The organism is Streptomyces sp. NPDC087440 (assembly GCF_044744005.1).
Classification (GTDB): Bacteria; Actinomycetota; Actinomycetes; order Streptomycetales; family Streptomycetaceae; genus Streptomyces.
The window spans coordinates 55,221-111,935 of sequence record NZ_JBIUXN010000025.1; the positions used below are offsets into that span (position 1 = coordinate 55,221).

Genomic DNA, 56,715 nt, shown 5'->3' on the forward strand with positions numbered 1-56,715 from the left:
TGGGACGCGTCGTACGACGGCGACCTGAACATCGTCGAGGTGTACGTGAGCGCGCTCCGGAAGAAGATCGACGTGCCCTTCGGACGGACGGCGATCGGGACGGTGCGGGGCGGGGGCTACCGGGTGGCGGCCGACGGTGGCTGAGGTCCGGTGCCCGGGCGAGGGCGGCTCCGCGCAGGGGGGCGGTGCGGGGCGGGGCGGTGCGCCCCGGGACGGCGGCGGCGAGGGCGCGTGGGGGGCGGGCCGGGGCGGCGGTGACCGTGGCCGTGGCGTGAGTCCGGGCGGCGGTGGCCGTGGCGTGGGCCCGGACGGCGGTGACCGTGACGGTGGATCGGGCCCGGACGGCGGTGGCCGTGACGGTGGATCGGGCCCGGACGGCGGTGACCGTGACGGTGGATCGGGTCCGGGCGGCGGTGGCCGTGACGGTGGATCGGGCCCGGACGGCGGTGACCGTGACGGTGGATCGGGTCCGGGCGGCGGTGGCCGTGACGCGGGTCCGGAGGACCGGCGCGGGTTCGAGGGCCGCGCGGCGCTTCCGGCAGACAGTCCCAGGGACCACGCGCGGGCCGAGGGCCGCGTTGGATCAGTCCGACGTACGTCCGGAACGCGGGCCGACTCATCCCGCGCCCCGCGCGACCGCTCGGAGGGGGCGCCGGAGAGCACTCCTGCCCTCCGGCTCCGGCTGCGGACCAGCATTGTTGCCGGGCTGGCCGCCGCGTTGGCGACCGCGCTCGTGGCCGCCGCCTGGCTGATCGGCGACCGGGTCACGGGGTGGGACGGCATTGCCCCGCAGGACCGGCTCTGGCCCGTCGTCCAGGGCATGACCTGGTTCGGCGTACCGGCAGGGTTGCTGATCGTCGCGGGTGCCGTGTGGGCCGTCGCGCGGCGGTGGCGGGTGGCGCTCGTGGCGGGCGGGGTGACCGCCGCCCTGCTGCGGGCACACGCCGTCTGGGCCGAGCACCTGAACAAGCACGAGCCCTGGGAGACCGCCAGCGCCGCCCTGCGCGCCGGGTTCGGGTTCGCCGTGCCCGTGACCGCGCTGGTCGTCGCCTTCGCCGCCTGGGTGGCGGCCGAGCCGCTGGGGCGGCTCGCGCCCTGGCGCAGGGGCACCTGGCAGACACCCGTCGCGCTCGGCGCGGTGGTCGTCGCGGCGGGGGTCGTATGGGGCGCCGTACAGCCGTGGGACCACTTCGCCAAGCACTACGACGACAACGGCCACACCTTGTGGCTCCTCCTCACCGGCGGCACCCTCGTCCTCGTGCTCACCGGCTGGGTCGCCGCCCGCCTCACCCTGCGCCCCGTCGAGGCCATGCGTGCCGAGCTCGCCGACATCACCGCCCGCTCCCTGGACCGCCGGGTCCCGGTGCCCGCCATCGGCGGCGTGCTCCAGAAGCTCGCCCGTACCCTCAACGCCACCCTCGACCGGCTCCAGGCCGCCGCCGACCGGCAGGCCCGCTTCGTCGCCGACGCCTCGCACGAGCTGCGCAGCCCCATCGCCAGCCTCCGCGCCTCCCTGGAGTCCTCGCTCACCCACTCCGAGGGCGTCGACTGGCCGCAGACTGCACGCGGCACCCTCGCCGACATCGAGCGCATCCAGCACCTCACCGACGACCTCCTCCTGCTCACCCGTATCGACGGACCCGCCCCGCGCGCCGACGAGAGCGTCCAACTCGCCGACCTGGCAAGCGACGTGGTCGAAGAGCTGCGCCACCTCCACCGCAACCGCTCCCTCCACGTCACCTGCACCGCCCCCGCCGAACTGCCGCCCCTCACCGGCAGCCCGGTCCGCCTGGAGCGGCTGCTGCGCAACCTCCTCGACAACGCCTGCCGCCACGCCCGCAGCGAGGTCGCGGCCGTACTGAGCACGGACGCCGAGCGCCGGACCGTACGCGTGGAGGTACGGGACGACGGGCCCGGCATCCCGCCCGCCGACCGCGAGCGCGTCTTCGAACGCTTCACCCGCCTCGACGACTCCCGCACCCGCGCCGACGGCGGCGGCGCGGGCCTCGGCCTCGCCATCGCCCGCGAGATCGCGGTGCGGCAGGGCGGCACGCTCGTGGTGGGCGAGCGGGGCGGCGGGCCCGGTGCGGTGCTGGTCGCGGAGTTCCCCGTCGATCCGGTACGGGAGGACAGCGCGTCCGGCGCGGAGGAGGTCCCGGACCCACCCCGGCGGCGTATCGCGGGCTGGGTCGTGGCCGCAGCGGTCGCGGTGACCGTTCCGCTGCTGGTGGTGGGCTTCGCGGTGACGGTGCGCGGGGACCGGACGCCGGAGGGGATCGGGTCGACGGCGCTGCCGACGCCGGAGCCCTCGCCGTCCGTGCAGAAGGACGGGGGCGGCTCGCAGACCGTGGGCGTCCTCACGCCCGGCACCTTCACCCTGGAAGAGGGTGAAGCACACGTCGTCCTCGCCCTCTACGCCCCGGCCCGGACCGAGGCAGAGGCATGGAAGCAGCTCGCGGCGATCGGCCGGGCCTGGCCGCTGACGGTCCCCGGCGGCACCGTCCCGGTTCCGGGGGCGAGACTTCCGTACCCCCTCGGCCGTACCGTCTACACGGCTTCCGTCACCAGCGACGTCGCGCTCCTCGGCTTCGGAGCCCTGCCCGCCACCGGCACGGGCGACACGGAAACCGTCGCGACCGAGTTGCCGGCCGGATCCGCCCCCGACGGTTCCGAGCAGACCGCCCAACTCGTCCTCGGCTGGGCCCCGCCCACCGTCGGCGCGATCACCTACCGGTGGTCCGACGGCACCGAGGTCCGCCCCCGGCTGCGCAGGCTGCTCGGCTCGGACCGGCTGTGGTTCGTGACCCAGGGCCCGCCGAACGCGCAGTCCAAGGGCTACGACGTGTACGACCTCGCCGACCGCCGCACCGTGGGACAGCGGTAAGGGGCCAACCCGCCCAGGACTAGTGACAGGCGGGCATTCAAAACGTAGGGTCCTGAATATGGATATGCACACCGTCGCACCGGCCGCCTCCCCGGCTGCCACCACCGTCCTCCTGAGCACCTCCGGCACCACCGTCGACGACGTCATCGCCGTCGCCCGCGGCAACGCCCGCATCGAGCTGACCGCCGATGCCGTGACCGCGCTCGCCGCCTCGCGCGAGATCGTGGACGCGCTGGCCGCCAAGCCGGAGCCGGTGTACGGGGTGTCCACCGGGTTCGGCGCGCTCGCCTCCCGGCACATCAGCCACGAGCTGCGCGCCCAGCTCCAGCGCAACATCGTGCGCTCGCACGCGGCCGGAATGGGCCCGCGCGTGGAGCGCGAGGTGGTGCGCGCGCTGATGTTCCTGCGGCTGAAGACGGTCGCGTCGGGGCACACGGGCGTGCGCCCCTCGGTCGCGCAGACCATGGCCGACGTGCTGAACGCGGGCATCACCCCGGTCGTGCACGAGTACGGGTCGCTGGGCTGTTCCGGCGACCTGGCCCCGCTCTCGCACTGCGCGCTGACGCTGATGGGCGAGGGCGACGCGGAGGGTCCGGACGGGGTCGTGCGCCCGGCGGGCGAGCTGCTGGCCGAGGCCGGGATCGTACCCGTGGAACTGAAGGAGAAGGAGGGCCTGGCCCTCCTCAACGGCACCGACGGCATGCTCGGCATGCTGATCATGGCGATTGCTGATCTGAAGCGGCTGTATACGTCGGCCGACATCACGGCGGCGCTCAGCCTGGAGGCGCTGCTGGGCACCGAGAAGGTGCTCGCGCCCGAGCTGCATGTGATCCGCCCGCACCCCGGGCAGGGTGCGTCCGCCGACAACATGCTGCGGGTGCTGGAGGGTTCGGGGTTGACCGGGCACCACCAGGACGACGCGCCGCGCGTGCAGGACGCGTACTCGGTGCGGTGTGCGCCGCAGGTGGCGGGGGCGGGGCGCGACACCATCGCGTACGCGCAGACGGTCGCCGAGCGGGAGCTCGCGGCGGCCGTCGACAACCCGGTCGTCCTGCCCGACGGACGGGTGGAGTCGAACGGCAACTTCCACGGTGCGCCCGTTGCGTATGTGTTGGACTTCCTCGCCATCGCCGCTGCCGACCTCGGGTCGATCGCGGAGCGGCGTACGGACCGGCTGCTGGACAAGAACCGTTCGCACGGGCTGCCCGCGTTCCTCGCGGACGACGCGGGGGTGGACTCGGGCCTGATGATCGCCCAGTACACGCAGGCGGCGCTGGTGAGTGAGATGAAGCGGCTCGCGAACCCGGCCTCGGTGGACTCGATCCCGTCCTCGGCGATGCAGGAGGACCACGTGTCGATGGGGTGGTCGGCGGCGCGCAAGCTGCGCACGACGATCGACAACCTGGCGCGGATCGTGGCGGTGGAGATGTACGCGGCGACGCGGGGCATCGAGCTGCGTGAGGGCCTGACGGCGGCACCTGCCTCGCAGGCGGTCATCAAGGCGGTACGGGCGGCGGGCGTGCAGGGCCCGGGCCCGGACCGCTTCCTCGCCCCGGACCTCGCGGCGGCGGATGCTTTTGTGCGGAGTGGGGGGCTGGTCGCGGCCGTTGAGCCGGTGACGGGGGCGCTGGCGTAGTCGCGCGGCGGTACGAGGAAGGGGGCGCCCGGCAGCTGCTGCCGGGCGCCCCTTCGGCGTGTCCGGGGGCGGGCCGGGCCGGTGCATGGGGGTGCGGGCGGCGGCCGGTGCCGGGGCGGGCCCGGATCGGGCGGGCCGCCCCCTTGCCCGCCCGTTCCGCCCCCGGGGGGCGGCCCCGCCGCCCAAGGGGGCTGGGGGATGGCTGCCCGGAGGGCATGCCATCAGGGGCGCGGGGAACTGCGCGACCAGCCACGACGCACCCGCACGTACAACGCCCCCGCCACCGCACCCCGCACCCCCCGCCCCCATCGGATTGCACCCCCGCACACCCTCCTGTTACCTTCACCGTGGAAATACTTCACCATGGAGGAATCGTGAGCCAAGACCCCCCACCCCCCAGCGGAGCACACCGCTGGCTGGGCCTCATCGCCATCGCCCTCGGCGTCGCCCTGATCGTCGTCGACACCACGATCGTCAACGTGATCGTCCCCTCCGTCATCGAGGACCTCGACGTCAACTCCGGCCAGGCGCAGTGGATCCAGGAGTCCTACGCGATCGTCTTCGCCGCACTCCTCCTCCTCGTCGGCCGCTTCGCCGACCTCGTCGGGGCCCGCCGCATCTTCATCGCCGGCGTCGTGATCTTCGGCGCGACCAGCGTCCTCGCCGGGCTCGCCCCCAACGGGGAGCTGCTCGTCGTCGCCCGCTTCCTCCAGGGCGCCGGGGCGGCGATGATCCTCCCCACCTCCCTCTCCCTCCTCAACGCCACCTTCACCGGCAAGGCCCGCGGCCAGGCCTTCGCCGTCTGGGGCTCCACCATCGGCGCGGCCTCCGCGCTCGGCCCCCTGCTCGGCGGCTGGCTCGCCGAACACGCCACCTGGCGCTGGGCGTTCGGCATCAACGTCCCGCTCTCGATCCTCATCGCGGTCGGCGCGCTGACGTACCTCGCCCCGTCCCCGAAGACCAAGGGCCGGATCGACGTCGTCGGCGCGGTCCTGTCCGTACTCGGCCTCGGCCTGCTCGCCTTCGGCCTGGTCGAGGGACGGACGTACGGCTGGTTCGCCACGACCCGCCCGCTCGACCTGCTCGGCTTCCACTGGGACGGCGGCCCCTCGCCCGTCCTGGTCGCGCTGGTCCTGTCCGTCCTCGCGCTGCTGGCCTTCGTCACCCGCCAGTCCGCGATCACCCGCAGCGGCGACCCGTCCCAGGCGCTCATGGACGTACGCCTCTTCTCGATCTCGTCCTTCCGCAACGGCAACGTCGCGACGCTGATCATCGGCCTCGGTGAGTTCGGGATCGTGGCGGTGCTGCCGCTGTGGTTGCAGTTCACGCTCGACTACAGCGCCGTGCAGGCGGGGCTGGCGCTCGTCCCCGTAGCCATCGGCAGCTTCGTCGCGAGCGGCGCCAGCTTCGGGCTCGCCGCCAAGGTGCACGCCCTCAACCAGCTGCGCATCGGCCTCGCGCTGGAGGTCGTGGGACTTGCCGGGCTCGGGCTCATCGCCGCCACCGACAGCCCCTGGTGGACGGTCGCCCTCGTGCTCTTCCTGTACGGAATCGGCGTCGGTTTCGCCACCGCCCAGGTCACCAACGTCGTCCTCGCCGAGATCCCCGAGAACAGCGCGGGCCAGGGCTCCGGCATCCAGAGCGCCTTCCGCCAGCTCGGCTCGGCGCTCGGCATCGCGGTCCTGACGACCCTCTTCTTCACCACCCTCAGCGGCAAGCTCGGCGACCGCCTCGACGGCCTCGGCCTGCCCGCCGGACAGGCCGACCAGCTCACCCGGGCCGTCACCGACAGCGCGGGCGCCGCCATCGGCCCGCTCTCCGGCAACCCGGCCACCGCACCGGTCGCCGACGCCGCACGCTGGGCCATGACCGAGGGCATCACACTGGGCGGCTACGTCGCGGCGGGCTTCGTCGTCCTCGGCCTGATCGCCACCGCGCTGATCCCCTCGGCGGGGGTCCGGGCGGCGACCTCGGCGGAGGAGGAGGGAAAGCGGGCTCCTGTCGCCGGTTAGGTTGGGCCGTACGCAATGGCCTCAAGAGAGAAGCGGACTGCCTCGATGGACGCGACGGAGCACGAGCGGACGGATGCTGCGGAGCACGAGCAGACGGACGCGGCGGAGCAGGTGCGGCGCGCGAAGCTCCAGCAGCGCGGGCCCACCGCCCCCGACGGCATCCAGGGTCAGCAGGACCGCCTCACCGAGGGGCTGCGGCTGTACGGGGCCGACTACCAGGAGGTGGGCCGGCGGTTCGCGGACTGGCTCGGCCTGCACACCACCGACGCCCACGCCCTGGTGCAGATCCTGTACGGCGAGGAGAGGGGGGCGCCCCTCTCCCCGGCCCGCCTCAGTGAGCGCATCCAGCTCTCCTCCGGCGCCACCACTGCCCTGCTCAACCGGCTGGAGAAGGCGGGCCACGTCGTACGCACCCGGGAGAGCACCACCGACCGGCGGATCGTCACCCTGCGCGGCAGCGACCGCGTCCAGGAGCTGACGGACGACTTCTTCCGGCCGCTGGGGGAGCGCATCGGCGCGATGCTGGCCCGCTACCCGGCCGAGCAGCTCCAGCAGTTCGAGGCCTTCCTGAACGACCTGCACGTCACCATGAACGAGCACCTGGCCGCACTGGACCAGGGGGAGACCCCCGAGAGCCCCAGGTCCTAGGGCCCCGGGTCCCAGGACTTATGCGGGCAGCGCGCCCCGACGACGTACCGAGTACGTGACGAAGCCCGCGCCGATGCCGAGGAAGGCCGTCCCGCCGATGAGGTACGGGGTGGTGTCGACGCTGCCGGTGTCGGCGAGCGCGAGAGCGGTGTCGGCGTTCTTGGCCGGTTTGTCGGGCGTGGCGGCGTTCGGCCCGTGCGCGGCCTGCTGGGCCTGCGTGGGCTGCCCCTCGGCGGCCCGAGCGCCCTGCGCCTGTGCGCCCTGCGCCTGCGGGGTTTCCACCGTCGCGTTCGCCGACGGTACGAACCACAGCGCGGCCAGCAGCCCGCCTGCGGCGGTGGCGGTGAGCAGCGGTCGGAGTGCGGTCACGGTATCGATCCCCCTTGAGGCACCCGCGAATTGGTCGTGCTCGCCGATGCTAATGAAAACAGCGGGTCGGAGGAAAGGCGTGTGAGGGCGGAATTCTTGATTCCGACCCCGGGAAACCGGCCCTAAACCACCCCCGCCCCGCGCATGACCCCGCCCGAGCAGGGGCAAAAGGGGCGGCGTAGCGTCGGAAGTGCACGGGTCTCGGCCCGTGGCCCCGGCGAGTGGCGTTGCCCACACTTTGCTCAAAAGTGGAACGGCGGCGTCGGGTCTGGGGTTGTAACAGCATTGGCAGGGGAAGTGCTGCCCGGCGGGACCCGGGTTTTCGGCCAGGTCCGCGCCCCGGCGGCTGCGGGGAAATCGGCAACGATGGAGAAGCGTGTGATCACGAACAGCAAGCGGCGCAGGGGCCTGGCGTACGCGTCCGCGCTGCTCGGCGGCGTTCTGGTGCTTTCGGGCTGTAGCGACGACGGCAAGGGCGACGGCGGCGGCAGTGACGCCGACGGGTCGAAGAAGTCGCAGGAGCAGTCCGACGCGGCAGCCGCCAAGGACACCTCCAAGGCCCGAATAGAGATCTCCCCCAAGGCCGGTGCCACCAACGTCGGCATCAACAACGACGCCAAGGTCACCGTCGCCGACGGCAAGCTGACCGAGGTCAAGCTGGCCGACGCCGCGGGCAAGGAGGTCAAGGGCACCATCGCCGCCGACGGCGCGAGCTGGAAGCCCGACACCCGCCTGCAGCGCGCCACGGTCTACAAGCTGACCGCCACCGCCGTCGACGGCGACAACCGCAAGGCGCACGAGAACCGCTCCTTCACCACGGTCTCCCCGAAGAACAGCTTCATCGGCAACTTCACCCCCGAGGACGGCTCCAAGGTCGGCGTGGGCATGCCGGTCTCGATCCGCTTCGACAAGGCGATCACGAACAAGAAGGCCGTGCAGGAGGGCATCAAGATCACCTCCAGCAGCGGCCAGGAGGTCGTCGGCCACTGGTTCGACGCCCAGCGCCTCGACTTCCGCCCCCAGGACTACTGGAAGGGCGGCTCCGAGGTCACCATGAAGCTCAAGCTGGACGGCGTCGAGGGCGCCGACGGCGTCATGGGCGTGCAGGACAAGACGGTGAAGTTCACCGTGGGCCGCAACCAGGTCTCCACGGTCGACGCCAAGACCAAGCAGATGACCGTCACGCAGGACGGCAAGGTCGTCAAGACCATCCCGATCTCCGCCGGTTCCCCCGCCAACCCCACGTACAACGGCAAGATGGTGATCTCCGAGAAGTTCAAGGAGACCCGCATGGACGGCTCGACGGTCGGCTTCACGGACGACGACGGCAAGGGCGAGTACGACATCAAGGACGTCCCGCACGCCATGCGGCTGTCCACGTCGGGCACCTTCATCCACGGCAACTACTGGGGCAAGGGCATCTTCGGCAGCGCCAACACCAGCCACGGCTGCGTCGGCCTCTCCGACGCCCAGGGCGCGGACGACCCCAACACCCCGGGCGCGTGGTTCTTCAACCACTCGATCGTCGGCGACGTCGTCATCGTGAAGAACTCCCCGGACAAGACCATCAAGCCGGACAACGGCCTCAACGGCTGGAACCTGGACTGGGCGGCCTGGAAGGCGGGCTCGGAGGTCTGATCCTCCGCGCCGCCTCTGTTTGGCCCGTACGAAGGCGGGCGCACCCCTCTCGGGGGTGCGCCCGCCTTTTTGTGCCCAGAGGTCAGAGGTCCTTGCGGCGTACGTACCGCAGGCCCGCCATGTCGTCGTAGAGGTCGCCCTCGACGTTGTCGCCGAGCGTGCCGCGCGGGGTGCGGCGGGAGCCGGAGGCCATCCGGAAGAAGTCCCGCAGCCAGTACCAGGGTTGCAGCGGAATCCAGCACAGCCCGCCCAGCCAGCGCACCAGGGTCCTGACCGGCCCGGGGCGGCCCCCGTCGGCCGCCCGCACCACGCGGACGCCGGTGATCAGCTTCCCCACGCTGCCGCGAAAGAGCAGCGTCAGCACGTACTGGTTCACGAGCGACGTGCCGACCACGGCCACCACGAGCACCCCGAACATCTGGGGTCCGCTCATCGTCGCCGCGTCCGGCGGGAAGATACGCGGCCCGCCGAACAGGGCGATCATCCCGTCGATCGTGACGGCCAGATAGCGCCGCCCCTCCCCGGCACGCTCGGGAACGGCGGGGCGGGGGGCGGGAGTCGGTCCGTAGGGGTGGGGGTGGTGCGGGGCGGGCGGGTACGGCTGCTGCTGTGGCGGGTACTGCTGCCCGTACGGTTGCTGCGGCGGCTGCCCGTACTGCTGCTGCGGTGGATGCTGCTGCCCGTACGGCTGGGCGTACTGCCCCTGGCCGTAGGGCTGCTGAGGGTGTGGCTGTGGCTGTGGATGCGGCTGCGGCTGCTGGTGGTGCTGCCCCCGTGGATGGCTCATGGACACATCATGACCCGGCCCGCCCCGGGAGCCCGCGCCCGCCCGGCGGCCGCCGCACCCCTCCGCCTACGGCGTCCAGACGAAGCGGACGTCCGGCTCCCGCTCCTCGTTGCGGGAGCCGTCGGTGCGCTCGGCCTCCGTGAACCCGTGGCGCACGTAGAAGCGGTGGGCCGGGGTGTTGACCTGGAAGGTCCACAACTCCAGCCCGGTGGGCCGCAGTTCCTTGGCCTTGCTGACGAGGAGGTCGCCGAGGCCGCGGCCGCGCTGCTCCGGCGCGAGGTGCAGCTGGTCGATGCCGGTCCCGTCGAGCACGAGCACGCCGGCGACCGCGCCGTCCGCCGTCTCCTGTGCCACCCACATGTCGCCGCCCGGCACCAGCACGTACCGGAACCAGTCCCGCACCTCGTCGTCCGTGTGCGCCCGCCGCACCTGCGGGAGCGCCGCGTCGTAGGAGCGCAGCCACACCTCGGCCGCCTTCGCGGCATCGCCCTCCACGGCCGGACGGAGGGTGAACGGGGTGGCCGGAGCGGTCCGGTCGTCAAGATCCATCCGGGCAACCTACCTCCGGGGTAATCGACGCGGCCCCTCCTTTTCGGAAGGATTCAACTCACCGGAACGCACGCGCCACCACCCCGGAACGCACGCGCCACCACCCCGGAACGCACGCGCCGCCACCTCCCGAAGGAGCCCGCCATGACCGCGTACGCCATAGCCCACATCGGCCCCGGCCCGATCAACGACGAGGTGCTCACCTACGTGGAGCGCATCCAGGGCACCCTGGATCCCTTCGGCGGCCGCTTCCTCGTCCACTTCAAGGAGCACGAGGTGCTGGAGGGCTCCTGGCACGGGGCGCCCGTCGTGGTCGCCTTCCCGGACCTGGCCTCGGCCCGTGAGTGGTACGCCTCGCCCGCCTACCAGGAGATCATTCCGCTCCGTACGAAGTACCTGCCCGGTGACATCATCCTGGTCGACGGCGTGCCCGAGGACTACGACCCGGCGCAGACGGCGGCCCGCATCCGCGAAAGCCAGAGTTGATTCCCCCTCACCCACCCTGCTCGGTAAGGGAGTTGCGGGCGATCAGTACCGCGACCCCGTCGAGGATTCGCTCCACCCCGAAGGTGAACAGGCTGTCCAGGTCCAGATCGAAACCGTCCTCCTGGAAGTACGACCCCAGGGTCGGGTAGCTGCCCGCCGCCTGCACCTCCTCCGCGCGCGGCTCCTGCGCGGCCATCCACTCCTCGGGGGTCATCCCGGTGTCCTGCCGGGCCCGGTTCTCCAGCTCCAGGGTCCCGGCCAGGCCCTGGACGTGCCCGAACAGGGTGAGGTGGATGTGCATCATCTCGGTCGGCGTGAGCCCCTGGCCGGTCAGCGCGTGCAGCACCCACTCCGTGTACCGCATCGCGTGCGGGGCGGCCTGCGGGCGGGTGAGCGCCGCCATGGCCTGCGCCATCCAGGGGTGACGGACGTACATCCGCCACAACCACCGTGCCGCGTACGTGAGTCGGGGCCGCCACCCGTTCAACGCGGGCGATCCGATGGGCCGTTCGGCGAACGCCGCCTCCGACATGAGGTGGACGAGGTCCGCCTTGCCGGGGACGTGCCGGTACAGGGCCATCGTCGAGGTGCCCAGCTCGGTGGCGACGCGGCGCATGGTGAGGGTGGCCAGCCCCTCCGCGTCGGCGAGGGCGACGGCCGTGCGCACGATCCGCTCCCGGGTGAGCGCCCCCGGACCGGGAGCGGGCGCGGGCCGCCCGGCGGACACCGGCGGCGCCACGACCGTACCCACCCCCGGCACCGCCCGGACCAGTCCCTCCTGCGCGAGGACGGCGAGCGCCCGGCTCGCGGTGGCCATGGCGACGCCCCACTCCCGGGTGATCTCCCGGGTGGAGGGCACCCGGTCGCCGGGGGAGAGCTCGCCGCAGGAGATCCGGCGGCGGATCGCGTCGGCGATGCGGGAGGAGGGGGTCTCACGGGTCATGGGCGGCAGTGTACTAGTACACCTGGGTAGTGCACCTGTGCTCCGAGCCCCTTCTGCTGCCGGTGCACTAGGTCACCGATTGCCCGTCCCGCGACGGGGTGTTTACGTCGTACGCAGCGCACAGCAGTGCACCGCGTACGACGTACGGACACCACCTTCCCGGAGGCTCACCATGACCACGCCCACACCCCCGGCCGCCCCCCTCGCGGGCCGCCGCGAATGGACCGCCCTCGGCGTCCTGATGCTGCCGCTGTTCCTCGTCTCCATGGACGTCTCCGTCCTCTACTTCGCGATCCCCTTCATCGGCCGCGACCTCGCCCCCACCGCCACCGAGCAACTGTGGATCCTGGACGTGTACGGCTTCGTGCTCGCCGGGCTCCTCATCACCATGGGCGCGCTCGGCGACCGCATCGGCCGCCGGAAACTGCTGCTCCTCGGGGCCGGGGCGTTCGGTGCGGCGTCGGTGGCCGCCGCGTACGCCACGAGCCCCGAAATGCTCATCGCCGTAAGGGCGTTGCTCGGCATCGGCGGGGCGACCCTGATGCCGTCCACGCTCGCCCTCATCCGCAACCTCTTCCGCGACGCGGGCCAGCGCGCCAAGGCCGTCACCGCGTGGACGGCGGTCATGACGGCGGGCATCTCCCTCGGCCCGGTCCTCAGCGGGCTGCTGCTGGAGCACTTCTGGTGGGGCTCGGTCTTCCTGATCAACCTCCCCGCGATGCTGCTCCTCCTCGCCCTCGCCCCCTTCCTCCTCCCGGAGTTCAGGTCCCCGGCGGCCGGCCGCTTCGACGTGCTGAGCGCGGTGCTCTCCCTCGGCACGGTCCTGCCGGTTATCCACGGCATCAAGCAACTCGCCAAGAACGGACCGGAGTTGCTGTCCTTCCTCGCCATCGCTGCGGGCCTGCTCCTGGGCTGGCTCTTCGTCCGCCGCCAGCGCGTCCTGGCCTCGCCGATGGTCGACCTCCCCCTCCTGCGCGAGCGGATGTTCGGCGGCGCGCTGCTCGCCAATGTCATCGCGATGTTCGGCACGGTCGGCTTCGCGGTCTTCTTCACGCAGTACCTCCAGTCCGTACGCGGCATGAGCCCGCTGGAATCCGCCCTCTGGAGCCTGGTCCCGTCGGTGGCCGTCGCGGTCCTCGCCCCGCTGGGTGCGACGCTCGCCGCCCGGATGGACCGGGCGTACGTCATGGCGGGCGGCTTCCTGCTGGCCTGCGCGGGCTTCCTGTGGCTGACGCAGGTCGCGGCGGACTCCGCCCTGTGGTTCGTGCTGACCGGGTGCGCGCTGTACGCCGGCGGCATCGTCGTCGCCATGACGCTGGCCAACGAGATGGCGCTGGGCGCGGCCCCGCCGGAGCGGGCGGGCTCGGCGGCGGCGGTCGTCGAGTCGGGCACGGAGCTGGGCGGGGCGCTGGGGATGGCGATCCTGGGCAGCGTCGGGGCGGCGGTCTACACGCGAGGCATGGAAGGGGCCGCGTCCGCTTCGGCTTCGGCTTCGGTACGGGAGACGTTGGGCGGTGCGCTGGCGGAGGCGGCCCGGCTGCCGCGCGAGCAGGGGGACGCGCTGCTGGCGGCGGCCCGCAAGGCCTTCACGGAGGGGCTGGACTGGGCGGCGTTCGGTGCGGCGGCGGTGATGCTGGGTGCGGCGGTGTTCGCGTGCACGGTGCTGCGGGGGCGTGGGCGGGCTTCGGCCGGGGCGGAGGGGGAGCGGGTGCCGGTCGGGGCCGGGGCCTGAAGCGATGGGGGCGGGCGGCCCCCACCAGGCCCCAAGCCACCCGAATCAACCCTCCGGCCCGTCAGCGTGTCCCTCCTCCCATGAACCGAGCCAAGCCCAAAGGGCTTCATTCGAACGGAAGTTGGAAGTCCGGGGCAGTCGCCGCGACCACGGTGACCGCCCTGGCAGCCCTCACGGCGGCCCCGGCCCTCGCGGCCGCCCCGCCCCGCACCGCACAGGAACCCGCACCCATGACCTCGGCAGCCCCGCCCGCACCCCCGGCAGCCCTCGTGGGCCCGTACGCCCCACCCCGCAGGACCGCGCCCCTCTCCGTCACCCCGCTCGGCACCCGCACCCGCGCGCAGATCATCGCGTCCGCCATCGGGCACAACTTCACGGGCACGAACGCCGAATTCGCCAAGGCGGTCCGCCACGACGTCGCCGCCTACCGCGTCCGCTACCGCACCACCACCCCGCAGGGCGCCCCGACCACGGCCTCCGGCCTGCTGGCGGTCCCCGTCCTCCCCCAGAGCACTCAGAGCACCCGGGGCACCCGCCCCCTCCCCACCGTCCTGCACACCCACGGCTCGATGACCTTCAAGGGCCGCGCCCCCTCGGTGGCCCCCCAGGGCCCGGACGGCACCGCCGCCCAGGTGTACGCGGCCGGGGGCCGGGCCGTCCTCGTACCCGACTACCTGGGCCTCGGCGAGAGCCCCGACCGGCACCCCTTCATGCACAACGCGTCCGCCGTCTCCGTCACCCTGGACCTCCTCGCCTCGGTCCGCACGCTCCGCCAACTCCGCCTCTCCGACGACGTGTACGTCACCGGCTTCTCGCAGGGCGGCCAGGCAGGCATGGCGGTGGCCCGCGAGATCGCCTCGGGTGCGGTCCGGCACGTACGCCTGCGGGGACTGCGTACGGGCTCGGGCCCCTACGACCTCGAACACGCCGAACTCCCCGCGATGGCGAACGGCTCGGTGCCCGGCCCGGCGGCGGTCATCCTCATCGCCTACGTCCTCACCGCCCAGAAGAACCTCACCACCCCACCCCTCTACCGGGACCCGGCAGAAGTCTTCCGCGCGCCCTACGCGTCCCGCGTCGAGTCCCTCTTCGACGGCACCCACAAGGAGGAGGAGATCATCCCCCAACTCCCGCCCACCCTCCAGGAACTCCTGACCCCCGCCTGGTACGCCCAGCTGACGCACCCCACCGGCACCTTCCTCCGCACGGTCCGCACGGTCGACACGACCTGCGCCTGGCGCCCGGAGGTCCCCGTCACCCTCTACAGCGCGACCGGCGACCACGAGTCGGTCATCGCCAACACCCGTAGCTGCGCGCGTCAGTTGACGTCCCACGGCACCCGCAGCGTGACCGTCATCGACCACGGCCCGACCGTCGACCACTTCGGCGTCTTCCAGCACTCGATGCTGAACGTGGCGACATCCTTCCCCCACCTCTGACGCGACCGACCGCCTGACGCCAGGCATCCTCCGCCCCCGGCCCGGGCAAGGACCTCTTGCCCCCACCCCCACCGGGAGCGGCCGATGCCCCCGCGGTCACCGCCTCACAGCAGATGCCCCCCGCCGTCCACCAGCAGCACCTCGCCCGTGATGTACGCGGCGTTCGTCAGGTCGAAGACGGCGGCAGCGATGTCCTCGGCGCGGCCGACGCGGCGCAGCGGCAGTACGGAAGCGACCTGCTCCATCGCGGCCTCCACCCCTTCCACCCCGTCGAACCACGGGGTGTCGATCATGCCGGGGGCCACCGCGTTGACCCGGATGTCCGGGCCGAGTTCCTTGGCCAGCAGGCGGGTCATGTGGTTCACGGCCGCCTTGCTGACGGCGTACGGAATCGAGCTCCCGCCGGGGCGGACGCCCGCCTGGGAGGACACGTTCACGATCACTCCCGCGCCGTTCTTCCGCAGGTGGGGGACGGCGGCGGTGATCGCCTGCCACGTCCCCACCACGTTCACGTCGTGGATCTCCCGCCACACCGCGGGACTCGCCGCCTCCAGGTCGCCGTGGTCGATGAACCGGGTGACCCCCGCGCAGTTCACCAGCACGTCCAGTCGCCCGTACGCCCCGACCGCGGCCTCCACGAGCGACGCGGCCCCGCCGTCGCGGGCCACGTCCCCCTGCACGTACACGGCGTCCGGCAGCTCGGCCGCCAACTCCCGCCCCTTGTCGACGGAGTTGACGGAATTCACCACCACCCGCAGCCCGGCCGCGGCCATCCGCCGGGCGACCGCCGCCCCGATTCCGCTCGCCGAACCGGTCACCAGGGCAACTCGCTGCTCTGCACTCATCCTGCGTCCCCTCACACTGCATGTCATGCCTGTCGCCCGGCAGTGATCATGCCTCATCGGTACGAGGGGACGGAGGGCTCAGTGCTCCCCGGCCGGAGCCACCCCGATCGGGCACGAGACGCCTGTGCCGCCGATGCCGCAGTAGCCCGCCGGGTTCTTGTCCAGGTACTGCTGGTGGTACGGCTCGGCCGGCCAGAAGGGGTTGTCGGCGGCGGGGAGGATTTCCGTGGTGATCGTGCCGTAGCCGTTGCCCGTCAGGACCTGCTGGTAGGCGGTGCGGGAGGCCTCCGCCTCGGCGGACTGGGCGGGGGAGTGGGGGTAGATCGCCGAGCGGTACTGGGTGCCCACGTCGTTGCCCTGGCGGAAGCCCTGGGTGGGGTTGTGGGACTCCCAGAAGAGCTTGAGGAGGGTGGCGTAGGAGACGACGGCCGGGTCGAAGACGACGCGCACGACCTCGGTGTGGCCGGTCAGGCCGGAGCAGACCTCCTCGTACGCGGGGTTCGGGGTGGAGCCGCCCTGGTAGCCCGCGAGGGTCGTCCACACGCCCGGTGTCTGCCAGAACTTCCGCTCCGCACCCCAGAAGCAGCCCAGCCCGAAGTCGGCGATCTGGAAGCCGTCCGGGTACGGGCCGAGGAGGGGGTTGCCGAGCACCGTGTGGCGGGAGGGGACCTCGAATTCGGGGGTCGCGCGACCCTTCAGGGCCTGCTCGGGGGTCGGGAGCTGCGGCGTACGGCCGAAGAGCATGGGGTTCTCCTAGGGCAGGGGGCGATGGTCTCTACAACAGGAAGGGGGCGGCGGGGATTCCCCGCCGCCCCCGCCCCACCCGCGTGCGCGGCTACGGCCGCAGTGTCGCCGGGCTGCCGCCGTTGGACTCGTAGCCCGCGACCGCCAGATTGCGGTGGAGGGTGTAGTCGGCGGCCGGGTCCGGGTTCTGGGTCCAGGGGAGCGCGCCCACGTACCCGTCGACCGCGGCGATCTGCTGGACGGCCTCCGCCCAGCGCTCCGAACGGACCAGGAAGAGGATCAGGAGATGCCGGACGTGCGCCAGCATCGGGTCGTCGGGGCGGGCCGCGTGGACCGCGTACATCGCTCCCTCCACCGCCCGGGTCACCACCGCGCTCCGGTAGAAGCTGTTGACCACGATCACCTCGGGGAGATGGTCGTAGACCGAGAAGAGGGGGAGGGCCGCGAGGAGCGAGCCCTGGGGGGCGCGGGAGGCGGCCATGGTGGCGAAGGAGTCGGACTCGGCGCGCGAACCGTGCCACTTCTCCGAGAGGTAGTGCAGGGCGACCAGATGCGCCCCCATGTGCGTCGGTGCGCGGTCGATCACTTTCGCCCAGAGGCGGTCGAATTCCGGCCGGGGATAGGCGAGCCCGCGCGCGATCGAGAGTTCGATGATGTACGGGACCGGGTCGCCCGGGGAGAGGAGCGCCGCCTGCGCGCACAGGTCGCGGGACTCCTCCAGGATGATCCGCCAGTCGTCCTTGTCCGCGGAGGACGACCGCCAGGCCTGCTGGACCAAGAATTCTGCGTGAACTTGTGCGCCGCCCGCGTCCTTCGGCGACTCCGAGCGCCAGTCCCGCAGCCAGCGGCCGCCCTCGCCCGGTCGCTGCGCCAGTTCCAGGGACGCCGCGCCCGCGAAGGCCTGCACCCGCTGCCAGCGCACCTCGCCCTCCTTGGGCGTCCCCGCCAGGAGCTGCTGCGCCGCCCGCCAGTCCTGGGTGCGCTGCACCACGTCCAGGACGTCCAGGAGGTCCTGGTCGGGGCCCGGAAGCCGGACGTCCAGGGCTTCCTGCCGTACGAAGCCGTAGTTCTCCGGATCGGCGGCGTCGGGCGATCCGGGCGCGGCCAGCCGGATGCCGCCGCTCCTCCTGCGCAGCAGGAAGGGGCCGAGGGCGGCGAAGAGCACGACCACCGCGATCAGGAACCAGAGAATGTCCATACGGACATTGTCCCGGACCACGGTGACCGGCGGCGATCGGTCCGTACGGCCGCCCGGCCGGGCACCTCCGGGCCGTACTCGGGCCCGCCCCGGGTGACGGATTCGCGACAGTCGCCCCGCAGAGCGGACGTGGGCGACCGGTGGGAGAACTACCCTCGGCCCCATGACTGATGAGCAGAGCCGCTCCGCGCGCGCCTTCGAGACCCTCGCCATCCACGCGGGCAACACCGCCGACCCCCTGACCGGCGCCGTCGTCCCGCCGATCTACCAGGTGTCGACGTACAAGCAGGACGGCGTCGGCGGGCTGCGCGGCGGTTACGAGTACAGCCGCAGCGCCAACCCGACCCGCACCGCACTGGAGGAGAACCTCGCCGCCCTGGAGGGCGGCCGGCGCGGGCTCGCGTTCGCGTCGGGACTGGCCGCCGAGGACTGCCTGCTGCGCACGCTCCTGTCGCCCGGCGACCACGTCGTCATCCCGAACGACGCGTACGGCGGCACCTTCCGCCTCTTCGCCAAGGTCGTCTCCCGGTGGGGCGTCGAGTGGTCGGTCGCCGACACCTCCGACCCGGCGGCGGTCCGGGCCGCGCTCACGCCCCGTACGAAGGTGATCTGGGTCGAGACGCCGTCCAACCCGCTGCTCGGCATCACCGACATCGCCGCCGTCGCGGAGATCGCGCACACGGCGGGCGCCCGGCTCGTCGTCGACAACACCTTCGCCAGCCCCTACCTCCAGCAGCCGATCGCGCTCGGCGCGGACGTCGTCGTGCACTCGACCACCAAGTACATGGGCGGGCACTCCGACGTCGTCGGCGGTGCGCTGATCACCAACGACGCGGGAATCGCCGAGGAGCTGGTGTTCCACCAGAACGCCATGGGCGCCGTCGCCGGGCCCTTCGACGCCTGGCTGGTGCTGCGCGGCATCAAGACCCTCGCCGTCCGCATGGACCGGCACAGCGAGAACGCCACCCGCATCGCCGACATGCTCACCGCGCACCCCTCCGTCACCCAGGTCCTCTACCCGGGCCTGCCCGAGCACGCCGGGCACGAGACCGCCGCCAAGCAGATGAAGGCCTTCGGCGGCATGGTGTCCTTCCGGGTCAAGGGCGGCGAGGAGGCCGCGGTCGAGGTCTGCAACCGGGCGCAGCTCTTCACCCTCGGCGAGTCCCTCGGCGGCGTCGAGTCGCTGATCGAGCACCCCGGGCGGATGACGCACGCCTCGGCGGCCGGTTCCGCACTGGAGGTGCCCGCCGACCTCGTGCGGCTCTCCGTCGGCATCGAGTCCGGCGACGACCTGCTCGCTGACCTGAAGCAGGCCCTGGGCTAGGCCGGGGCCGGACCTCGGCTAGAACCCCTCCACCGGCGGCGTGAAGTCCGCCGGTGGAGCCTGCCAGGGGTGCACGATCGACGCCCACACCAGGAACGCGACCACCGCGATCGTCGCGATCACCAGCCACACCCGCCGCAGCGCCCGGCGCCGCCGCAGATGACGTGCACCCCGCTCGGTGGCCCGTACCAGCAGGTCCGGCGGTACGACGGGACGCGCCGCCTGCTCCATGACGAGGCGGATCTCGTCGTCCTTGTGCCGCTGCAGGCTCATGGCGCGGCCACCGCCTCGCGCGACGGTGCGGGCGGGGCGTGCCGCAGCTTGTGGACGTGCGAGACCGCGCGGGCGCAGATCGCCCGCACCCGCTGCACCGGCAGCCCCAGCAGCGCCGCCGTCTGCTCCTCCGGCACCCCCTCGTACAACCGCAGTACGAGGACGAGCCGCTCCTGCGGCGTCAGCGACCCCAGCGGGCCGCCCCGGTGCCTGCGGTGGTGCCAGGAGGTGCGGGCGAAGCGCCCCGCCAGCTCCTGGCGGGTGCGGTCGTACGGGTCTTCGCCGCGCAGGAACCCCCAGCGGGCGTACGCGCTGGCCAGCGCGGCGACGAGGAGGCTCTGGGCGCGCGGATTGGCCTCGGCGGGCTCGGCCGTCAGCAGCGTCGAGACATGCAGCAGCCGGCCTGCGGCACCCGCGACGAAGGCCTCGAACTCCCTTGCGCGGCGCCGCTGTTGGACCGCCTCGCGCTCTCGCACCGTTCCTCCCCGTCCGGCTTCTTCTGCTCATATGAAGCCAGGCGGGGGTGCAGGTCAAGAGGCGGGCGCGGCGAGTGCGTGACGGTCCGTCAGAGGCACTGTCCCCGTGCTGTCAGGAGGTGGCGGGCGGCTCGACCGGGGCCGCCGACTGACGGGCCGAGAGCGCCGAGTTGAAACGGGTCAGCAGCGTGGTGAACGCCTCCCGCTCGTCCTCGCTCCAGCCGTCCGTGACCTGCGCCATCAGCTCGCGCCGCGAGGAGCGCACCTCGTCCAGCCGGGACTGCCCGCGCGGCGACAGCTGGAGCACGACCGCACGCCCGTCCTCGGGGTGCGAGGTGCGCTTGACCAGGCCGGTGTCCACGAGCGGGGCGACCTGGCGGGTCACCGTCGAGGAGTCGATGCCCATGCCCGCGGCGAGCGCCTTGACGCCCATCGGGCCCTCCTGGTCGAGGCGGTTGAGCAGCAGGTAGGCCGCACGGTCCATCGAGTTGCGGACCTGGCCGACGCCGCCGAGGCGGGTCTGTTCCGCGCGCCGGGCGAAGACGGCCACCTGGTGCTGAAGGGCATCGAGGAGACCGGCGGCGGGGTCGGTCGTCATGTCCTGGGTAGGGGGCATGGCTCGGGCTCTCTTCGTGCGGTGGTCGGGTTGGTGGGGCAAGGGTACGCGGGTGCGGGCACACACGTACCGGCGCTGCGCAAACCTGTGGACAACGGACCGGTGACGACGGCTTCGCCGCAGGTCATCAAGGCTGCCCGAGTGGCGGGCGGACCTGCGTGTGAGACCGGGCGGACCTGCCTGTGGGACCGGGCGGACCTGCTTGTGAGACGGGGCGACGCCCGCCCCCGCCGGGCTGCCAGACTGGCCGCCATGAGCTTCCGCACGCCCGAACACGCCCGCAGCCTGATCCTCGACGACGTGCGCGGTGCGCAGAAGATGCTCTCCGGAGTGGCCCGCTGCACACCCCTGGAGGGCAGCAGGCACCTCACGCACCTGGTGGGCTCCCCCGTCCACCTCAAGTGCGAGAACCTTCAGCGCACCGGCTCCTTCAAGCTGCGCGGCGCCTACATCCGCATCGCGGGCCTGCGCCCCGAGGAGCGTGCGGCCGGAGTGGTGGCCGCCAGCGCGGGCAACCACGCGCAGGGCGTGGCGCTGGCCTCCTCCCTCCTGGGCGTGCGCTCCACCGTCTTCATGCCGGTCGGCGCCCCGCTGCCGAAGGTGGCGGCCACCCGGGAGTACGGCGCGGAGGTGCGGCTGCACGGGCAGGTGGTGGACGAGACGCTCGCCGCCGCCCAGGAGTACGCCCGTGACACGGGTGCGGTCTTCATCCACCCCTTCGACCACCCGGACGTCATCGCGGGCCAGGGCACGGTCGGGCTGGAGATCCTGGAGCAGTGCCCCGAGGTGCGCACGATCGTGGTCGGGGTCGGCGGCGGCGGTCTCGCGGCGGGCGTCGCGATCGCGGTGAAGGCGCTGCGGCCCGACGTCAGGATCGTCGGCGTGCAGGCGGCGGGCGCGGCCTGCTACCCGCCGTCGCTGGCCGCCGGGCGCCCCACCTCGCTGGACTCGCTCCAGACGATGGCCGACGGGATCAAGGTCGGCAGGCCCGGCGACGTACCGTTCGCGATCGTCGAGGAGCTGGTGGACGAGGTGCGGACGGTCTCCGAGGACGAGCTGTCGAGCGCGCTGCTGCTGTGCCTGGAGCGGGCCAAGCTGGTCGTGGAACCGGCCGGGGCGAGCCCGGTGGCGGCACTGCTGAGCCGCCCCGAGTCCTTCGAGGGGCCGGTGGTGGCGGTGCTGTCGGGCGGCAATGTGGACCCGCTCCTGATGCAGCGCACATTGCGGCACGGAATGGCCGCGGCCGGTCGGTATCTGTCACTGAGGTTGCGTCTGACGGACCGTCCGGGGGCGCTCGCGCAGCTTCTCGGGGCGTTGTCAGTGCTGGACGCTAACGTCGTGGACGTGGGGCACACCCGGGCCGACCCGAGGCTCGGACTCACGGAGGTGGAGGTGGAGTTGCAGCTGGAGACGAAGGGCCCGAAGCACTGCACCGAGGTGCGGGAGGCGCTCAGGGACGCGGGGTACGTGGTCGTGTCGTAGGGCGGGGGCGGGTCCCCCGCGCAGTGGGGGCGGTTCCCCGGAAAACCTTCCCCAGACGCGATGTATCGCGTTATGGTGTGTCTCGCGCTGCTGCCTCGCCGGGCGGCCCCGTCGGCTCTCGACGGATGCCCGGACGGCTCTCGCCGGGCGGTTCGAACCCGGCAAACCTAAAATTTCGCGTAGGAACCACCCACACACATGGGGGACCCCTTATGCCAGGCGCCATCTATGCCGAGGGGCTGGTCAAGACCTTCGGCGACGTGAAGGCTCTGGGAGGCGTCGATCTCGACGTCCCGGAGGGCACCGTCCTCGGCCTGCTCGGGCCCAACGGTGCAGGCAAGACCACGGCCGTCCGCGTCCTGACCACACTGCTCCAGCCCGACAGTGGCAAGGCCGTCGTCGCCGGGATCGACGTCCTCAAACACCCCAACGAAGTACGGCGCTCGATCGGCCTCTCCGGCCAGTTCGCCGCCGTCGACGAATACCTCACCGGCCGCGAGAACCTCCAGATGGTCGGCCGCCTCTACCAGATGTCCAAGAAGGCCTCCAAGGCCCGCGCGGACGAACTCCTGGAGCGCTTCAACCTCGCCGAGGCCGCCGACCGCACGGCCAAGACGTACTCCGGCGGAATGCGCCGCCGCCTCGACCTCGCGGCCGCCCTCGTGGTCTCCCCGCCCGTGATGTTCATGGACGAGCCCACCACCGGCCTCGACCCGCGCAACCGCCAGCAACTCTGGGAAGTCATCCAGGAGTTGGTGGCGGGCGGCACCACCCTCCTGCTCACCACCCAGTACCTGGAGGAGGCCGACCACCTCGCCCACGACATCTGCGTCATCGACCACGGCAAGGTCATCGAACGCGGTACGTCGGACCAGCTCAAGGCCCGCACGGGCGGCGAGCGCATCGAGGTCGTCGTCCACGAGCGCGAGCACATCACCGTCGCCGACGAGGTCCTGCGCGGCTTCGGCAAGGGCGACACCAAGGTCGAGCACCACACCCGCAAGCTGACCGTCCCGGTCACCGGCGGCGCGAAGCTCCTCGCGGAGGTCATCCGCGAACTCGACGCGCGCGGCGTGGAGATCGACGACATCGGCCTGCGCCGCCCGACGCTGGACGACGTGTTCATCTCGCTGACCGGGCACGCGGCGGAGGAGTCCGTCGAGGACGAGGAGGAGGTGGGGAGGAAGTGAGCACCGACACCGTGACGACAGTGAAGTCACTCGCGCCCGTGGCCAAGGGAGGCCCCCTCCAGTCGATCACCGACTCGCTGACGATCGCCAAGCGCAATCTGATCCGGATGACCCGAATCCCCGAGATGATCCTCTTCGGGATCATCCAGCCGGTGATGTTCGTCATCCTGTTCACCTACGTGTTCGGCGGCTCGATCCAGGTCGGCGGCTCGACCTCGCCCCAGGCCTACAAAGAGTTCCTGATGGCGGGCATCTTCGCCCAGACCGTCACCTTCGCCACCGCCGGCGCGGGAGCGGGCATCGCCGACGACATGCACAAGGGGCTCATCGACCGCTTCCGGTCGCTGCCCATGGCGCGCGGCGCCGTCCTCACCGGCCGCACCCTGGCCGACCTCGTCCAGACCGCGCTCACCCTGGTCGTGCTGGCAGGCGTTGCCCTGCTGATCGGCTGGCGCACGCACGAGAACCTGCTGAAGGTGCTGGCGGGCTTCGCCCTCCTCCTGCTCCTCGGCTACGCCTTCTCCTGGATCGGCGCACTGATCGGCCTCTCGGTCCGCACTCCCGAGGCGGCCACCTCGGGCGGCCTGATCTGGCTCTTCCCGCTGACCTTCATCTCGAACGCGTTCGTGCCGGTCACCGGAATGCCGACCTTCCTCCAGCACGTCGCCGAATGGAACCCGTTCAGCGCCACCGTGCAGGCAGCCCGGCAGCTCTTCGGCAACACCATGCCCGAGATGCCGACCTCGATCACCGGGGCCTGGCCCATGGAACACCCCGTCTGGGCCTCGCTGATCTGGTCCGTCCTGATCATCGTGGTCTTCCGGACCCTCGCTGTCCGCAAGTACCGCTCGGCGACCGCCTGACCGTACGAACGAGGTCGACGGACACGCGGAAGGGCCCCCGGCGCGCAGTGGCTGCCGGGGGCCCTTCCGTGGACGTACGCCCGTGACTCAGCCCTGGTAGGGCGTCGCCTCCAGGATCTTGACCTTGGCCTTCTTGCCGTTCGGCAGCTCGTACTCGGCGTCCTCGCCGACCTTCTTGCCGATCACGCCCGAGCCCAGCGGGGACTGCGGCGAGAACGTCTCGATGTCCGAGGACGGGTACTCGCGGGAGGCGAGCAGGAAGGTCATCGTGTCGTCCTCGTCGCCGTCGAAGGCGATCTTCACGACCATGCCGGGACCGGCCTCACCGCTGGACGCGGTGGCCTCGCCGACCTGCGCGCGCTCCAGGAGCTGCTTGAGCTGGCGGATGCGGAGCTCCTGCTTGCCCTGCTCCTCCTTGGCCGCGTGGTATCCGCCGTTCTCCCGGAGGTCGCCCTCCTCGCGGGCAGCCGCGATCTTCTGGGTGACCTCGGCGCGCGCGGGACCCGACAGGTACTCCAGCTCTTCCACGAGCTTGTTGTACGACTCCTGGGTCAGCCAGGTGACTTCGTCGCTGGTCTGGGTCACAGGTGCTCCTCGACGTTACGGATAACAAAGCATCGCCCTCCCCACAAAGGATGTGCCTTCACGGGCGGGCGAAACCACGAGCCTAACAATTCGATGCCCCCAGGGGGAGAACCAAAACCGTCACGACTGCATCAACGCAGGTCAGGGGTGCATGGTCACTGGGGGCCGGGGCAGGTCTACTGCCCGTCGGCCGTGCAGCTCAGCAGCTCCGCGCTGGTGGCCTTCGCGGTCGTGCGGATCGGATAGATCTCGTCGATCCGCGTCTGCCCCTTCTGGTCCACCCGGACGTCCTTGCGGCCGACCTCGGCCCCGCTCTCGGCGATGGCCCGCACCGTGCAGGTGCCGGTGGCGTCGGCGTCCTTGCGGATCTCCAGGTGCACCCTGACCTCGGTCTGCGAGGAATTCAGGTCGAACTTGATCATCTCGGCGCTGATCACCTGCTTCGAGATGTACCCGTACCCGATCCAGCCGATGACCAGGAGCAGCAGCACCCCGAGCACGGAGCCGATGATCTTCAGCTTGCGGTCCGCACGCTCGTCGGCGGACCGGCCGTAGCGCCCCTCGGGGGTGCTCGCGGCTCCGTCACGTACGGCATTCATGCGGTGATCCTCCGGCTGCACAGGGGTCAGGAATATTTCCCGCCCCCGGTTCGGTCAATATAGAGGTCGCACTTTGCGCCGCCGTCACCGAGGGCGCCCGGATCACCGAGGATCGAGATCTTGACTGAGCAGCTGCGCTTGATGGCCGTGCACGCCCACCCCGACGACGAGTCGAGCAAGGGTGCGGCCACGATGGCGAAGTACGTTTCCGAGGGGGTGGACGTCCACGTCGTGACCTGCACGGGCGGCGAACGCGGCTCCATCCTCAATCCGAAGCTCCAGGGCGACACGTACATCGAGGAGCACATCCACGAGGTGCGCGCCCGCGAGATGGACGAGGCCCGCGAGATCCTCGGCGTCAAGCAGGAGTGGCTCGGCTTCGTCGACTCCGGCCTGCCCGAGGGCGACCCGCTGCCCCCGCTCCCCGAGGGCTGCTTCGCCCTGGAGGACGTCACGGAGGCCGCCGGCCGCCTGGTGAAGTCCATCCGCGCCTTCCGGCCGCAGGTCGTCACGACGTACGACGAGAACGGCGGCTACCCGCACCCCGACCACATCATGACCCACAAGATCACGATGGTGGCCTTCGAGGGCGCGGCCGACCCCGCGGCCTTCCCGGAGGAGGAGTTCGGCCCGGTCTGGCAGCCCCTGAAGCTCTACTACAACCAGGGCTTCAACAAGCCGCGCACGGTCGCCCTGCACGAGGCGCTGATCGCCCGCGGCATGGAGTCGCCGTACGGGGACTGGCTGAAGCGCTGGGAGGAGTTCGAGCGCGAGGAGCGCAACCTCACCACCTTCGTGCCCGCCGCCGACTTCTTCGAGATCCGCGACAAGGCGCTGCTCGCGCACGCCACGCAGATCGACCCGGACGGCGGCTGGTTCCGCATCCCGATGGAGATCCAGAAGGAGGTCTGGCCCACCGAGGACTACGAGCTCGCCAAGGCCCTCGTCCCGACCTCCCTCCCCGAGAGCGACCTCTTCGCGGGCATCCGCGACAATGGCTGAGTGAACGTCTCCCAGGCAATGACTCAGTTCGTGCCGCTCGCCGCAGACACCTTCGACAAGAACAAGGTGACTCCGGGCATCCTCGGCTTCCTCGTCTTCGCGGCGCTGGCGATCGGGGTGTGGGCGCTGATGAAGTCGATGAACCGGCACATGGGCAAGGTCTCCTTCGAGGAGGCCCCGGACCCGGACGCCCCGGCTCCGGCACCGTCCGAGGCCGAGACCCCCGAGAAGGCGTCCCTCGCCAAGGGTTCCCAGGCCTCCCGGGACTCCGCTCAGCGCGAGTAGTCCGCCAGCGTCAGCAGCAGGTGCGCGGACTCCGGCCGCAGATGGTCGGAGTGCGCGCCCGCGGGACCGCGCCCGGCGGTGAACACCGCCGAGGCGTCCACGCTGACGAACCAGTGGTCGAGCAGGTCCCTGTCGTACGCCTCGACCGCACCCCGCATCCTGATGCCGCGCACGGGCCGGGGCGCCGGGCCGATCCCCTGGTTCCCGATGCCCGCCCGCTTCTCGGCGACGCGGTGCCACATGCCGGTCGCCCAGTCCCGGCGCGCGTACGTGGCGACGACCGGACCGCGCACGGGGGCGTTCTCCAGGGCCGTGAAGGTCGTCTCGAAGGCGTCCCGGGGCGCGGCCATCTGCAACAGCAGCACGCTGTCCACGGTGAACGGCCGCCGCGGGTCCACCGGCCGCGCCGACCACCCGAGCGTAGTCTCCTCCGCCGCCCACTGCACGGCCTCGCACAGCACCCTGCACCCGAACGAATGCCCCACCAGGTGCAGGAACCGCCCCTCCCGGGTCCCCAGCACCGCCCCGCGCGGATCGCCGCGCCCGGCGTCGAGATACCCCAGCAACCGCCCCAGGATGCGCTTCCCGTCCCCGTGGCTCATCCGGTGCGCCCGGTCCCGGATCCGCCGGTACCCGCGCAGCCCCGGCGAACTGGCCGAAGGCCACCGTACGAGCAGGACCCACGGCTCGAAGGGGTCGAGCCGCCCGTACAGCTCCCGCCGCGCCTCGTACTGCTTGCGCAGCAGCCCCAGCAGGTCCAGGGCGGCCTGCACGGCGGACTCGGGGGAGGTCTGCCACCCGTGGACGTACACAAAGAGGTCGGTGGTGCCGGGCGGGGGAGTCAGCCGCTCGGCGAAGAAGTCGGGGAGGGCGGGGTAGGGGACGGGGCGCGGGCCGGAGGGGGTGTGCTCGACGATCCAGCCGAGGTCGTTGAGGTCGACGAAGCGGATGCCGGTCTCGACGTTCATACGGTGACCTCCTGGCCGTGGTCGGCGGCCGCTGCCGGAGCCCGCTCCAGGCGGCTGTCCATGCCGCAGTGGAGGGCGTAGGCGAGGCCGAGGGGGTTGCGGTAGGTGTCGGCGAAGTGGCGGGCGAGGGCGTGGGTGATCTCGCCCGCGGTACGACGGCCGTCCAGGTAGTGCTGGACGTAGGCCAGCGCGTACTCGGCACCGAAGACGCCCGGCATCGATATCTGCGGGCCCAGCACCCCGCTCGCCCCGGCCTCGATCAGCACCCGCCCCAGGTGTCCTCGGTCGGCCCCGTCGTAGGGGCCCGCCGCGTTGCACGCGTTCAGCAGGACGAACGGGCGGAACGGCGACCGCGCGTGCCCGAACAGCCGCCGCCGGGAGTGCACCGTCCGGGCGTCGATGGGTTTCCGGTCGCTCAATTCCAGTGACAGGAGCGGTGGTTGGGGCGGCTGCGTCTGATACGTGCCGTGGCACCAGAAGTACATGAACTGCTCGTCCAGGTCTGCCCTGCCCAGCGCGTCGAACAGTTCGTCGCGCAGCCTGCGCACCACCAGAGTGGTGTCGTGCGCGAGGGCCTGTGCCACCTCGGCGGCCCGGGTCCTGCCCTGGAAGTCCAGCGACTCGTTGTGGTTGAGGCTGACGGCCGGCCGCGCGGGCAGGACGCTCCTGCGGAGGCGGCGCGGGTGGCTGCCGCCGGTCTGGTCCATCTGATGCCGGTAGCCGAGGAAGCGGGCGAACACCGGAGTCAGTTCGTCGGGCGCCGTCAGATGGGCGGGCAGCGAGACCTCGCTCTCCCGGGGCAGGCAGAGCATCGGCCAGGGGAGGAAGAGGCCGGAGTCGAAGCGCACGCGCAGGTTCTCCTCGGCCAGTGCCTCCGCCAGGAACTCCCGGAAGTGGCCGGTCTCCTCCTCCTTGCCGCCCAGCAGCGTCTCGAAGAGCAGGTCGCCCCCTTCGTCGGCGAGTTCGTCGAGGATGCGCCGCAGTTCGGCGACGGGCTCGTCCCGCAGGTCGAGCAGGCTCGTGTACGGGGCGTGGTGCCGTCCGGGCGCCGGATTCAGATCGTCGTCGAGCGGTGTGTGGTGGACGAGCCGGTCGTTCCACAGGTGGCACAGCCGGGCCGCCTCCCGCTGCACGTCGGAGGGGCGCACGCGCAGCAGCGCCTTGTGCTCGCTGCGCAGCGCCGGCAGTCGGGGACCGTACATCCGGGCGAGGATCCCCTCGTCGTTCCACGGGTCGAAACAGACGACGAGGTCGGGCGGCGGGGCGTCGATGCCGTCCAGCTCGGTGAAGTCGTCGCTGGGGTTCTGGACGACGCGGACGGGAAGCGGGCGCACGGGCGGCTCAGCCCCTTCCCGCGCGGCGCGGTGCGAGGGGCCGCGACAGGTCGGCCGGGGGCAGGTCGGGCAGGTCGATCTCGGTCTCCACCTGTTGGAGTACGACGCCGCTGGCCTCGTGGGCGACGGTGAAGCGGAGCCGGTGCGTGCCGGGGGCCCGGGGGGAGAGCGTGAACTCCGCGCCGCGCGCCGGATCGGCCGACGCCCGCAGCCCCGCCGTCACCGGCTCGACCCCCATCCTGGTGAGGGGGGTGGCGGTGGCCCGCAGCCAGGGTGCGTCTCCGGTGGCCCAGGGGTGGCCGGGGTCGGGCTCGACGCGCAGGAGGACCTGGATGCCGGGGGCGGTGTCCACGAGGTCGAGGCGGACGTGGCACTTGCGGGCCGATCTGCCGGGGGAGTAGACGGTGGAGACGTGATCGACGATCTGGACGACGGACTCCATGTCGCCCACCTCGTCGTCCGGTGCCTCGGTCAGGACGACGTCCCGCAGGTTCCGGTCGGGGTGGTGCGGCAGCTCCTCCTCCTCGATGTGCCGCCCGGCGAACCGCTGCGGGCTCAACGACGCGCGGTACGCGTGGGCCAGAGCGGGTCCGGTCCTGTCCGACGCGCCGGTCAGGTACGTCCGTACGTAGTCGACCCACGGGTCCCCTCGTACGTCCCCCATCGCGCGGAAGCTCTCCCGGGCCGTGTCCAGCAGGGCGGCGGCCTCCCTGCCGGACATCGAGGTCCGGGTGATGCCGTACAGGGCTTCTTCGAGGGCGGACCAGGCCAGGCCGCGCAGACAGCCCGCGTCGGTGAACACGTCCCGTGAGACGCGCAGCCGTCGCGGGGCATCGGGGTCCTCCAGCCGCAGGCCCAGCACCGCCGACTGGTGCAGCGTCCAGGCTCGGCCGAGCTCATCGCCCAACTGCACGAAACGCTCCGCAAGTTGGCGCAGCGCCCGGACGGCGGTCTCGTCGCCGACCCGGTCCGAGCGGGCGAGCAGGCGGTAGTACAGCGTCCAGCACTCGCCCCTCGGGTCCTCGTTCGCCCGGTGGGCGGTGAGCGCCTCCTCGTACGCGGTCTCGTCGCCCGTCCGACGTGCGAGCTCGGTGGTCGCCCACGCGGCACCCCGTTCGTCACCCAGATTCTCGAAGGCCGCCCGGACCGCCGCCAGAACGGTGAGGGTGTCCCGCGAGCGTTTGCCCCGGAGCAGGGAGAGGCGACCGCGTCGCAGCTGGGACCAGGCCAGGTGGTGGCCGCCGCGGACCGACGGGGAGCGCTCGGCCAGCGCCGCGAAGTCGGCCCCGGCGTCCTGCACCCGGCCGATGTCGGCCAGGATGTCCCCGCGCAGGCTCAACGCGTCGTCCGTCAGCAGGTCGGGAGGGCCGAGGGCGGGTGATTCCGCCGAGTCGGCCAGGGCCAGTGCGACCGCCAGCGAACCCGCGTCCCGATGCAGCAGGGCCATCTCGTGCTGGTACTCGGGCAGTGGGTGGGTGGACGGTTGCGCGGCGACGGCCAGGTGGCCGAGCTGACGGCTGATCGCGGTGAGCGAGGTCCGCCAGGGGCTGAAGGGGGTGGTGCCCCGCACGTCGGTGATCAGGGCGGGCGGCACGATCCGGCGCAGCACCGCCAGCCGGTGGTGGTCGCCGCGGAGGAGCAGGTAGGCGGCTACGGCGGGCACGGCGCCGGGGGCCACTGCCGTTTCCGGGCGGGCGCCGAGCAGGTCGATGTGGTCGTCCACCACGTCCGCGTAGGCCGACACCACGAACTCGGTGTCCACGTAGCGGCTTCCCGCCGTGAGGCCGAGGGCGGTGGCCAGCAGCCGGAGTTCCTCCCGGGCGGCCAGGATCAACCGGTAGGAGTTCTCGGTGCCGGTGCCGGTGCCGGTGCCGGTGCCGGTGCCCGCCCCGTCGGGCAGCAGGTGTGCCGACCGCCGGTACCGGCGGAACCGCACCGGGCGCAGGAACCCGTGCCGTACCAACGTGCGCACCGGCCCGTACGGTTCGATCTCCGCCGTGTCCTCGAAGCCCTCGCCGATCAGCGCCTCCAGGGAGGCGGCCCGGTACTCCGCCTGGTCCACGGCGGTCAGGGAACGCAGGAGGTGCAGGGCGTCGGGCGGAAGGCGCGCCGTCGCCCGCTCGTACAGGTCCTGCGGCCGCAGCGGTGCCCCGGCGGACTCCTCGGTCAGGGGGCCGGCGAGCCAGAGGTACCCGGGCAGGCCCTCGGCCCCGTCGATCACCCACTGCGGCACCTGCCCGGTCTCCGGAGAGGTGCCTCCGTACACCTCGCGCGCGGCGTGCACCACACGCTCCGCGTCGCTCCTGCGCAACGGCGGCAGCCGGTACGTGCGCACACCGGGCCAGGACTCCGTGGCCGGGGACTCGGCGGGCGGGGATTCGGCGGCCGGGCGCCCGGCGGTCGGGCATTCGGCGGTCGAGGTCAGCACCACCGCGCAGGGCGTGCCCTCGAACGCGCCCAACAGGTACGCGCCGGTGCGCCGGTCCGGCACGTCGTCCAGCACCACCACGGCCGGGTGCTCCCGAAGGTGCGTCCGCGCGAGCGTGACGGCGGCCGCCTCGGGGTCCGCCTGCAAGGCGGACTGGGCGGACAGCAGGTCCCTGCGCGAAGCCCCGAGCTGCCCGAGCAGCCGCAGCAGCACGACATCGGGCCGGTCCCGCCACAGCTCGCCCACACGCAGCAGGCACACCTGCTGCTGCCGGACCCGCGCGGCGCGCGCGGCCAGTTCGGTCGCCAGGGTGGTGACACCGGCTCCGGCGGCTCCCGTCAGCGACAGGAGACGCGCACCCCGGTGGGCCAACCACGGGACGAACAGGGCGAGTTCCTCCTCGCGCCCCACGAACGGTACCGGCCGCTCGGGCAGCGGCAGGGGAACCCTGAGCGATGCGACCATGCAGGCCCCCGTCCGTGCTCCGCACCCGCCACCCGTGAACAGGGGCCGGTCCGTCAGCATCCCAGCAGGGCTCGTCACCCCACAAGCGGTTCGGCACCTGCCGGGCCATGCCGACCCGTCCGCGAGGAGGCCTGCCTACTTGTCCTCCCCCGTGGGCACCCCCATCACCTCCCGCGAATGCCTGTTCGGCACCATCCCCAGTCGCCACGCCTGCCACCCCGCCCCCAGGTCCACCCCCCGCCCCAGCACCACCCGGTACGCGTCCAGGCAGTCCGCGAGGCGCTCGTCCCGCGTCGGGTGCGGCTCCGACGCCAGCAGCGCCAGCTCCTCCTCGGCCAGCGACGTGCCCGCCTCCGGCCCGCCCGGGTGGGCGAACGGCAGCAGCGTGCAGCGCAGGAAGCGGGCCCAGTCGCCGCCCCGGCGGTCCTCGTAGGAGGCGAAGAGGGCGACCGCCTCGTCGCACAGCGAAAGGGCCTGCTCCGGGCGGGAGTTGCCCGCGTCGACGACGACCAGTTCCAGGACCGTCCACGCCTCCCCGTGCGCCACCCCGATCCGCCGGAAGTCCTGCCGTGCGTCCGTCAGGAGCTGGCGGGCGAAGCCGGAGTTGCGGAGGTTGCCCGTCTGGACGGCCCGCTGGTCGCGCGTCACCCGCCCCGAGTGGTGGCGGGCGCACGCCAGCCCGTACACGTCCCGCATCCGCGAGAACATCGTCCGGGCGCGCTCCAGTTCGCGGACCGCCTGGTCGTGGTCGCCCCGCTCCTCCAGGGACTGGCCCAGGTAGTACAGGGTCCAGGCCTCGCCGCGCGCGTCCTCGTTGTCGCGGTGGCGGGACAGGGCCTGGCGCAGGCCGTCGACCGCCGGGGCCGGGTCGCCCGCGACCAGGCGGGCCCGGGCCAGCTGGGTCATCGCCCAGGCCTCGCCCCGCTCGTCGCGGGTACGGCCGTACAGATCGAGAGCCGCGTTCAACTCGGCCTCCGCGCGCGGCACTTCGCCCATCCGCAGGCACACCTGCCCGAGCTGGAAGTGCGCCCACGCCTGCCCGTGCAGCGACTCGCCCTCCCGGTGCAGGGCCAGCGCGGTGTCGAGGAGCTCGACGGCCTCCGCGAGGTTCGCGCGGTCGCGTTCCACGGCGGCCAGGGCGTGCAGGTTCCACGCGCGGTCGCCCGCGAGGGCGGGGGAGGACTGGAGGTCCAGGGCCTCCCGCAGCTTGGCGGCGGCCTCGGTCAGGTTGCCCTGGTGGTGCAGGGTGATGCCGAGGGAGCCCAGCGCCCGCGCCGCGCCCGCCTCGTGCTGGGCCTCGAAGTAGAGGTCCACCACGGAGGACAGGGTGGTGCGGGCCTTGTCCAGCTCACCGAGCTGCCGGGCGGCGATACCCGTACGCCACTGCACCGAACGTACGAGAAGGCCCTGGTCGACGGCCTGCGTCAGCTCGCTGATCTCGCCGAGCCGGTAGAGGTCGCCGCGCAGCAGGCAGTAGTCGCACAGCGCGCCCAGCAGATTCAGGACGAGCTGCTGGTCCACGCCCTCCGCGTGCCGCAGGGCGGCGGTGATGAAGGAGGACTCGTCGTCCAGCCAGCGCAGGGCGGCGTCCAGCGAGGTGAAGCCGTGCGGTCCGAAGCGGTCGGCGCGGGTCGAGTTCTTGCCGTCGACCAGGCGGATGACGGAGTCGGCCAGCTCGCCGTAGTTCTGGATGAGGCGTTCCTGGGCGGCCGTCCGCTCGGAGGGCTCCTCCTCGTCGAGGAGCCGGGTGTACGCGAAGGAGCGCACGAGGTCGTGGAGGCGGTAGCGGCCACCGCCCACCGGCTCGATCAGCCCGGCGCCCGCCAGCTCCGCCAGCCGGCGCCGCGCCTCCTGATCGTCCGTGGCCAGGAGGGCTGCCGCCGCCGCGCCGCCCAGCGACGCCCGGCCCGCGAGCGAGAGGCGGCGCAGCAGCCTGCGCCCCTGCTCCGACTGGTCGGCGTAACGCAGGGACAGGGCGCGCTCGACCGGGTCCAGGGGACCGTACGCCGCCAGGTCGGCGGCCAGCGCGCGCGGGCTGCGCGCACCGAGCGAGGAGCCCGCCACCCGCAGGGCCAGCGGCAGCCCCCGGCACAACTCCGTGATGCGGTCCGCCGATTCACCGTCGTACGGTGCGTCCTCCTCCTGCGCGACCGCCCGCATCAGCTCCTCCGCACCCGCCCCGTCCAGCGGCTGCACCGGCAACTGGTGCACCCACGCCGGTGTGTCCTCGGGGAGGGCGAGCGGCTCGGACGCGGTGACCAGGACAAGACTGTCCGAGCGCTCCGGGATGAGCGTGCGCACCTGGTCCGGGTCGGTGGCGTCCTCCAGGACGACGGTCACCGGAAGCCCGGTGAGGTGCTGGTGGTACAGCTCGGTGAGTCGCTTCAACTGCTGTTCCTGCGTGCTGCGTTCGGTGCGCTGCTCGCGGAAGAGGAGCTGGTCGCGGGGTGCGCCGAGCCGGTTCAGGAGCTGGAGCAGGGCGTCGCGCGTGGACGTCGCCGACTCGGCCCGCCCCGGCGCCCCGTTGCACAGCTCCACCAGGCACGCGCCCCGGAACTGGTCCCGCAGCCCGTGCGTCGCCCGCAGCGCCAGCGTGGAACGCCCCGAACCCGCCTCCCCGTACAGCACGACGACGGTCGGCCGGGTCTGCGTGCTGGCCCGGGCCGCGTGCACCCACTGCGCGATCTGCGCCAGCTCCGTGCGCCGCCCGGCGAACGGGCCCTCGGGTTGCGGGAGATGGGCGAACGACTGCTCCAGTACGGTCCTGCGCCGTGCGGCCGCGCTGCGGTTGCCGCCGCGCAGCGCGGTGGTCTCGGTGGTGGCCTTCTTCACCGGCGGCCGGGTGCGGGTGGCGGCGCTGAGCATGCGCTGCCGGTCGAGGTAGGGACGTACCCCACGGACCTCGAACGCGGTCAGCCACTGCAACTTCACCTGCTCCGGCCCGCCCGGCTGTCCGAGCGCACCGGCCCGGCGGTGCGCGGCGGGCCAGTGCGTGGCGGTCACCTTGGCGACGGTCGCGGTCGCCCCGGCCACCGCGACGACGGCCCCGGCGGCGAGGGCGGTCCCCGACGCCGTCCCCAGGGCGAGGTCGGCGGCGAAGGCGGCCACGGCGGCAACTCCCGTGACCAGGGCGGGAGTTCCGATGCTCGCCCTGCTGAATCGTTCCGACAGGTGCTGCTGCCCGGCGCCCGCGCGGTCGAGCGCGGTGACGTACGCGGCGTACTCCTCGGCGGCGGGGGCGGCCAGTTCGTCGAGCGCACCGCGGGCGCGTGCCAGCAGCGCCCGCCCATCGGTCCGGCCGCCGGACCGCCGCACTTCCTCCTCGACGGCCCGCACCAACACCTGCTCGGCCTCAGCCCGATGGCTCTCCCGCATGTTGCGTCCCCCTCCGCGGCGATCCTGCGCTGTCCGGGCACGGCCTTTCCCGCTCGGGCCGCCCGGATGTGTCAAGTGTCCTGCCTGACGGGCCCGGGCGCGAGGGAGCACGGCCAGGGAGCACGGGGCGTGCGCCGCCGGTCACGGAGGGAGTGCGCACAGGGCGTCCCCGGGAGGAGCTTCCGGCGGCGGAGGGGCGGGTTCCGCGGTGGCGGGACTCGGCAGGTGTGGCGGCGGGAACCGTCCTTACGAGGGTGAGGAACGGTCCCTCAAAAATTCTGCGGCAGCAGGGTGGCCGGCTTGCGCGGCGAAGGCAATGAGCTGGTCCGACTCGCGCCACCTCCTTTGCATTACGAGGCTCAGGCCGAGCCAGTAGGCGGCCTCGACACTCCCTGCATGGGCAGCCCGGCGCAGCCAGGGCTCTCCGCCTTCGTGGTCCTTGTGGTGGACGGATCGCACGAACCCGTATCTCAGCGTGGCTTCGGGGTGGCCGGCGTAAGCGGCCTGATGCCACCAGTGCTCTGCCTCTTTGACTTCGCCGAGAGATCTTAGGAGCTCGGCCAGCGCGAAGGCCGCGTCCCAGTTCCTGTTCTGCGCCTCGTTCCTCAGCTCCTCGACGTCCCTGGCGGTTTCCCGTAGTCGGATCACGCCTTCCAGGAACTCTTCGGCGTCTTCGACATGTTGGTCGACCGCCTCCCAGAGCCAGCGTTCGGATTCCCGGTACTGCTTCCGTCGCGCCAGCAGCACGCCGAGCGTGTAGAGGGCGTCGCCGTAACCGTGTTCGGCAGCTGTGCGGAGCCACATCTCGGCTTCCACGATCCGGTCCTGGCCGTGCAGGAGCATGCTGAGGGCGTACGCGGCCTCTTCATTGCCGTCCATGGCGGCGCGCTGCCATTGGATCTCACATTCCTGCAGCCGTCCCTGCTCGCGAAGCAGCAGGCCCAGTCCGTAGGGGGCGTCCTCATGTCCCAGATCCGCAGCACGGCGCAGCAGTCCTTCGGGCTCCGTTGGATTTCCTTGTCGAGACCCCAGGAGGGCGAGATGAAATAGGGCGTCTGCGTGTCCGGAGTCGGCCAGTGGGCGCCAGATGGACTCGGCCACGTCGTCCTCCCCGAATGTTGCCGCGAGCATGCCGACGATGTGCAGATGGAAGTCGTGCTGGACGTACTTGCAGACGATGGCCCAGACGTCCGGGTGGACGCGATGTTCGTCCCGGTCAAAGTGCTCGACCAAGTAGTCGAAGGGTTTCCACGCGACGGAGTCGACGCCCACCGGGTTGATCATTCCCGTGGCTCCGTAGTGGATCCGGGTGGCCCAGGTGAAGGCATCCGCAGCCGGTTCCGGCCGTGAGCCCGGGTTCTTCTTCAGGTAGGTGAGGTGCAACTCCTCGATGGCGGCGAAGGGAATCTCCAGCAGACCCGCACGGCGGAGGTCGACCGCGGCCCTGACGTAGGCATGTCCTCGCGCATTGCCGCCTGCCCGGCAGGCCCGGTTCATCTCGTCCAGCAACGCTGGCCCCGCAGCCAGGTACTCAGCGATCCCGTAGTCGCCCCGATGCCTCATTGCCTCCTCCAACCCTGGGTCACCGACCTCTTCGGCGCGGTTCAGCTCGGCTCGGCTCCACATTCGGTCGAGATGAATCTGCTCGGCCAAGTTGAGGACCCGCGCGCCGAGGTTGGCCAGGAAGGTGTAGGGCGCATCGAGGGTCGCCTGATGGGGACTCCGGCGCTGGAAGCGGTCGACCTGTTCGTCACGCAGAGTCGCGAGCACGACGACTCGTTGCTGAATGAGGCTGGAGAGGAGCGCGGGCTCCAGTCCGTCGTCGCGAATGTAGTCCTCGACGTCGTCCAGCCAGAGCACACAGCCTTCGGCCAAGGGAGGGTCCATGGATGCGATGGGCCGCAGGTCGGCGGTGCGAGGGGGCGCCCACACCCGGCACCCGGAGAGTTCGGCCCGCATGGCTTCGAATGCGCAGCGGGTCTTCCCCGCAGTCGAGTCGCCTGTCAGGACCAGGAAGCCGCCGGTGCGTCTGAGCCGGGCGATCAGGGGACGCACTCGGATGTCGATGTCCCGGGTCACATAGGGGTGCAGGGGCCGCTGACCTCCCTGCCGTCGGGGGCGATGTACACCGAAGACGAGCGGATCCGCCTGTTCTGCCGTCGTCCACGTGGTGGGCGGCGGTGGGCTCGCGAAGCCGGTGGAGACTCGCATCGCGCCGGCCGTGATGGTGTGGGCTCAGGCCAACGAGGGCTCGCCCCGGGCTGTAGTGAAGCCGGGCGGATCCGCCTTCGTTTCACCTGCGGGACTCGGCCCAGCGCTCACCGTCTGCCCGGGGTGGGAATCGGCCTTTCCCTCTGGTGCCCCTTGCCTCGCAGTTCCTTACGAGACCCCGAGATCGACCGTGATGGAGAAAGGCGCGGCGGCCTTTACCGTGCCGGTGAACATGTCGCCGTCCCTGTAGGCCCTGGTGGCGGGGTCCAGGACATAGGTGTAGACGATCGGGACACCGGTGGCGGCCTGTTCGATGCGCCAGTAGAAGGGGATACCCGCTTTGGCGTACTGGTCCACCTTCACAACCCGGTCCGTGGTCTCCGAACCGGGGGACACCACCTCGACCACCAGGAGTACGTGCTCGGGGCGGGTGGGCGAGAGGTCGATGGTCTCTGCCCGGTAGACGACGATGTCCGGACGCCGGTTGGTGAGAGGAACGTCTTGCAGGCGGACGTCGAAGTCGGTATCGGCGTTCCAGTCGGGGCCCGCGGCGGCGTCGAGGGCATTGGCCAGGATGCGGGCCAGCCGGTTGTGGCGCTTGGAGGCGCTCGGGGTCACGACGACCATCCCGTCCACGATCTCGATCCCGGCGCACTGCTCCTCGGTCCAGGAGTCGTACTCCTCCGCGCTGACCTGAGCGTGCATCCACGCGGGCGCCACCATTTCGGCGGACACGGTGTACCTCCTTCGTGGAGCCTCGGCAAGTTCAGCGCTGCTGCGGCCAGCCTACTGTTCCGAGGCGTCGGGTCGCGCGGCGAAGGCGGGGATCGGTGGCGGGCGGTGGACACGGAGTGGTGGCAGGCCCCGCCCTCCTGGCCCGCACCGACCGGCCCTGTTCTGTCGAAGGCCGTCGCACCGTTCCACGATGGGCGGCGGACCCTGGGGCAGGATGGGGGAATGCCCACGAATCGACTGGCCCATGAGACGTCCCCCTATCTCCTCCAGCACGCCGACAACCCCGTCGACTGGTGGCCGTGGTCGCCCGAGGCCTTCGAGGAGGCGCGGCGGCGGGGGGTGCCGGTGCTGCTCAGCGTGGGGTACAGCAGTTGCCACTGGTGCCACGTCATGGCGGGCGAGTCCTTCGAGGACGAGGGGACGGCCGCCCTCATGAACGAGCACTTCGTGAACATCAAGGTCGACCGCGAGGAGCGCCCCGACGTCGACGCCGTCTACATGGAGGCCGTGCAGGCGGCGACCGGCCAGGGGGGCTGGCCGATGACCGTCTTCCTCACCCCCGACGCGGAGCCCTTCTACTTCGGTACGTACTTCCCGCCGGAGCCCCGGCACGGGATGCCGTCGTTCCCCGAGGTGCTGGAGGGGGTGCGCGCCGCGTACGCGGACCGGCGGGGCGAGGTCGACGAGGTCGCCGGGAAGATCGTGAAGGACCTCGGCGAGCGCTCGCTGGCCGTCGCGTCGAACGGGCTGCCGGGCGAGGAGGACCTCGCGGCGGCACTGCTGGGGCTGACCCGCGAGTACGACGCGCGCAATGGCGGTTTCGGGGGTGCGCCGAAGTTCCCGCCGTCCATGGTGCTGGAGTTCCTGCTGCGGCATGCGGCACGGACGGGCTCCGAGGGGGCCCTCCAGATGGCCACCGACACCTGCGAGGCGATGGCGCGGGGTGGGATCTACGACCAGTTGGGGGGCGGGTTCGCCCGCTACTCCGTCGACGGCGGCTGGGTCGTTCCCCACTTCGAGAAGATGCTGTACGACAACGCGCTGCTGTGCCGCGTGTACGCGCACGTGTGGCGGGCCACGGGGTCGGACCTGGCGCGGCGGGTGGCGCTGGAGACCGCGGACTTCCTCGTACGTGAACTGCGCACGAGCGAGGGCGGGTTCGCCTCCGCGCTGGACGCGGACAGCGAGGACGGGGCGGGGCGGCACGTGGAGGGCGCGTACTACGTGTGGACGCCCGGGCAGTTGCGGGAGGTGCTGGGGGAGTCGGACGCGGAGCTGGCGGCGACCCACTTCGGAGTGACGCCGGACGGAACCTTCGAGGAGGGCTCCTCCGTCCTCCAACTCCCCCTCGATGCCGGTGAGTTGGCGGACGCGACGCGCATCGCGGAGATCCGGGCGCGGCTGCTGTCCGCGCGGGGCGAGCGGCATGCTCCCGGGCGGGACGACAAGGTCGTCGCCGCCTGGAACGGGCTGGCGATCGCGGCGCTGGCCGAGGTCGGCGCGTACTTCGACCGCCCGGACCTGGTGGAGCGCGCCACGGAGGCCGCGGACCTTCTCGTACGGGTCCACCTGGACGACGCGGCGAGGCTCGCCCGCACGTCGCGGGACGGCCGCGTGGGCCCCAACGCGGGGGTGCTGGAGGACTACGCGGACGTCGCGGAGGGCTTCCTCGCGCTGGCGTCGGTGACGGGGGAGGGGGCGTGGCTCGACTTCGCGGGCTTTCTCCTCGACCACGTGCTGATGCGGTTCCGGGGGGAGGGCGGCTCGCTGTACGACACGGCCGACGACGCGGAGAAGCTGATCCGCAGGCCGCAGGACCCCACCGACAACGCGACGCCGTCCGGCTGGACGGCGGCGGCCGGAGCCCTCCTCTCCTACGCGGCGCACACGGGCTCCACGGCGCACCGGGAGGCGGCGGAAGGCGCACTGGGCGTGGTCAAGGCCCTCGCCTCGCGGGCGCCGCGGCACATCGGCTGGGGCCTCGCCGTGGCGGAGGCGGCGCTGGACGGGCCGCGGGAGGTGGCCGTGGTGGGGGACCCGTCCTCCCCCGAGGCACGGACGCTCCACCGGACGGCGCTGCTGGGAACGGCCCCGGGCCTGGTGATCGCGTACGGGCCTGCGGGCAGCGACGAGTTCCCGCTGCTGGCCCACCGGCCGGGGGCGGGGGCGTACGTCTGCCGCGGCTTCGTGTGCGAGGCACCGACGGGGGACGCGGGGGTGCTGGGGCAGCAGGTGGGGGCGCGGGGGTAGGGGCGGAGCCCAGGGGGCGGGGGAAGGGGCCCCGTCCCCTCGGCGGCGGAGGGACGGTCCCGGGCCGGGGTGATCAGCGGCGGGGGTACGGTCTCTGGTCCTGGGTGCCGGTCGGCGGCGGGGGGATGGTTCCTGGTCCTGGGTGCCGGTCGGCGGCGGGGGGATGGTTCCTGGTCCTGGGTGCCGATCGGCGGCGGGGGACGGTCCCGAGCCCCGGGTGCCGGTCAGCGGCGGGGGACGGTCCCGAGCCCCGGGTGCCGGTCAGCGGCGGAGGGACGGTCCCGGGCCCTGGGGGCCGAGCAGGCCGAAGGGGGCGGCCCGGGACCGCAGGTCCGAGGTTCGCAGCGTCACCAGGTGCCGCAGGAACCGCACCCCCTCCCGCACCGTCGACTTCGACGCACCCGCGTGCCGCTCCCCGAAGACGTACGGGACTTCCGCGATGCCGCGCGGCCCGCACCGTACCGCCAGCTCCAGCAGGATCTTGTAGCCCAGCGGCTCCAGGACACCGGCCCGCTCCACCGCCTCCCGGCGGATAGCGAAGAACCCGCTCATCGGGTCGCTCAGCCCGCGCAGCGCACGCGGGAACAGCCCCTTGGCCAGCAGTGTCGACGCCCCCGACACCGCCAGCCGGTACCCGCCCGCGAGCCCCGACCGGCTGCCGCCCGCCGCGTACCGGCTGGCCACCACCAGCTCCGCGCCCGCCGCCGCACCCCGCGCGACCAACTCCGGCACCAGCTCCGGCGGATGCTGGAGGTCGGCGTCGATGACGACGATCCACGGCGCCCGCGCCCGCCCGATGCCCTCGACGACGGCCCCGCCGAGCCCCGCCGTCGGCACGGCCCGGTGATGCAGGACGACGGGCAAGGGGCAGGTGGCGGCGGCCCGTTCGATCACCGCGCAGGTGTCGTCCGTGGAGTCGTCCGCGAAGATCACCTCGGCGCTCGACGGCATCTCCGCGAAGGCCGCGCCCAGCCGCCGCAACAACTCCGCGATGTTCTCCGCCTCGTTGAAGGTCGGCACGACGATCGAGAGATCGACGTCCGAGGGCGACGGTTCCGGCTCGCCCGTCACACGTCCCCCCGTCACGCGTCCCCCCGTCATGGGTCACCTCGCACTCGCTTGCCGCCGCCGTCCACCGCACGCAGGGCCGCCGGCGCGAGGACGACCGCGTACAGCGAACCGCCGATCAGTGGCTTTACGTAACCCCCGAAGCCGATCCGGAAGGCGTACTCCCGCCCGGAGTCGTGCGGCGCGACCGCCCCGAAGGCCCTCATGGCGGCCGTCGGCAGCATCAGCAGCCAGGCCACTGGCGGGATCACCAGCAGGGATCACCAGCAGGGATCGCCAGCAGGGATCGCCAGCAGGGATCGCCAGCAGGGACCACCAGCGCGACCCGCGACCCGGGGGCCTCAGCCGTCGATACGGACGAGGCCCCCCTCGAACGTCCGCAGCATCCGGTCGATCAGCCCCACCAGGTCGTCCCGCTGGCCGCGCTCGGCCCAGTACAGCGTCGTCTCCAGTACGGCCGCCAGCAGCCCGGTGGCGAAGATCCGCACCTCCAGCTCGCCCGCGTCCCGCCCGGTCCGCTCGGCGATCACCCGGCACAGCATCCGGCTGGTGACGCTCACGCTCTCCACCATCCGGGCCCGTACGGCAGGCACTTCCAGCATGAGCCGGGTGCGCAGCAGCACCTCGTCCGGCTCCTCGTCCAGCGAGCGCCGCATCGCCTCGGTCACCACGGCCCGCACCGACTCCAGCAGCGGTTCGTCCGCCGGGCGCTGCCGCAGCGCGCCCTCCATCACCGGGTCGTACTCGTCGGGCAGGACGATGTCCTCCTTCACCGGGAAGTAGCGGATCACCGTGCTCGGCGAGACCTCGGCCTCCTCGGCGATCTGGTCGATCGTCGTGGCGTCCCACCCCTGGTCCGACACCAGCCGGAACGTCGCCCGGCGAATCTCCAGCCGCGTCTTGATCTTCTTGCGTTCGCGCAGGCCGGGCCGGGTGTCGAGGGTGTCAGGAGGGACGGACGGGGTGTGTGGGGCGGACATGGCGTCATTGTCGGCCATCTTCCGCGCACCTTGGCGGATCTTTGGCGGCCGGGGCCATTGTCAGTACCGCATGTCACCGTGTGGTGTGGGTAACCGAACTGTCCGTGAAATCACCACAGATGTGCGGAGTGATAGAGGGAGGGGGAGGCATGAGAAGACGCGTGAACGTGCTGACCGCGGCGTTGGCGGTGCTGTGCGTGCTGGCCTTTCTGGCCTGGGGGGCGGCGGCCGTCGTCGGTGTCGTGCTGGTGGCCGTGGGGGTCCTGGCATGGCACGTGGCCGCGGCGTCGAGGCCACGGCCACGGAGGCAGCACCAGCGGGGCACGGGCCCGTCCCCGGGCCCGGGTGTGCAGCCGGGGCTAATAGGCCGCCAGCGAGATCGCCGTGTAGTGCGCGACGAAGGCGGCGAGGGTGAGGGAGTGGAAGACCTCATGGAAGCCGAACCACGCCGGTGACGGGTTGGGGCGCTTGAGGCCGTAGATCACGCCGCCCGCGCTGTAGAGCAGCCCGCCGACGACCACCAGCACCAGCACCGCGATGCCGCCGGCCCGCATGAAGTCGGGCAGGAAGAAGACGGCGGCCCAGCCCATCGCGATGTAGCAGGGGGTGTAGAGCCAGCGCGGGGCGCCCACCCAGAAGACCCGGAAGGCGATGCCCGCACCGGCCGCCGCCCAAATCGCCCACAGCAGGGTGGTGCCGGTGGACTCGGGCAGCAGCAGGACGGTGAGCGGCGTGTAGGTGCCCGCGATGATCAGGAAGATGTTCGCGTGGTCGAGGCGGCGCAGCACCGCCTCGCCCCGGCGGCCCCAGGTGCCCCGGTGGTAGACGCCGCTGACGCCGAAGAGCATGCACGCGGTCAGGACGAAGATCGTGCACGCGACACGGGCCCGGGTGGAGTCCGCGAGAGCGATCAGCGCGATGCCCGCGATCAGCACGGCGGGGAACATTCCGGCGTGCAGCCAGCCACGCATTCTGGGCTTGACCGGGGGTGGATCGATCTCGGTGACCTGGGCGGGCACGGCATGCGACGTCATGACCCGAATGCTACCTACGGTTCCGTAAGTTCTGGCTACGAGTGGCGATGCTCACGCATGAGGGGATTGTGGGGAGTGGCGATGCTCACGTGTGCGGCCCCCTGGACAGATGGGCGGAGCACCGGGATGATCAAATGAGTGCGGTCGGCACCGGATGAGCGCCAGAGGGAAATGTTCCAAAAGAAACGTGTGAAGCATCCGGGTCGCAGCCCCCACGGGGCAACAAACCACAAAACCCCTCATCAAGGAGCAATCGTGGCGCGCGACATCGCGGCTCCCACCACCGTCCCGACCAACCACCAGGAGCTCGTCTCCTGGGTAGACGAGATCGCAGCCCTCACCGAGCCCGACCGTGTCGTGTGGTGCGACGGTTCCGAGGCCGAGTACGAGCGGCTCTGCGAGGAGCTCGTCGCCAAGGGCACGTTCAAGAAGCTCGACGAGATCAAGCGCCCGAACTCCTACTACGCCGCCTCCGACCCCTCCGACGTCGCCCGGGTGGAGGACCGCACCTTCATCTGCTCCGAGAAGGAGGAGGACGCGGGCCCGACGAACCACTGGAAGGCCCCCGCCGAGATGCGGGAGATCTTCCAGGGCAAGGACGGCCGCGAGGGCATCTTCCGCGGCTCGATGCGCGGCCGCACGATGTACGTCGTCCCCTTCTGCATGGGCCCGGTCGGCTCGCCGCTGTCCGCGATCGGCGTCGAGATCACCGACTCGGCGTACGTCGCCGTCTCGATGCGCACGATGACCCGGATGGGCCAGCACGTCCTGGACGAGCTGGGAGCCGACGGCTTCTTCGTGAAGGCCGTCCACACGCTGGGTGCTCCGCTCCAGGAGGGCGAGGCCGACGTCCCGTGGCCCTGCAACTCCACCAAGTACATCTCGCACTTCCCCGAGGACCGCGAGATCTGGTCCTACGGCTCGGGCTACGGCGGCAACGCCCTGCTCGGCAAGAAGTGCTACGCCCTGCGCATCGCGTCCGTCATGGCCCGCGACGAGGGCTGGCTGGCCGAGCACATGCTCATCCTGAAGCTCACGCCGCCGCAGGGTGAGTCGAAGTACGTCGCGGCCGCCTTCCCCAGCGCGTGCGGCAAGACCAACCTCGCCATGCTGGAGCCCACGATCTCCGGCTGGACCGTCGAGACCATCGGCGACGACATCGCCTGGATGCGCTTCGGCGAGGACGGCCGCCTGTACGCGATCAACCCGGAGGCCGGGTTCTTCGGCGTCGCGCCGGGCACCGGCGAGCACACCAACGCCAACGCCATGAAGACCATGTGGGGCAACTCCGTCTTCACCAACGTCGCGCTCACCGACGACAACGACGTGTGGTGGGAGGGCATGACGGAGGAGGCTCCGGCCCACCTCACCGACTGGAAGGGCAACGACTGGACCCCCGAGTCCGGTACGCCCGCCGCCCACCCGAACGCCCGCTTCACCGTCCCGGCCGGGCAGTGCCCGATCATCGCGCCGGAGTGGGAGGACCCGAAGGGCGTGCCGATCTCGGCGATCCTCTTCGGCGGCCGCCGCGCCACCGCGGTCCCGCTGGTGACGGAGTCCTTCAACTGGCAGCACGGCGTCTTCCTCGGAGCCAACGTCGCCTCCGAGAAGACCGCCGCCGCCGAGGGCAAGGTCGGCGAGCTGCGCCGCGACCCGTTCGCCATGCTGCCGTTCTGCGGCTACAACATGGGCGACTACATGAACCACTGGGTCAAGGTCGGCGCGGACAAGGACCAGGCGAAGCTCCCGAAGATCTACTACGTGAACTGGTTCCGCAAGAACGACGCGGGCAAGTTCGTGTGGCCCGGCTTCGGCGAGAACAGCCGCGTCCTGAAGTGGATCGTCGAGCGCCTCGACGGCAAGGCCGAGGGCGTCGAGACGCCGATCGGCGTCCTGCCGACGAAGGCCGCGCTCGACACCGACGGTCTGGACCTCCCCGAGGCCGACCTCGACTTCCTGCTGACGGTCGACAAGGAGGCCTGGCGCGAGGAGGCCGCCCTGGTCCCCGAGCACCTCAACACCTTCGGCGACCACGCGCCCAAGGAGCTGTGGGACGAGTACCGCGCGCTGGTCCAGCGCCTGGGCTAGTCCCCCCTGATACGTGGTCGGAGCCGGCCTGTTCCCCGGCTCCGGCCCAGCCCCCCGCCCGGTCCCCCCGGGTGCACGAACACCCGGGGGGCCGAGCGTGGGGGAGCCGCACTCGGATCGTCACGACACCGCCCTGACCAGTGGGATCCCTCGAACGAGCCGCGGCACGGCCCCCGGCGCCCGAGAAGGCGCCGGGGGCCATTCCCTTGCAGCCCTGACGCGTGAAGCCCTGACGCGGCACGTGCTCACCCGCGGTCCTCCAGGTACCGGGTCAGGGATTCCTGGCGGAGGCCCTTTTCGTCGCGTACGCCCGCTGCCAGTGTTCGCACGTCCCGCAGGATCAGGGAGAGCTGGCGGACCACGTGCTTCTCCGGGGGGTCGCCGCCCGGGGTGAGGCGGGTCCACCAGCGGGCGCCCAGGTAGGTGTCCACCGCCTCCGGGACGTCCTCGCGGACCGCCCGCCCCAGGATGTGGAGGGACTCCGGGTCGCGCTCCCACCCCCCGTGCGACAGCAGCGCGTCCAGCAGGCCCGTCAGCTCGGTCAGCCTTCGGGCCGGGACGGGCGGCAGGTCGGGCGTCACCGACGTCACGTACGTGCGCAGTCGGGCGAAGTCCGCCCGGAGGAGGTCCAGTGCGGCCCCCTCGCCCCCGAAGCCCGGCACCTCCACCCGCTCCGGCGGCGCCACCAGCGCCCCCGCCCCGTACAGCCCGGCCACCACCAGCGGCCAGTACGCCCCCGCCACCCCGGTGAAGGTGAGCACGAGGCCGAGCAGCCCTGCCCCGCACCCGGCGAGGTTCTTCCGGGATTCGAGGTAGCCCAACAACTTACTGGTAGCCACGGATCTCCTCGAAGGCCGCGTCCAGCGACCCCTTCGTCGCGTCGAAGAGCCGCCCCCCGGTCAGCGATGCGATCCGCTCCAGTTCCGAGCGGTCGGAGTCGCCGAACAGGACGGGGAAGACGGGCGTCGAGCGGCGCGCCACCGGCAGCCCCGCCCGGAAGGACTCGAAGGCGGAGGCCCCCTCGCCCGACGTGTTCTGCCCGTCCGTCATCAAAACGATGCTGGTGAACGCGTCGCCCGGCGGCCCCAGTTGGTCGTAGGCGGCACGCAGGCTGGTGTAGATCGCCGTGTCCCCCTGGGCCTCCAGCCCCGCCGCGAAGGAGTGCAGCGCGTCCAGGGCGGCGGCGGGCCGCGCCGGGTCGACCGTCTGCCGTACGACGTCCTTCACCCCCGAACCGAACGGCATCAGCGTCACCTCCTCCCGGTCCCGGAAGCGGCGGCCCACCGCCGACTCGGCCGTCCCGGTCAACCGGCCCAGCGCGGACTTCAGCCGGTCGAGCCGCTCGCCGCCCATCGACGCCGAGGTGTCCAGCACGTACACGGTGCGCGAGCGCCGCCGCAGGACGTTCTCGTACGAGAAGAGCAGGCTGTCGGCGACCGCCCGCGACCCCGGGAAGGGCAGCTCCCTGCGGCGGACCCGGGTGCCGGGAACCCCGGGGACCCCCACCACCGGCTGCCGGAACGTCGTGGCCGCCAGCGTGCGCTGCACCGGCACCGACCGCAGATGCGCGGCCAGCTTGGCCGCGTCCTCCTTCGCCCGCGCCGACGCGGAGGTGAGCAGGGAGAAGGGGTAGTCCGCCGTCACCACCCCGTCGCGGGGGCGGATCACCGTCAGCCCGGCACGGTCGTCCCGGTTCATGGAGAGCAGGACGGACTCGTAGTTGATGAGGGCCGCGACCGTTCCGCGCCGCGTGTACGCCTGGGCCAGCCAGCCCGAGGAACCCGAGGTCAGCCGCTGCCCGCCGAAGAACTCCTTCAGCCTCGGCGTCGCCGCCCGCACGTCCGCCTCCGTCAGCGCCCCCTGCGCCTTCGACAGCCCCGACGCCACCGACACCAGCGCCGCGAAGCCGGAGTGCGAGCGCACCGGGTCCGTCATCCCGTACGTCAGCCTGCCCGCCGCCACCGCCCGGTGCACGTCCGCCCAGGTCACCCGGTCCGGGGTCCACCCCAGGTCGCGTACGGTCGCCTCCTTCACCCCGATCGCCACCGGCGACGTCATCACCGGCGTCTCGGAGGTGAGCCGCCCCGCCGCCTCCGGGCGCAGCCGCAGGTAGTCGTTGGAGGACAGCCACACCGCGTCGTACCGCCCCTCCGCCTTCCCGGAGGCGATCTGCTCGACCGCGTCCAGGGTGCCCGCCCAGGTGAACCGGACCTCGACCCCGGTTTCCCGGCGGGCGTCCGCCAACACCGGCTCCACGTCGGCGAGTTCGCTGGAGGCGAGCACTCTCAGCGTCCCCGGCCGGTACTCCGGGGCGGCGGGCTCCTTCGGTGTCTCTCCGCACGCCCCGACCAGCAGGACCACGCCCAGCAGCGCCAGCGCCCGGCGTGGCGAGAACGTCATCGCGCACCCCCGTCCGAGGCCGACCGGCTGCGCTCCAAGTGGTCGCCCGCCGCCGTGAGTTCGGCGGTCAGCGACTGCACGGTGGTCGCCATGGCCTCCGTGGCCTGCGCCTTGTACGTGTCGATGGCGTCCAGCGTCGTGAAGATCTCCCGGAACGCCTGGCGCAGCGTCTCCGGGCTGACCGCCGCCTCGGCCGCGATCTGCTGGATCTCCCCGCTCTGCGTGGCCAGCATCTGCGCGTTGCCCCGGATCAGCTCGTCCGTCGTGCCGCGCAGGGCGTTGACCTGCTCGACGACCTTCTTCTGGTTCTCCAGCGCGGACGCCAGCATCACCGCGATGCGCAGGGCCGTGACCGTCGTCGTCGCGGCCCGCTCCACCCCCTTGATCAGCTCCTCGTTGTTGCGCCGGACCACGTCCATGGCCAGATAGCCCTGGGCGCAGACCGCCAGCTGCGTGAGCAGGTCCTGGTGCTTCTGCCGTACGGGAAAGAGCACGTCGACCCGCAGCGCGTCCGCCCGCGCCGGGTCGGCGGCCTGCGCCTCGGCGATCCGCTGCTCGACCGCCCCGTCCAGGGCCTGGGTCAGCACGGCGTACTCCTGGAGCTTGCCCATGGTGTCCCACAGGCGGGTGCGCTCGGTGTGCAGGGCCGCGTTGTCGCGGCGCAACTCGTCCTGGCCGCCACGCAGCGAGCCCACGATGCGGTTCAACGTGCCCTGCGCGGAGGCGTACTTGGCGACGTGGTCGCGGAAGCGGTTGCCGCCCGGCAGCTTCCCCAGCAGGCGGCGGGCGCCGCGCGCCGGGGTGTCCCGGGGGTCCAGGTCCTCGACGGTGCGCCGCAGTTCCAGCAGCGACCCGCCGACCCGCCCCTGCGCGTCCTCCTCCCCGGAGGACAGGGCCCGTACCGTACGGTCCAGCATCCGGTTGGACTGCTGGGCAGCCCCCCGGATCTCGCCCGAGCCGAGTGCGGTGATCTCCCCGATGCGGGTGCCGAACTCGGGGGAGCGGGTGTCGAGCCCGGTGAGGGAGGCGACGTAGTCGGCCGCCCGCCGCGCCATCTCCTCCCGCACCTCGGGCCCCACCGGCACCAGCCCGGCCGCCTGCTCGGTGCGGACCGGGCCCGCGGGCTCCGGCGGGGTGAGCACCAGCGGTGATTCCTGCGACGTGGTCATGACGATTCCCCCTGTGCGCGCCGCGCCAGCGCGTGCAGCACCGCGGAGGTGGGCACGGGCGCCTGGCGGACGCCGGTCAGCGACGGATTGAGGTAGGCGGAGTGCGGGGCGACGGCCGCCGCGAAATCGGCGGGAGCGCCCTGCGGCCGGAAGCCGTGGCGGACGGCGAGGGCCCGCAGCGCGGGGTCGTTGACGAGCAACTCGCCGACGGCGCGCCCCTCTTCGGTGACCGGGACCAGCGTGTGGTCACTGCTCACCGTCGTGTCCGGGTACAGCACCACCAGGTCGTCGCCCACGCCCTGGCCGCGGATCAGCAGCGACGCCACCTGGGACTCGTACACGAGCACCAGCGGATTGCCGACCCCGCTCACGAAGTCCCGGAACGGTGCGTCGCTGCTCGTCTGCTGCGCCCCCTGTACGGAGATCAGCTTCCGCAGCAGGGGTGCGGTGCGGGCCACCGCCGCGTCCCCGTCCGCGACCCGGCCGCCGTCGGCGACGTACGAGGCCGCCGCGAGATAGAGCGCCCCGGAGCTGGACGCACCGGGGTCGGTCGTCGAGACGAACAGCGAACCGCTCAACTCCCCGTACTTCTCGGCCCCCTTGAGCTGCTGCCAGGTCCGGTCGGCCTGCGCGGCGTCCAGCAGCGGCTTCATGTGCAGCATCCCCGCGTGCCGGCCGCGCAGCGTCGCGAGCCCCGCGTCCGCGAGCACACGGGCCGCGCCGGTGTGCGCGACGACGACCAGCGGCGAGTAGAAGGGCCGCAGCACGGAACCCGCGCCGCCCGCCTTCTTCCGCAGCTCGTCGGCCGGGGACTTGCTGGCCGGGAAGACGAAGTCGTAGCCCTTCAGGGGCAGTTGCTCCATCGCCCACGACCCGGACGTCTCCGTCCGCAGGGTGTAGCCCTTGGCAGCAAGGGCCTCCACCACCTTCGGGTCGGCGAAGAACTCCGCCTTCTCCGATCCGATCACTCCTCGCACGGTCTTCGTTGCCGTGCCCGGGCCTGTGCCCGTGCCCTGTTCTTCGCGACCCACTGCGACGGCAACTGCCACACCGCCGACCAGCAGCACCGCCAGGACGATTCCCAGGATGCGTCTCACAGGGGCAGAGTGCTCCCGGAAACCCACATTCCGGGCGGACTCGGGTGAACGCCGGGTGTACGTCCTATCGCAGTACGCAACCGGAACTCACGCCACCCGTACGGGAGTTGGTGGCACCCGGTCCACGGGCCTCCGCGGCCGTGGACCGGGGCCGATCAGAGGCCGACCGGGGAGGTGTCGGCGACGGCCGCCGTGTGCGCGTCCATGCGCTGGGCGGCGAGGATCGCGGCGGCGGTGTCCGCGCGCGAGGCGGCGACCACCAGCGCGCGGCCCGCGAGGGCGTGCGCGCGGCGGTGCAGGGCGGCCGCGTTCTCCCGGCGGTGCCCGGCGTGCCGGGCGGGCGGGGCGCCGCGCAGCCGGGCCACCTGGACGGCGATCCGGTCGGCGTCGGCGTCGAGGCCGAGTTCGTCGGTCACGGCGAGGAGGGCGGACAGGTGCCCGGCGAGCTGGATGTCCAGCTCCTCCTCGCGGGAGCGGTGCGGGAAGCGGGCATCGGCGTCGGCCATGGAGTGGACCGACTTGGCGCGGATCGGTTCGTACATGACGGATGGCCTCCTGCGTCGAGCGTCAGGAAGCCATCCTATATTAGATTCGGTCTAAAGAAGAGCACTCCGGGGACGCCCCCGGGAAGCGCTCCTCTCCGGGGCTCAGTGCTGGCCGTACCCGTCCAGGAACTTGCCGATCCGCGTCACCGCGTCCGCCAGGTCCTTGGAGTTCGGCAGCGTCACGATCCGGAAGTGGTCCGGCTCGGGCCAGTTGAACCCAGTCCCGTGCACCACCATGATCTTCTCGGCCCGCAGCAGGTCCAGCACCATCTGCCGGTCGTCCTTGATCTTGTAGACGCTCGGGTCCAGCTTCGGGAACAGGTACAGCGCCCCCTTCGGCTTCACGCACGTCACGCCGGGGATCTGCGTCAGCAGCTCGTACGCCGTGTTCCGCTGCTCCAGGATCCGCCCGCCCGGCAGCACCAGGTCGTCGATCGACTGCCGGCCGCCGAGCGCGGTGGCCACCGCGTGCTGCGAGGGCATGTTCGCGCACAGCCGCATGTTGGCCAGGATCGTCAGGCCCTCGATGTACGACGACGCGTGCGCCTTCGGGCCGCACACCGCCAGCCATCCGCTGCGGTACCCGGCCACCCGGTAGTTCTTGGAGAGCCCGTTGAAGGTGAGGACCATCAGGTCGGGCGCGATCACGGCGGTCGGCGTGTGCGTCGCGCCGTCGTAGAGGATCCGGTCGTAGATCTCGTCCGAGCAGACGATCAGGTTGTGCCGCCGGGCGATCTCGGTGAGACCCCGCAGCATCTCGTCGTCGTACACCGCACCCGTCGGATTGTTCGGGTTGATGATGACGAGCGCCTTCGTCCGGTCGGTGATCTTGCGCTCGATGTCGGCGAGGTCGGGCATCCAGTCGGCCTGCTCGTCGCACCGGTAGTGCACGGCCGTGCCGCCCGCGAGCGACACCGACGCGGTCCACAGCGGGTAGTCGGGGGCCGGGACGAGCACCTCGTCGCCGTCGTCGAGCAGCGCCTGCATCGACATCTGGATCAGCTCGGAGACGCCGTTGCCGAGGTAGATGTCCTCGACGTCGAGGTCGATGCCCTTGGTCTGGTAGTGCTGCATCACCGCGCGCCGCGCGGACAGCAGGCCCTTCGCGTCGCCGTATCCGTGCGCGCTGCCGAGGTTGCGGAGGATGTCCTCCAGGATCTCGGGCGGGCACTCGAACCCGAAGGCCGCCGGGTTGCCCGTGTTGAGCTTGAGGATGCGGTGACCGGCCGCCTCCAGCCGCATCGCCTCCTCAAGGACCGGACCCCGGATCTCGTAACAGACATTGGCGAGCTTCGTTGACTGGATCACCTGCATGACGGCGAGCTTACGGGCGCGTACGACCCGACGCGCGCGATTACGGACGCCCGCCCCGAACGAGTGCCCGCAACGGATTCCCCGCGTCTTCCATCGCAAAGCGGACCCCCGCCACCGCCCGCCCAAACGAGGGCCCCGGCCGCCCGCCGCCAACCGATCCGCAGGCCACGTGGCGTTCGTCACGCCCGGGGCCGCGCCCGCCGCGGAAGCGGACGGCAAAAGCGGAAACGGGCAGCAAAAAAGGCGCAGGCCGCGAGATCCACTCGGGGGAGGAAGCTTCAGCGCCGCCCCGGAGCCCTTCGTACGGACCGTCCTGCCAGCACCGGAGTCCGCTTCCCGTCCTCGATCACGAATTGCCCGTCAATCAGTACGTGCGGAATTCCGACCGGCAGTGTGCGCGGTGCGTCGAAGGTCGAACCGGCCGCCACGGTCGCCGGATCGAAGAGCACGAGATCTGCCCGGTATCCCTCCCGTACGAGTCCCCGGTCGGGAAGGCGGAGACGGGCGGCGGGGCGAGAGGTGAGATGGGCGACGGTCTCTTCCAGGGAAAGGACGCCCAACTCCCGTGCGTAATGGCCGAGATAGTGCGGAAAGGTGCCGTAGGCGCGCGGATGGGGTTTGTAGCCCTGGAGGATTCCGTCACTGCCGCCCGTGTGCACCCGGTGGCGCATGATGGCGCGGACGTTCTCCTCGTGGCCGACGTGCTGGAGGATCGTGGAGCCGAGCCGGTCGTTGATCAGCAGCCGGCGCGCGGTCACCCACGGGGCCTCGCCGCGCTGGGCGGCCGAGGCGGCGATCGTCTTGCCGACACAGCCCGCCAGGCCCGGGTCGGAGACGCCGGAGACCTCGATGGTGTCCCACTCGATGGGCACCCCGTGGCAGCCGTCCGCGCCGATCTCCTCCATGTGGTGGCGGATCTTCTCGGCCGTCGCGTCGTCCTGGAGGCGCTGGAGGATCGCCTCGGGGCCGCCCTCGCTCGCCCAGCTCGGCAGCATCGCGACGAGTGTGGTGCAGCCGGGGGTGTACGGGTAGGTGTCGAGGCTGATGTCGGCCCCGTCGGCGAGCGCCTCGTCCAGGAGGGTCAGCAGGTCGGGGGCCTTTCCCTTGTTCACGCCGAAGTTCATGGTGGCGTGCGCCAGGTGCAGGGCGCAGCCCGCGCTGCGGGTCAGCTCCACCATCTCCGCGTACGCCCGCAGGGCTCCGGCCCCGTAGGAGCGGTGGTGCGGGCAGTAGTAGCCGTCGTACGAGGCGACCACCCGGCACAGCTCGGTCAGCTCGGCGTCGTCGGCGTACATGCCGGGCGTGTAGGTGAGCCCGGAGGACATGCCGACGGCGCCCTGCTCCATGCCGTCGGCGACCAACTGCCGCATGTGGTCCATCTGTTGGGGGGTGGTGGGTCGGTCGTCCCAGCCGACGGCGTACATCCGCACCGTGCCCTGCGGGATGAGGTAGGCGGCGTTGACCGCGATGCCCCGGTCCAGCCGGTCCAGGTACTCGCCGACCGTGCGCCAGTCGAAGTCGACGTCCGAGCCGTCACCGTTCCACCCGGTGATCGCCGTGCGGACCGAGGCCAGCGTGCGGTCGTCCACGGGCGCGTACGAGAGACCGTCCTGCCCGAGCACCTCCAGCGTGACGCCCTGGGCGGCCTTCGCGCTGTGGTCGGGATCGCGCAGGAGGGCGAGGTCGGAGTGGGCGTGCATGTCGATGAAGCCGGGGGACAGGGCCAGCCCGTCGGCGTCCAGGACGCGGGCGGCGGTGAGCCGCTCCGTGGTGGAGATGCTGGCGATCCGGCCCTCGGTGATGCCGACGTCGGCGCGGTAGGACGCCCCGCCCGAGCCGTCGATCACCTGCGCGCCGCGTATGACGAGATCCATGACGGCGGCCCTCTCAGAAGAACGTGCGGACGAAGTCGACGACCGTGCCGTCCGCCTCGACCACCGGGATCAGCTGCCACTTGTCGAAGATCGTGCACGGGTGGGACATGCCCAGGCCCACCCAGTCCCCGACCTCCAGCTCGGCCGTGGCGTCGGTGCTCAGCCAGCCGTGCTGGTCGGAGAGCCCGGTGACGGTGATGCCGGTCGCGGGCCGGACACGGCCGTCGCGCGCGGACCGGACGACCTGGGCCTCGGGGAGGTGGAGGTCGTACGCGGCGTCCCGCTTGCCCGCGTTGACGAAGGCCTGCGCGGGCGTCGGACGGGACACGACCTGCGCCCACAGCCGGAACGCGGGCTGCAACTGCCCCTCCTCCGGCACCCGGTTGAAGGGGGTGAGCTCCTTGTAGTGGCCGTCGTCGTGCGAGACGTACGCGCCCGAGCGCAGCAACTTCAGGACGGGAAGGGAGAGTTCGGGGATCTCGGCGAAGACGTCCGCGACGGCGTCGAACCAGGCGCTGCCGCCCGCGCTGACCACGATCTCGTCGAGGCCGGGGGAGAAGCGTCCGGCCCGGTCGAACTCGACGGCCAGGGTGACCAGTTCGCGCAGCCAGGACCGCACCCGGTCGCCGTCCGCCTTCGGGACCTCGCCCTCGTACCCGGCGACGCCCACCAGGCGCAGCGTGCCGGTGGCGGCCACCGCGTCGGCGACCCGCGCGCAGTCCGCCGGGGTGCGGGCCCCGGTACGGGCGCCCTCGCCCGCGCCCAGCTCCACCACCACGTCCACCGGCCGGGAGCCCTGGGCCGCGCGCAGTGCCGCGTCCATCAGCTCGACGCCGCGCACGGAGTCGACGTAACAGACGAAGGAGAAGGTGGGGTCGGCGTCCAGTTCGGCGGAGAGCCAGCGCAGGGCGGCGGCGTCGACCAGCTCGTTGGCGAGGAAGATCCGGGAGATGCCGTACGCGCGGTAGACGCGGGCCTGGTGGGGGACTGCGGCGGTGATGCCCCAGGCGCCTCGCGCCAGCTGGCGCTCGAAGAGCTGCGGGGACATGGAGGTCTTGCCGTGCGGGGCGAAGGAGAGCCGGTGGCGCTCGGCGTACGTCTCCAGGAGTGCGAGGTTGTGCTCCAGGGACTCGGCGGAGAGGGCGAGGAGGGGGGTGGTGAAGCCGCCGTCGAAGACGTTGCGGCGCTGGGCGGCCAGCTCGCCCACGGTCAGGCCGGCGGCCTCGGCGTCCGGGGGGAGGGCCTTGAAGCGGTGGGTGACGGGCTCCTGCGCGAGCTGCTGTACTGCCGGGGTTTCCTGCTCGGCTCCCATGGGGCTCCTCCCTCCGGGTCGTTGCAGATAATGCAACGCCCATTGCGTATATCGCTCACCGATGTCTAACATCCGAGCCGTGTCCGCACAACAGTCAGGTTCCGGTACCAGGGTCGCCGCCGACGACGCCCACGAGGGCGTCCGGGGCGGGCTCAGCGACGTCGTCTGCCTCGGCGAGTCCATGGTCACCTTCCTCCCCTCCTGCCCCGGCCGGCTCGCCGACGTGCCGTCCTTCGGGCGCACCATCGGCGGCGCCGAGTCCAACGTGGCCTGCGCGCTCGCCCTGGCCGGGCACACCGCGAAGTGGGTCAGCCGGGTCGGTGCGGACGGTTTCGGTACATATGTGGTCGAGGCGATCGGTGCGTACGGGGTGGACGTGACGGACGTCGTCCGCGACCCCGGGCGCCGGACCGGCATCTACTTCCGCACCGCCGACGACCGCGACGACGCCACCCACGAGGTCGCCTACTACCGGGCCGGTTCCGCCGCCTCCGCGATGTCCCCGGACACGGTCGCGCGGTCCGCCCTCTTCGCCGGGCGGGTGCTGCACCTGTCGGGCATCACGGCCGCACTGTCGGCGGACTGCCTGGCGCTGATGCGGGAGTTGTGCGCGGCGGGAGCAGGCCGGCCGTTGCTGTCGTTCGACGTCAACTACCGTCCCGGGCTGTGGAGTTCGCCCGAGACCGGTGGCGGTGTGCTGCTGGAGCTGGCGCGGGGGGCCGACCTGGTCTTCGTCGGCGAGGACGAGGCGGCCGCCGCCTGGGGAGTACGGGGCGGACCGCACGCCGTGCGCGAGGCCCTGCCCGAACCGGGCGTCCTGGTCGTCAAGCAGGGCGCGGCCGGGGCGACCGTCTTCGCCGGGGGCGAGGTGCACCGCGTACCGGCCCCCCGGGTCGAGGTCGTCGCGCCCGTCGGGGCGGGGGACGCCTTCGCCGCCGGGTTCCTCTCCGCGACGCTGCGCGGACTCGACGTACCGCTGCGGCTGCGGCACGGGCACCTGACTGCGGCCGCCGCGCTGACCGTCGCCGGTGACGTGGCCGAGGTGCCCGCACGGGAGCTGGCCGACGCGTTGGCCGCACTGGACGAAGAGGCCTGGGGGAGACTTCGACTCGGCCCCGGGTGGACCGGGGCGGGGGAGCACGTGGAGGTACGTACCGCATGAGTCAGACAGTCGACCGCGCGCTGAGCATTCTGCCGCTGCTCGCGCAGGGCCCCGCCGACCTCGGGCAGGTCGCGGACCGGCTCGGCGTGCACAAGTCGACGGCGCTGCGGCTGCTGCGCACGCTGCACGAGCACGGGCTCGTCCACCGGCAGCAGGACCAGCGCTACCGGCTCGGCGCCCGGCTGTTCGCGCTCGCACAGGAGGCGGTCGAGAACCTGGACGTGCGGGACATCGCCCACCCGTACCTGAAGGAGCTCAACGCCGAGTGCGGGCACACCGTGCACCTCGCCGTGCGGGAGGA

At 72.1% G+C, this 56,715-nt stretch carries 48 protein-coding genes and 1 pseudogene (2 of these 49 running past the window's edge); 19 read left to right on the forward strand and 30 right to left on the reverse strand.

The annotated features are described in order from the left end of the window. The 5 genes from ACIO3O_RS35775 to ACIO3O_RS35795 form a co-directional block, all read left to right on the forward strand. Positions 1-144, forward strand: the 3' end of a protein-coding gene (locus ACIO3O_RS35775; protein WP_401753075.1) for a response regulator transcription factor. 534 nt of this gene lie to the left of the window's left edge; 144 of the gene's 678 nt are visible here — the last part of the coding sequence; the start codon falls outside the window, past its left edge; the stop codon is at positions 142-144. A gap of 574 nt (positions 145-718) precedes the next feature. After that, on the forward strand, positions 719-2,884 hold the full coding sequence (locus tag ACIO3O_RS35780; RefSeq protein ID WP_401753077.1) for a sensor histidine kinase: 2,166 nt from the start codon (positions 719-721) through the stop codon (positions 2,882-2,884). Between the two features lie 64 nt (positions 2,885-2,948). After that, a complete protein-coding gene (gene hutH / locus ACIO3O_RS35785) occupies positions 2,949-4,520 on the forward strand; it encodes a histidine ammonia-lyase (RefSeq protein ID WP_401753217.1) in 1,572 nt (523 codons plus the stop codon). A gap of 374 nt (positions 4,521-4,894) precedes the next feature. Further along, a complete protein-coding gene (locus ACIO3O_RS35790) occupies positions 4,895-6,532 on the forward strand; it encodes an MFS transporter (protein WP_401753079.1) in 1,638 nt (545 codons plus the stop codon). A gap of 45 nt (positions 6,533-6,577) precedes the next feature. Then, positions 6,578-7,180 carry a MarR family winged helix-turn-helix transcriptional regulator gene (locus ACIO3O_RS35795; RefSeq protein WP_401753081.1) on the forward strand — a complete coding sequence of 201 codons (603 nt, stop codon included), beginning with the start codon at positions 6,578-6,580 and terminating at the stop codon, positions 7,178-7,180. An 18-nt stretch (positions 7,181-7,198) separates the two neighbouring features. Here the strand turns inward: ACIO3O_RS35795 and ACIO3O_RS35800 are convergent, their stop codons facing one another. Then, entirely contained in the window at positions 7,199-7,549 is a 351-nt protein-coding gene (locus ACIO3O_RS35800; RefSeq protein ID WP_401753083.1) for a hypothetical protein, read from the reverse strand. 366 nt (positions 7,550-7,915) lie between these two features. On the opposite strand from ACIO3O_RS35800, the gene ACIO3O_RS35805 reads away from it, so the two are divergent. After that, on the forward strand, positions 7,916-9,187 hold the full coding sequence (locus ACIO3O_RS35805) for an Ig-like domain-containing protein (RefSeq protein WP_401753085.1): 1,272 nt from the start codon (positions 7,916-7,918) through the stop codon (positions 9,185-9,187). Positions 9,188-9,269: 82 nt separating this feature from the next. Here ACIO3O_RS35805 and ACIO3O_RS35810 read toward each other — a convergent pair whose 3' ends face one another. Beyond that, positions 9,270-9,974 carry an RDD family protein gene (locus tag ACIO3O_RS35810; RefSeq protein ID WP_401753087.1) on the reverse strand — a complete coding sequence of 235 codons (705 nt, stop codon included), beginning with the start codon at positions 9,972-9,974 and terminating at the stop codon, positions 9,270-9,272. A 66-nt stretch (positions 9,975-10,040) separates the two neighbouring features. Further along, complete coding sequence (locus ACIO3O_RS35815) at positions 10,041-10,523, reverse strand: GNAT family N-acetyltransferase (protein WP_401753088.1); 483 nt, start codon at positions 10,521-10,523, stop codon at positions 10,041-10,043. A gap of 144 nt (positions 10,524-10,667) precedes the next feature. On the opposite strand from ACIO3O_RS35815, the gene ACIO3O_RS35820 reads away from it, so the two are divergent. Beyond that, the gene (locus ACIO3O_RS35820) at positions 10,668-11,009 is read left to right on the forward strand and encodes a DUF1330 domain-containing protein (RefSeq protein ID WP_401753090.1); all 342 of its coding nucleotides are present in this window, start codon (positions 10,668-10,670) and stop codon (positions 11,007-11,009) included. 7 nt (positions 11,010-11,016) lie between these two features. Here ACIO3O_RS35820 and ACIO3O_RS35825 read toward each other — a convergent pair whose 3' ends face one another. Then, entirely contained in the window at positions 11,017-11,952 is a 936-nt protein-coding gene (locus tag ACIO3O_RS35825) for a TetR/AcrR family transcriptional regulator C-terminal domain-containing protein (RefSeq protein WP_401753092.1), read from the reverse strand. 172 nt (positions 11,953-12,124) lie between these two features. Here ACIO3O_RS35825 and ACIO3O_RS35830 point away from each other — a divergent pair, with 172 nt between their 5' ends. Both ACIO3O_RS35830 and ACIO3O_RS35835 read left to right on the forward strand, forming a co-directional pair. Next, positions 12,125-13,684 carry an MFS transporter gene (locus ACIO3O_RS35830; RefSeq protein WP_401753094.1) on the forward strand — a complete coding sequence of 520 codons (1,560 nt, stop codon included), beginning with the start codon at positions 12,125-12,127 and terminating at the stop codon, positions 13,682-13,684. 230 nt (positions 13,685-13,914) lie between these two features. After that, on the forward strand, positions 13,915-15,123 hold the full coding sequence (locus tag ACIO3O_RS35835; protein WP_401753096.1) for an alpha/beta hydrolase: 1,209 nt from the start codon (positions 13,915-13,917) through the stop codon (positions 15,121-15,123). A gap of 104 nt (positions 15,124-15,227) precedes the next feature. Here the strand turns inward: ACIO3O_RS35835 and ACIO3O_RS35840 are convergent, their stop codons facing one another. The 3 genes from ACIO3O_RS35840 to ACIO3O_RS35850 all read right to left on the reverse strand — a co-directional run bounded on the left by ACIO3O_RS35840 (position 15,228) and on the right by ACIO3O_RS35850 (position 17,910). After that, complete coding sequence (locus ACIO3O_RS35840) at positions 15,228-15,968, reverse strand: SDR family NAD(P)-dependent oxidoreductase (RefSeq protein ID WP_401753098.1); 741 nt, start codon at positions 15,966-15,968, stop codon at positions 15,228-15,230. Between the two features lie 78 nt (positions 15,969-16,046). Beyond that, positions 16,047-16,712, reverse strand: coding sequence for a peptide-methionine (S)-S-oxide reductase MsrA (gene msrA, locus ACIO3O_RS35845; protein ID WP_401753100.1), 666 nt, complete (start codon positions 16,710-16,712; stop codon positions 16,047-16,049). A 91-nt stretch (positions 16,713-16,803) separates the two neighbouring features. Next, entirely contained in the window at positions 16,804-17,910 is a 1,107-nt protein-coding gene (locus tag ACIO3O_RS35850) for a hypothetical protein (protein ID WP_401753102.1), read from the reverse strand. 163 nt (positions 17,911-18,073) lie between these two features. Between ACIO3O_RS35850 and ACIO3O_RS35855 the strand changes: the two genes are divergently transcribed. Further along, positions 18,074-19,234: a cystathionine gamma-synthase gene (locus ACIO3O_RS35855; protein ID WP_401753104.1), complete on the forward strand. Its 1,161-nt coding sequence runs from the start codon at positions 18,074-18,076 to the stop codon at positions 19,232-19,234. Between the two features lie 18 nt (positions 19,235-19,252). Here the strand turns inward: ACIO3O_RS35855 and ACIO3O_RS35860 are convergent, their stop codons facing one another. From ACIO3O_RS35860 to ACIO3O_RS35870, 3 genes are all read right to left on the reverse strand, one after another. Then, positions 19,253-19,507 carry a hypothetical protein gene (locus ACIO3O_RS35860; protein ID WP_401753106.1) on the reverse strand — a complete coding sequence of 85 codons (255 nt, stop codon included), beginning with the start codon at positions 19,505-19,507 and terminating at the stop codon, positions 19,253-19,255. Further along, positions 19,504-19,983 carry a sigma factor-like helix-turn-helix DNA-binding protein gene (locus ACIO3O_RS35865; protein WP_401753108.1) on the reverse strand — a complete coding sequence of 160 codons (480 nt, stop codon included), beginning with the start codon at positions 19,981-19,983 and terminating at the stop codon, positions 19,504-19,506. Before ACIO3O_RS35865 ends, ACIO3O_RS35860 begins: the two co-directional genes overlap by 4 nt. 112 nt (positions 19,984-20,095) lie before the next feature. Then, entirely contained in the window at positions 20,096-20,599 is a 504-nt protein-coding gene (locus ACIO3O_RS35870) for a MarR family winged helix-turn-helix transcriptional regulator (protein WP_401753110.1), read from the reverse strand. Positions 20,600-20,851: 252 nt separating this feature from the next. Here ACIO3O_RS35870 and ilvA point away from each other — a divergent pair, with 252 nt between their 5' ends. The 3 genes from ilvA (at position 20,852) to ACIO3O_RS35885 (ending at position 24,134) form a co-directional block, all read left to right on the forward strand. Further along, on the forward strand, positions 20,852-22,081 hold the full coding sequence (gene ilvA, locus ACIO3O_RS35875; protein WP_401753112.1) for a threonine ammonia-lyase: 1,230 nt from the start codon (positions 20,852-20,854) through the stop codon (positions 22,079-22,081). Positions 22,082-22,293: 212 nt separating this feature from the next. Further along, positions 22,294-23,271: an ATP-binding cassette domain-containing protein gene (locus tag ACIO3O_RS35880; RefSeq protein WP_401753113.1), complete on the forward strand. Its 978-nt coding sequence runs from the start codon at positions 22,294-22,296 to the stop codon at positions 23,269-23,271. Continuing rightward, a complete protein-coding gene (locus tag ACIO3O_RS35885; RefSeq protein WP_401753115.1) occupies positions 23,268-24,134 on the forward strand; it encodes an ABC transporter permease in 867 nt (288 codons plus the stop codon). The genes ACIO3O_RS35880 and ACIO3O_RS35885 overlap by 4 nt, the downstream gene beginning before the upstream one ends. 87 nt (positions 24,135-24,221) lie before the next feature. On the opposite strand, the gene greA is transcribed toward ACIO3O_RS35885, so the two are convergent. Next, the gene (gene greA, locus ACIO3O_RS35890; RefSeq protein WP_401753117.1) at positions 24,222-24,719 is read right to left on the reverse strand and encodes a transcription elongation factor GreA; all 498 of its coding nucleotides are present in this window, start codon (positions 24,717-24,719) and stop codon (positions 24,222-24,224) included. A 176-nt stretch (positions 24,720-24,895) separates the two neighbouring features. Beyond that, complete coding sequence (locus tag ACIO3O_RS35895; protein WP_401753119.1) at positions 24,896-25,318, reverse strand: DUF4307 domain-containing protein; 423 nt, start codon at positions 25,316-25,318, stop codon at positions 24,896-24,898. Positions 25,319-25,438: 120 nt separating this feature from the next. Between ACIO3O_RS35895 and mca the strand changes: the two genes are divergently transcribed. Both mca and ACIO3O_RS35905 read left to right on the forward strand, forming a co-directional pair. After that, on the forward strand, positions 25,439-26,320 hold the full coding sequence (mca, locus tag ACIO3O_RS35900; protein ID WP_401753120.1) for a mycothiol conjugate amidase Mca: 882 nt from the start codon (positions 25,439-25,441) through the stop codon (positions 26,318-26,320). 18 nt (positions 26,321-26,338) lie between these two features. Next, the gene (locus ACIO3O_RS35905; RefSeq protein ID WP_401753122.1) at positions 26,339-26,605 is read left to right on the forward strand and encodes a hypothetical protein; all 267 of its coding nucleotides are present in this window, start codon (positions 26,339-26,341) and stop codon (positions 26,603-26,605) included. Here the strand turns inward: ACIO3O_RS35905 and ACIO3O_RS35910 are convergent. The 6 genes from ACIO3O_RS35910 to ACIO3O_RS35935 all read right to left on the reverse strand — a co-directional run bounded on the left by ACIO3O_RS35910 (position 26,593) and on the right by ACIO3O_RS35935 (position 38,121). Further along, a complete protein-coding gene (locus tag ACIO3O_RS35910) occupies positions 26,593-27,573 on the reverse strand; it encodes a hypothetical protein (protein WP_401753124.1) in 981 nt (326 codons plus the stop codon). The genes ACIO3O_RS35905 and ACIO3O_RS35910 overlap by 13 nt on opposite strands. Then, positions 27,570-28,907, reverse strand: coding sequence for a CHAT domain-containing protein (locus ACIO3O_RS35915; RefSeq protein ID WP_401753126.1), 1,338 nt, complete (start codon positions 28,905-28,907; stop codon positions 27,570-27,572). Before ACIO3O_RS35915 ends, ACIO3O_RS35910 begins: the two co-directional genes overlap by 4 nt. A gap of 7 nt (positions 28,908-28,914) precedes the next feature. After that, the gene (locus ACIO3O_RS35920; RefSeq protein WP_401753128.1) at positions 28,915-31,800 is read right to left on the reverse strand and encodes a hypothetical protein; all 2,886 of its coding nucleotides are present in this window, start codon (positions 31,798-31,800) and stop codon (positions 28,915-28,917) included. Positions 31,801-31,935: 135 nt separating this feature from the next. Continuing rightward, positions 31,936-35,175 carry a tetratricopeptide repeat protein gene (locus ACIO3O_RS35925; RefSeq protein WP_401753130.1) on the reverse strand — a complete coding sequence of 1,080 codons (3,240 nt, stop codon included), beginning with the start codon at positions 35,173-35,175 and terminating at the stop codon, positions 31,936-31,938. 246 nt (positions 35,176-35,421) lie between these two features. Further along, positions 35,422-37,254 (reverse strand): hypothetical protein, encoded by a 1,833-nt coding sequence (locus ACIO3O_RS35930; RefSeq protein WP_401753132.1) that lies wholly within the window; start codon positions 37,252-37,254, stop codon positions 35,422-35,424. Between the two features lie 300 nt (positions 37,255-37,554). Further along, a complete protein-coding gene (locus ACIO3O_RS35935) occupies positions 37,555-38,121 on the reverse strand; it encodes a Uma2 family endonuclease (RefSeq protein ID WP_401753134.1) in 567 nt (188 codons plus the stop codon). A 222-nt stretch (positions 38,122-38,343) separates the two neighbouring features. On the opposite strand from ACIO3O_RS35935, the gene ACIO3O_RS35940 reads away from it, so the two are divergent. Beyond that, entirely contained in the window at positions 38,344-40,371 is a 2,028-nt protein-coding gene (locus tag ACIO3O_RS35940) for a thioredoxin domain-containing protein (RefSeq protein WP_401753136.1), read from the forward strand. 270 nt (positions 40,372-40,641) lie between these two features. Here the strand turns inward: ACIO3O_RS35940 and ACIO3O_RS35945 are convergent. The 4 genes and pseudogenes from ACIO3O_RS35945 to ACIO3O_RS35960 all read right to left on the reverse strand — a co-directional run. Further along, positions 40,642-41,472 (reverse strand): annotated as a pseudogene (locus ACIO3O_RS35945) (polyprenol monophosphomannose synthase); the annotation flags it as partial. Next, on the reverse strand, positions 41,469-41,690 hold the full coding sequence (locus ACIO3O_RS35950) for a hypothetical protein (RefSeq protein ID WP_401753138.1): 222 nt from the start codon (positions 41,688-41,690) through the stop codon (positions 41,469-41,471). The gene ACIO3O_RS35950 and the pseudogene ACIO3O_RS35945, both read right to left, overlap by 4 nt. Positions 41,691-41,780: 90 nt before the next feature. Continuing rightward, positions 41,781-42,437, reverse strand: a complete 657-nt coding sequence (locus ACIO3O_RS35955) for a TetR/AcrR family transcriptional regulator (RefSeq protein WP_401753140.1) — start codon at positions 42,435-42,437, stop codon at positions 41,781-41,783. Between the two features lie 341 nt (positions 42,438-42,778). Next, positions 42,779-43,453 (reverse strand): hemolysin III family protein, encoded by a 675-nt coding sequence (locus tag ACIO3O_RS35960; RefSeq protein ID WP_401753142.1) that lies wholly within the window; start codon positions 43,451-43,453, stop codon positions 42,779-42,781. A 255-nt stretch (positions 43,454-43,708) separates the two neighbouring features. On the opposite strand from ACIO3O_RS35960, the gene ACIO3O_RS35965 reads away from it, so the two are divergent. Beyond that, positions 43,709-45,541, forward strand: coding sequence for a phosphoenolpyruvate carboxykinase (GTP) (locus tag ACIO3O_RS35965; RefSeq protein WP_401753144.1), 1,833 nt, complete (start codon positions 43,709-43,711; stop codon positions 45,539-45,541). 245 nt (positions 45,542-45,786) lie between these two features. Here the strand turns inward: ACIO3O_RS35965 and ACIO3O_RS35970 are convergent, their stop codons facing one another. From ACIO3O_RS35970 to ACIO3O_RS36005, 8 genes are all read right to left on the reverse strand, one after another. After that, the gene (locus tag ACIO3O_RS35970) at positions 45,787-46,380 is read right to left on the reverse strand and encodes a hypothetical protein (protein ID WP_401753146.1); all 594 of its coding nucleotides are present in this window, start codon (positions 46,378-46,380) and stop codon (positions 45,787-45,789) included. Continuing rightward, positions 46,367-47,941 carry a substrate-binding domain-containing protein gene (locus tag ACIO3O_RS35975; protein WP_401753148.1) on the reverse strand — a complete coding sequence of 525 codons (1,575 nt, stop codon included), beginning with the start codon at positions 47,939-47,941 and terminating at the stop codon, positions 46,367-46,369. The genes ACIO3O_RS35970 and ACIO3O_RS35975 overlap by 14 nt, the downstream gene beginning before the upstream one ends. After that, entirely contained in the window at positions 47,938-49,110 is a 1,173-nt protein-coding gene (locus ACIO3O_RS35980) for a toxic anion resistance protein (RefSeq protein ID WP_401753150.1), read from the reverse strand. Before ACIO3O_RS35980 ends, ACIO3O_RS35975 begins: the two co-directional genes overlap by 4 nt. Continuing rightward, positions 49,107-50,234: a hypothetical protein gene (locus ACIO3O_RS35985; RefSeq protein WP_401753152.1), complete on the reverse strand. Its 1,128-nt coding sequence runs from the start codon at positions 50,232-50,234 to the stop codon at positions 49,107-49,109. The genes ACIO3O_RS35980 and ACIO3O_RS35985 overlap by 4 nt, the downstream gene beginning before the upstream one ends. Before the next feature lie 128 nt (positions 50,235-50,362). Further along, complete coding sequence (locus ACIO3O_RS35990) at positions 50,363-50,749, reverse strand: hypothetical protein (protein WP_401753154.1); 387 nt, start codon at positions 50,747-50,749, stop codon at positions 50,363-50,365. Between the two features lie 105 nt (positions 50,750-50,854). Continuing rightward, a complete protein-coding gene (locus ACIO3O_RS35995) occupies positions 50,855-52,066 on the reverse strand; it encodes a pyridoxal phosphate-dependent aminotransferase (protein WP_401753156.1) in 1,212 nt (403 codons plus the stop codon). A gap of 278 nt (positions 52,067-52,344) precedes the next feature. Then, complete coding sequence (locus ACIO3O_RS36000; RefSeq protein ID WP_401753158.1) at positions 52,345-53,940, reverse strand: amidohydrolase family protein; 1,596 nt, start codon at positions 53,938-53,940, stop codon at positions 52,345-52,347. A gap of 13 nt (positions 53,941-53,953) precedes the next feature. Beyond that, a complete protein-coding gene (locus ACIO3O_RS36005; RefSeq protein WP_401753160.1) occupies positions 53,954-55,252 on the reverse strand; it encodes an amino acid deaminase in 1,299 nt (432 codons plus the stop codon). A gap of 79 nt (positions 55,253-55,331) precedes the next feature. Here ACIO3O_RS36005 and ACIO3O_RS36010 point away from each other — a divergent pair, with 79 nt between their 5' ends. Together ACIO3O_RS36010 and ACIO3O_RS36015 are read left to right on the forward strand one after the other, a co-directional pair. Continuing rightward, on the forward strand, positions 55,332-56,414 hold the full coding sequence (locus ACIO3O_RS36010; protein ID WP_401753162.1) for a sugar kinase: 1,083 nt from the start codon (positions 55,332-55,334) through the stop codon (positions 56,412-56,414). Continuing rightward, positions 56,411-56,715, forward strand: partial view of an IclR family transcriptional regulator gene (locus ACIO3O_RS36015; protein ID WP_401753164.1) — the beginning only. 457 nt of this gene lie beyond the right edge of the window; only the first 305 of its 762 coding nucleotides appear in the window; the start codon lies at positions 56,411-56,413; its stop codon lies off the right edge, out of view. The genes ACIO3O_RS36010 and ACIO3O_RS36015 overlap by 4 nt, the downstream gene beginning before the upstream one ends.

What these genes read in the sequence shown, in the direction of transcription:
- ACIO3O_RS35825 (WP_401753092.1), bottom strand. Translation starts at nt 11,952, where the DNA reads ATGACCCGTGAGACCCCCTCCTCCCGCATCGCCGACGCGATCCGCCGC.
- ACIO3O_RS35805 (WP_401753085.1), top strand. Translation starts at nt 7,916, where the DNA reads ATGGAGAAGCGTGTGATCACGAACAGCAAGCGGCGCAGGGGCCTGGCG.
- ACIO3O_RS35925 (WP_401753130.1), bottom strand. Translation starts at nt 35,175, where the DNA reads ATGCGGGAGAGCCATCGGGCTGAGGCCGAGCAGGTGTTGGTGCGGGCC.
- ACIO3O_RS35895 (WP_401753119.1), bottom strand. Translation starts at nt 25,318, where the DNA reads ATGAATGCCGTACGTGACGGAGCCGCGAGCACCCCCGAGGGGCGCTAC.
- hutH (WP_401753217.1), top strand. Translation starts at nt 2,949, where the DNA reads ATGCACACCGTCGCACCGGCCGCCTCCCCGGCTGCCACCACCGTCCTC.
- ACIO3O_RS35955 (WP_401753140.1), bottom strand. Translation starts at nt 42,437, where the DNA reads ATGGCCGACAATGACGCCATGTCCGCCCCACACACCCCGTCCGTCCCT.
- ACIO3O_RS36000 (WP_401753158.1), bottom strand. Translation starts at nt 53,940, where the DNA reads ATGGATCTCGTCATACGCGGCGCGCAGGTGATCGACGGCTCGGGCGGG.
- ACIO3O_RS35850 (WP_401753102.1), bottom strand. Translation starts at nt 17,910, where the DNA reads ATGGACATTCTCTGGTTCCTGATCGCGGTGGTCGTGCTCTTCGCCGCC.
- ACIO3O_RS35855 (WP_401753104.1), top strand. Translation starts at nt 18,074, where the DNA reads ATGACTGATGAGCAGAGCCGCTCCGCGCGCGCCTTCGAGACCCTCGCC.
- ACIO3O_RS35870 (WP_401753110.1), bottom strand. Translation starts at nt 20,599, where the DNA reads ATGCCCCCTACCCAGGACATGACGACCGACCCCGCCGCCGGTCTCCTC.
- ilvA (WP_401753112.1), top strand. Translation starts at nt 20,852, where the DNA reads ATGAGCTTCCGCACGCCCGAACACGCCCGCAGCCTGATCCTCGACGAC.
- ACIO3O_RS35920 (WP_401753128.1), bottom strand. Translation starts at nt 31,800, where the DNA reads ATGGTCGCATCGCTCAGGGTTCCCCTGCCGCTGCCCGAGCGGCCGGTA.
- msrA (WP_401753100.1), bottom strand. Translation starts at nt 16,712, where the DNA reads ATGCTCTTCGGCCGTACGCCGCAGCTCCCGACCCCCGAGCAGGCCCTG.
- ACIO3O_RS35795 (WP_401753081.1), top strand. Translation starts at nt 6,578, where the DNA reads ATGGACGCGACGGAGCACGAGCGGACGGATGCTGCGGAGCACGAGCAG.
- ACIO3O_RS35995 (WP_401753156.1), bottom strand. Translation starts at nt 52,066, where the DNA reads ATGCAGGTGATCCAGTCAACGAAGCTCGCCAATGTCTGTTACGAGATC.
- ACIO3O_RS35840 (WP_401753098.1), bottom strand. Translation starts at nt 15,968, where the DNA reads ATGAGTGCAGAGCAGCGAGTTGCCCTGGTGACCGGTTCGGCGAGCGGA.
- ACIO3O_RS36005 (WP_401753160.1), bottom strand. Translation starts at nt 55,252, where the DNA reads ATGGGAGCCGAGCAGGAAACCCCGGCAGTACAGCAGCTCGCGCAGGAG.
- ACIO3O_RS35980 (WP_401753150.1), bottom strand. Translation starts at nt 49,110, where the DNA reads ATGACCACGTCGCAGGAATCACCGCTGGTGCTCACCCCGCCGGAGCCC.
- ACIO3O_RS35820 (WP_401753090.1), top strand. Translation starts at nt 10,668, where the DNA reads ATGACCGCGTACGCCATAGCCCACATCGGCCCCGGCCCGATCAACGAC.
- ACIO3O_RS35910 (WP_401753124.1), bottom strand. Translation starts at nt 27,573, where the DNA reads ATGAACGTCGAGACCGGCATCCGCTTCGTCGACCTCAACGACCTCGGC.
- ACIO3O_RS35960 (WP_401753142.1), bottom strand. Translation starts at nt 43,453, where the DNA reads ATGACGTCGCATGCCGTGCCCGCCCAGGTCACCGAGATCGATCCACCC.
- ACIO3O_RS35810 (WP_401753087.1), bottom strand. Translation starts at nt 9,974, where the DNA reads ATGAGCCATCCACGGGGGCAGCACCACCAGCAGCCGCAGCCGCATCCA.
- ACIO3O_RS35990 (WP_401753154.1), bottom strand. Translation starts at nt 50,749, where the DNA reads ATGTACGAACCGATCCGCGCCAAGTCGGTCCACTCCATGGCCGACGCC.
- ACIO3O_RS35860 (WP_401753106.1), bottom strand. Translation starts at nt 19,507, where the DNA reads ATGAGCCTGCAGCGGCACAAGGACGACGAGATCCGCCTCGTCATGGAG.
- ACIO3O_RS35905 (WP_401753122.1), top strand. Translation starts at nt 26,339, where the DNA reads ATGACTCAGTTCGTGCCGCTCGCCGCAGACACCTTCGACAAGAACAAG.
- ACIO3O_RS35830 (WP_401753094.1), top strand. Translation starts at nt 12,125, where the DNA reads ATGACCACGCCCACACCCCCGGCCGCCCCCCTCGCGGGCCGCCGCGAA.
- ACIO3O_RS35975 (WP_401753148.1), bottom strand. Translation starts at nt 47,941, where the DNA reads ATGACGTTCTCGCCACGCCGGGCGCTGGCGCTGCTGGGCGTGGTCCTG.
- ACIO3O_RS35880 (WP_401753113.1), top strand. Translation starts at nt 22,294, where the DNA reads ATGCCAGGCGCCATCTATGCCGAGGGGCTGGTCAAGACCTTCGGCGAC.
- ACIO3O_RS35835 (WP_401753096.1), top strand. Translation starts at nt 13,915, where the DNA reads ATGACCTCGGCAGCCCCGCCCGCACCCCCGGCAGCCCTCGTGGGCCCG.
- ACIO3O_RS35940 (WP_401753136.1), top strand. Translation starts at nt 38,344, where the DNA reads ATGCCCACGAATCGACTGGCCCATGAGACGTCCCCCTATCTCCTCCAG.
- ACIO3O_RS35815 (WP_401753088.1), bottom strand. Translation starts at nt 10,523, where the DNA reads ATGGATCTTGACGACCGGACCGCTCCGGCCACCCCGTTCACCCTCCGT.